Annotated in this window: 60 protein-coding genes (1 of these 60 only partly in view); 38 read left to right on the forward strand and 22 right to left on the reverse strand. The window is 37.7% G+C overall.

Annotated features, from left to right (window positions below):
- Positions 1–759: 759 nt before the first annotated feature.
- From rocF to PQ479_RS11265, 6 genes are all read left to right on the forward strand, one after another.
- The gene (gene rocF / locus PQ479_RS11240; RefSeq protein WP_047990416.1) at positions 760–1653 is read left to right on the forward strand and encodes an arginase; all 894 of its coding nucleotides are present in this window, start codon (positions 760–762) and stop codon (positions 1651–1653) included.
- Positions 1654–1819: 166 nt separating this feature from the next.
- Complete coding sequence (locus PQ479_RS11245; protein WP_273716984.1) at positions 1820–1960, forward strand: hypothetical protein; 141 nt, start codon at positions 1820–1822, stop codon at positions 1958–1960.
- 50 nt (positions 1961–2010) lie between these two features.
- Entirely contained in the window at positions 2011–2373 is a 363-nt protein-coding gene (locus PQ479_RS11250) for a DUF1516 family protein (protein ID WP_047990417.1), read from the forward strand.
- 92 nt (positions 2374–2465) lie between these two features.
- Positions 2466–2921 (forward strand): GNAT family N-acetyltransferase, encoded by a 456-nt coding sequence (locus tag PQ479_RS11255; protein WP_047990418.1) that lies wholly within the window; start codon positions 2466–2468, stop codon positions 2919–2921.
- A 12-nt stretch (positions 2922–2933) separates the two neighbouring features.
- Positions 2934–5825, forward strand: coding sequence for a PD-(D/E)XK nuclease family protein (locus tag PQ479_RS11260; protein ID WP_047990419.1), 2892 nt, complete (start codon positions 2934–2936; stop codon positions 5823–5825).
- Positions 5815–9183, forward strand: coding sequence for a UvrD-helicase domain-containing protein (locus PQ479_RS11265; RefSeq protein WP_047990420.1), 3369 nt, complete (start codon positions 5815–5817; stop codon positions 9181–9183). Before PQ479_RS11260 ends, PQ479_RS11265 begins: the two co-directional genes overlap by 11 nt.
- Positions 9184–9528: 345 nt before the next feature.
- Here PQ479_RS11265 and phnE (PQ479_RS11270) read toward each other — a convergent pair whose 3' ends face one another.
- The 4 genes from phnE (PQ479_RS11270) to PQ479_RS11285 all read right to left on the reverse strand — a co-directional run bounded on the left by phnE (PQ479_RS11270) (position 9529) and on the right by PQ479_RS11285 (position 13020).
- Positions 9529–10332, reverse strand: a complete 804-nt coding sequence (gene phnE, locus PQ479_RS11270) for a phosphonate ABC transporter, permease protein PhnE (RefSeq protein WP_047990421.1) — start codon at positions 10330–10332, stop codon at positions 9529–9531.
- Complete coding sequence (gene phnE / locus PQ479_RS11275) at positions 10329–11129, reverse strand: phosphonate ABC transporter, permease protein PhnE (RefSeq protein WP_047990422.1); 801 nt, start codon at positions 11127–11129, stop codon at positions 10329–10331. Before phnE (PQ479_RS11275) ends, phnE (PQ479_RS11270) begins: the two co-directional genes overlap by 4 nt.
- Entirely contained in the window at positions 11122–11898 is a 777-nt protein-coding gene (gene phnC, locus PQ479_RS11280) for a phosphonate ABC transporter ATP-binding protein (RefSeq protein ID WP_047990423.1), read from the reverse strand. The genes phnE (PQ479_RS11275) and phnC overlap by 8 nt, the downstream gene beginning before the upstream one ends.
- 234 nt (positions 11899–12132) lie before the next feature.
- Complete coding sequence (locus tag PQ479_RS11285; RefSeq protein ID WP_047990424.1) at positions 12133–13020, reverse strand: phosphate/phosphite/phosphonate ABC transporter substrate-binding protein; 888 nt, start codon at positions 13018–13020, stop codon at positions 12133–12135.
- A 220-nt stretch (positions 13021–13240) separates the two neighbouring features.
- Here PQ479_RS11285 and PQ479_RS11290 point away from each other — a divergent pair, with 220 nt between their 5' ends.
- The 4 genes from PQ479_RS11290 (at position 13241) to PQ479_RS11305 (ending at position 17523) form a co-directional block, all read left to right on the forward strand.
- Positions 13241–14059, forward strand: a complete 819-nt coding sequence (locus tag PQ479_RS11290) for an HAD family hydrolase (RefSeq protein WP_047990425.1) — start codon at positions 13241–13243, stop codon at positions 14057–14059.
- 578 nt (positions 14060–14637) lie between these two features.
- Entirely contained in the window at positions 14638–16674 is a 2037-nt protein-coding gene (locus PQ479_RS11295; RefSeq protein ID WP_083991358.1) for a chemotaxis protein CheA, read from the forward strand.
- A 16-nt stretch (positions 16675–16690) separates the two neighbouring features.
- Entirely contained in the window at positions 16691–17137 is a 447-nt protein-coding gene (locus tag PQ479_RS11300; RefSeq protein WP_047990427.1) for a chemotaxis protein CheW, read from the forward strand.
- A 26-nt stretch (positions 17138–17163) separates the two neighbouring features.
- On the forward strand, positions 17164–17523 hold the full coding sequence (locus PQ479_RS11305) for a response regulator (protein WP_047990428.1): 360 nt from the start codon (positions 17164–17166) through the stop codon (positions 17521–17523).
- 553 nt (positions 17524–18076) lie between these two features.
- Here PQ479_RS11305 and PQ479_RS11310 read toward each other — a convergent pair.
- The gene (locus PQ479_RS11310; protein WP_047990429.1) at positions 18077–18421 is read right to left on the reverse strand and encodes a YhjD family protein; all 345 of its coding nucleotides are present in this window, start codon (positions 18419–18421) and stop codon (positions 18077–18079) included.
- Positions 18422–18571: 150 nt separating this feature from the next.
- On the opposite strand from PQ479_RS11310, the gene PQ479_RS11315 reads away from it, so the two are divergent.
- The 3 genes from PQ479_RS11315 (at position 18572) to PQ479_RS11325 (ending at position 19585) form a co-directional block, all read left to right on the forward strand.
- Positions 18572–18787, forward strand: a complete 216-nt coding sequence (locus tag PQ479_RS11315; RefSeq protein ID WP_047990430.1) for an LSm family protein — start codon at positions 18572–18574, stop codon at positions 18785–18787.
- A 209-nt stretch (positions 18788–18996) separates the two neighbouring features.
- The gene (locus PQ479_RS11320; protein ID WP_047990431.1) at positions 18997–19296 is read left to right on the forward strand and encodes an IDEAL domain-containing protein; all 300 of its coding nucleotides are present in this window, start codon (positions 18997–18999) and stop codon (positions 19294–19296) included.
- A 154-nt stretch (positions 19297–19450) separates the two neighbouring features.
- Complete coding sequence (locus PQ479_RS11325; RefSeq protein ID WP_273716985.1) at positions 19451–19585, forward strand: lmo0937 family membrane protein; 135 nt, start codon at positions 19451–19453, stop codon at positions 19583–19585.
- On the opposite strand, the gene PQ479_RS11330 is transcribed toward PQ479_RS11325, so the two are convergent.
- Positions 19582–19767, reverse strand: a complete 186-nt coding sequence (locus PQ479_RS11330; protein WP_047990432.1) for a hypothetical protein — start codon at positions 19765–19767, stop codon at positions 19582–19584. The two genes, PQ479_RS11325 and PQ479_RS11330, sit on opposite strands and share 4 nt — an antisense overlap.
- 119 nt (positions 19768–19886) lie before the next feature.
- Here PQ479_RS11330 and PQ479_RS11335 point away from each other — a divergent pair, with 119 nt between their 5' ends.
- Together PQ479_RS11335 and PQ479_RS11340 are read left to right on the forward strand one after the other, a co-directional pair.
- Entirely contained in the window at positions 19887–20723 is an 837-nt protein-coding gene (locus tag PQ479_RS11335; RefSeq protein WP_047990433.1) for a dimethylarginine dimethylaminohydrolase family protein, read from the forward strand.
- A 148-nt stretch (positions 20724–20871) separates the two neighbouring features.
- Entirely contained in the window at positions 20872–21501 is a 630-nt protein-coding gene (locus PQ479_RS11340) for a hypothetical protein (RefSeq protein ID WP_047990434.1), read from the forward strand.
- Between the two features lie 44 nt (positions 21502–21545).
- Here PQ479_RS11340 and PQ479_RS11345 read toward each other — a convergent pair whose 3' ends face one another.
- Positions 21546–22262, reverse strand: a complete 717-nt coding sequence (locus tag PQ479_RS11345; protein ID WP_047990435.1) for a hypothetical protein — start codon at positions 22260–22262, stop codon at positions 21546–21548.
- 868 nt (positions 22263–23130) lie between these two features.
- On the opposite strand from PQ479_RS11345, the gene PQ479_RS11350 reads away from it, so the two are divergent.
- The 6 genes from PQ479_RS11350 (at position 23131) to PQ479_RS11375 (ending at position 30008) form a co-directional block, all read left to right on the forward strand.
- Positions 23131–24402 carry an extracellular solute-binding protein gene (locus PQ479_RS11350; protein WP_047990436.1) on the forward strand — a complete coding sequence of 424 codons (1272 nt, stop codon included), beginning with the start codon at positions 23131–23133 and terminating at the stop codon, positions 24400–24402.
- Positions 24403–24541: 139 nt separating this feature from the next.
- Positions 24542–25837 carry a sugar ABC transporter permease gene (locus PQ479_RS11355; RefSeq protein ID WP_047990437.1) on the forward strand — a complete coding sequence of 432 codons (1296 nt, stop codon included), beginning with the start codon at positions 24542–24544 and terminating at the stop codon, positions 25835–25837.
- On the forward strand, positions 25837–26679 hold the full coding sequence (locus PQ479_RS11360) for a sugar ABC transporter permease (RefSeq protein WP_047990438.1): 843 nt from the start codon (positions 25837–25839) through the stop codon (positions 26677–26679). The genes PQ479_RS11355 and PQ479_RS11360 overlap by 1 nt, the downstream gene beginning before the upstream one ends.
- A gap of 147 nt (positions 26680–26826) precedes the next feature.
- On the forward strand, positions 26827–27864 hold the full coding sequence (locus PQ479_RS11365) for a LacI family DNA-binding transcriptional regulator (RefSeq protein WP_047990439.1): 1038 nt from the start codon (positions 26827–26829) through the stop codon (positions 27862–27864).
- A 660-nt stretch (positions 27865–28524) separates the two neighbouring features.
- Positions 28525–29610, forward strand: coding sequence for an AI-2E family transporter (locus tag PQ479_RS11370; RefSeq protein WP_047990440.1), 1086 nt, complete (start codon positions 28525–28527; stop codon positions 29608–29610).
- 23 nt (positions 29611–29633) lie between these two features.
- Complete coding sequence (locus tag PQ479_RS11375) at positions 29634–30008, forward strand: rhodanese-like domain-containing protein (protein ID WP_047990441.1); 375 nt, start codon at positions 29634–29636, stop codon at positions 30006–30008.
- A 94-nt stretch (positions 30009–30102) separates the two neighbouring features.
- Here the strand turns inward: PQ479_RS11375 and PQ479_RS11380 are convergent, their stop codons facing one another.
- The gene (locus PQ479_RS11380; protein WP_083991352.1) at positions 30103–30234 is read right to left on the reverse strand and encodes a DUF3941 domain-containing protein; all 132 of its coding nucleotides are present in this window, start codon (positions 30232–30234) and stop codon (positions 30103–30105) included.
- Between the two features lie 166 nt (positions 30235–30400).
- Between PQ479_RS11380 and PQ479_RS11385 the strand changes: the two genes are divergently transcribed.
- The 4 genes from PQ479_RS11385 (at position 30401) to PQ479_RS11400 (ending at position 33040) form a co-directional block, all read left to right on the forward strand.
- The gene (locus PQ479_RS11385; protein ID WP_047990442.1) at positions 30401–30667 is read left to right on the forward strand and encodes a hypothetical protein; all 267 of its coding nucleotides are present in this window, start codon (positions 30401–30403) and stop codon (positions 30665–30667) included.
- A gap of 171 nt (positions 30668–30838) precedes the next feature.
- Positions 30839–31636, forward strand: a complete 798-nt coding sequence (yjfP, locus tag PQ479_RS11390; RefSeq protein ID WP_047990443.1) for an esterase — start codon at positions 30839–30841, stop codon at positions 31634–31636.
- A gap of 8 nt (positions 31637–31644) precedes the next feature.
- Positions 31645–32478, forward strand: coding sequence for a YitT family protein (locus PQ479_RS11395; RefSeq protein WP_047990444.1), 834 nt, complete (start codon positions 31645–31647; stop codon positions 32476–32478).
- A gap of 13 nt (positions 32479–32491) precedes the next feature.
- Positions 32492–33040, forward strand: a complete 549-nt coding sequence (locus PQ479_RS11400) for a BsuPI-related putative proteinase inhibitor (protein WP_047990445.1) — start codon at positions 32492–32494, stop codon at positions 33038–33040.
- A 280-nt stretch (positions 33041–33320) separates the two neighbouring features.
- Here the strand turns inward: PQ479_RS11400 and PQ479_RS11405 are convergent, their stop codons facing one another.
- The 6 genes from PQ479_RS11405 to PQ479_RS11430 form a co-directional block, all read right to left on the reverse strand.
- The gene (locus PQ479_RS11405; protein WP_273716986.1) at positions 33321–33497 is read right to left on the reverse strand and encodes a hypothetical protein; all 177 of its coding nucleotides are present in this window, start codon (positions 33495–33497) and stop codon (positions 33321–33323) included.
- A 15-nt stretch (positions 33498–33512) separates the two neighbouring features.
- Complete coding sequence (locus PQ479_RS11410; protein WP_047990446.1) at positions 33513–36497, reverse strand: DEAD/DEAH box helicase; 2985 nt, start codon at positions 36495–36497, stop codon at positions 33513–33515.
- Entirely contained in the window at positions 36490–37740 is a 1251-nt protein-coding gene (locus PQ479_RS11415; RefSeq protein WP_047990447.1) for a hypothetical protein, read from the reverse strand. The genes PQ479_RS11410 and PQ479_RS11415 overlap by 8 nt, the downstream gene beginning before the upstream one ends.
- Before the next feature lie 229 nt (positions 37741–37969).
- Positions 37970–38113, reverse strand: a complete 144-nt coding sequence (locus PQ479_RS11420) for a hypothetical protein (protein WP_273716987.1) — start codon at positions 38111–38113, stop codon at positions 37970–37972.
- Positions 38114–38199: 86 nt separating this feature from the next.
- Complete coding sequence (locus PQ479_RS11425) at positions 38200–38496, reverse strand: AzlD domain-containing protein (RefSeq protein WP_083991353.1); 297 nt, start codon at positions 38494–38496, stop codon at positions 38200–38202.
- Positions 38493–39191: an AzlC family ABC transporter permease gene (locus PQ479_RS11430; RefSeq protein WP_047990448.1), complete on the reverse strand. Its 699-nt coding sequence runs from the start codon at positions 39189–39191 to the stop codon at positions 38493–38495. The genes PQ479_RS11425 and PQ479_RS11430 overlap by 4 nt, the downstream gene beginning before the upstream one ends.
- Positions 39192–39300: 109 nt before the next feature.
- Here PQ479_RS11430 and PQ479_RS11435 point away from each other — a divergent pair, with 109 nt between their 5' ends.
- On the forward strand, positions 39301–39867 hold the full coding sequence (locus PQ479_RS11435; protein WP_047990449.1) for a helix-turn-helix domain-containing protein: 567 nt from the start codon (positions 39301–39303) through the stop codon (positions 39865–39867).
- A gap of 92 nt (positions 39868–39959) precedes the next feature.
- Here the strand turns inward: PQ479_RS11435 and PQ479_RS11440 are convergent, their stop codons facing one another.
- The 3 genes from PQ479_RS11440 to PQ479_RS11450 all read right to left on the reverse strand — a co-directional run bounded on the left by PQ479_RS11440 (position 39960) and on the right by PQ479_RS11450 (position 42281).
- Positions 39960–40565: a hypothetical protein gene (locus PQ479_RS11440; RefSeq protein ID WP_047990450.1), complete on the reverse strand. Its 606-nt coding sequence runs from the start codon at positions 40563–40565 to the stop codon at positions 39960–39962.
- Between the two features lie 233 nt (positions 40566–40798).
- Positions 40799–41269, reverse strand: a complete 471-nt coding sequence (locus PQ479_RS11445; protein ID WP_047990451.1) for a GNAT family N-acetyltransferase — start codon at positions 41267–41269, stop codon at positions 40799–40801.
- A gap of 202 nt (positions 41270–41471) precedes the next feature.
- Positions 41472–42281 carry a Cof-type HAD-IIB family hydrolase gene (locus tag PQ479_RS11450; RefSeq protein ID WP_047990452.1) on the reverse strand — a complete coding sequence of 270 codons (810 nt, stop codon included), beginning with the start codon at positions 42279–42281 and terminating at the stop codon, positions 41472–41474.
- A 287-nt stretch (positions 42282–42568) separates the two neighbouring features.
- Between PQ479_RS11450 and ctaG the strand changes: the two genes are divergently transcribed.
- The 10 genes from ctaG to PQ479_RS11500 all read left to right on the forward strand — a co-directional run bounded on the left by ctaG (position 42569) and on the right by PQ479_RS11500 (position 54420).
- Positions 42569–43492, forward strand: a complete 924-nt coding sequence (gene ctaG / locus PQ479_RS11455; protein WP_047990453.1) for a cytochrome c oxidase assembly factor CtaG — start codon at positions 42569–42571, stop codon at positions 43490–43492.
- Between the two features lie 14 nt (positions 43493–43506).
- Positions 43507–44115: an SCO family protein gene (locus tag PQ479_RS11460; protein WP_047990454.1), complete on the forward strand. Its 609-nt coding sequence runs from the start codon at positions 43507–43509 to the stop codon at positions 44113–44115.
- Between the two features lie 303 nt (positions 44116–44418).
- Positions 44419–45456, forward strand: coding sequence for an N-acetyl-gamma-glutamyl-phosphate reductase (gene argC / locus PQ479_RS11465; RefSeq protein ID WP_047990521.1), 1038 nt, complete (start codon positions 44419–44421; stop codon positions 45454–45456).
- Positions 45457–45469: 13 nt separating this feature from the next.
- Positions 45470–46702: a bifunctional ornithine acetyltransferase/N-acetylglutamate synthase gene (gene argJ / locus PQ479_RS11470; RefSeq protein ID WP_047990455.1), complete on the forward strand. Its 1233-nt coding sequence runs from the start codon at positions 45470–45472 to the stop codon at positions 46700–46702.
- A gap of 210 nt (positions 46703–46912) precedes the next feature.
- On the forward strand, positions 46913–47698 hold the full coding sequence (argB, locus tag PQ479_RS11475; RefSeq protein ID WP_047990456.1) for an acetylglutamate kinase: 786 nt from the start codon (positions 46913–46915) through the stop codon (positions 47696–47698).
- A 13-nt stretch (positions 47699–47711) separates the two neighbouring features.
- A complete protein-coding gene (locus tag PQ479_RS11480) occupies positions 47712–48872 on the forward strand; it encodes an acetylornithine transaminase (RefSeq protein ID WP_047990457.1) in 1161 nt (386 codons plus the stop codon).
- 110 nt (positions 48873–48982) lie between these two features.
- Positions 48983–50065: a carbamoyl phosphate synthase small subunit gene (locus PQ479_RS11485; RefSeq protein ID WP_047990458.1), complete on the forward strand. Its 1083-nt coding sequence runs from the start codon at positions 48983–48985 to the stop codon at positions 50063–50065.
- Positions 50058–53204 (forward strand): carbamoyl phosphate synthase large subunit, encoded by a 3147-nt coding sequence (locus tag PQ479_RS11490; RefSeq protein WP_047990459.1) that lies wholly within the window; start codon positions 50058–50060, stop codon positions 53202–53204. Before PQ479_RS11485 ends, PQ479_RS11490 begins: the two co-directional genes overlap by 8 nt.
- Before the next feature lie 26 nt (positions 53205–53230).
- Entirely contained in the window at positions 53231–54187 is a 957-nt protein-coding gene (gene argF, locus PQ479_RS11495; protein ID WP_047990460.1) for an ornithine carbamoyltransferase, read from the forward strand.
- A 53-nt stretch (positions 54188–54240) separates the two neighbouring features.
- A complete protein-coding gene (locus PQ479_RS11500) occupies positions 54241–54420 on the forward strand; it encodes a YjzC family protein (RefSeq protein WP_047990461.1) in 180 nt (59 codons plus the stop codon).
- On the opposite strand, the gene PQ479_RS11505 is transcribed toward PQ479_RS11500, so the two are convergent.
- The 4 genes from PQ479_RS11505 to PQ479_RS11520 are packed head-to-tail and all read right to left on the reverse strand — an operon-like array spanning position 54384 to position 55448.
- Positions 54384–54848 (reverse strand): hypothetical protein, encoded by a 465-nt coding sequence (locus PQ479_RS11505; RefSeq protein WP_273716988.1) that lies wholly within the window; start codon positions 54846–54848, stop codon positions 54384–54386. The two genes, PQ479_RS11500 and PQ479_RS11505, sit on opposite strands and share 37 nt — an antisense overlap.
- Positions 54806–55078, reverse strand: coding sequence for a hypothetical protein (locus PQ479_RS11510; protein ID WP_273716989.1), 273 nt, complete (start codon positions 55076–55078; stop codon positions 54806–54808). Before PQ479_RS11510 ends, PQ479_RS11505 begins: the two co-directional genes overlap by 43 nt.
- Complete coding sequence (locus PQ479_RS11515; protein ID WP_273716990.1) at positions 55060–55254, reverse strand: hypothetical protein; 195 nt, start codon at positions 55252–55254, stop codon at positions 55060–55062. The genes PQ479_RS11510 and PQ479_RS11515 overlap by 19 nt, the downstream gene beginning before the upstream one ends.
- A gap of 8 nt (positions 55255–55262) precedes the next feature.
- Positions 55263–55448 (reverse strand): hypothetical protein, encoded by a 186-nt coding sequence (locus PQ479_RS11520; RefSeq protein ID WP_273716991.1) that lies wholly within the window; start codon positions 55446–55448, stop codon positions 55263–55265.
- Positions 55449–55608: 160 nt separating this feature from the next.
- On the opposite strand from PQ479_RS11520, the gene PQ479_RS11525 reads away from it, so the two are divergent.
- Positions 55609–56355 carry an alpha/beta hydrolase gene (locus PQ479_RS11525; RefSeq protein WP_047990463.1) on the forward strand — a complete coding sequence of 249 codons (747 nt, stop codon included), beginning with the start codon at positions 55609–55611 and terminating at the stop codon, positions 56353–56355.
- 68 nt (positions 56356–56423) lie between these two features.
- Complete coding sequence (locus PQ479_RS11530) at positions 56424–57326, forward strand: NAD-dependent epimerase/dehydratase family protein (protein ID WP_047990464.1); 903 nt, start codon at positions 56424–56426, stop codon at positions 57324–57326.
- Positions 57327–57544: 218 nt separating this feature from the next.
- On the opposite strand, the gene PQ479_RS11535 is transcribed toward PQ479_RS11530, so the two are convergent.
- Positions 57545–57671, reverse strand: the 3' portion of a protein-coding gene (locus PQ479_RS11535) for a peptide chain release factor 3 (RefSeq protein WP_047990465.1). The gene runs 1466 nt beyond the window's last position; only the last 127 of its 1593 coding nucleotides appear in the window; the start codon falls outside the window, past its right edge — the gene reads right to left on this strand; the stop codon is at positions 57545–57547.

Here is a 57671-nt window from a genome sequence, read left to right on the forward strand (position 1 = left end):
CGGAGGCAAAACCTCGGAGTATCTGAACAAAGAGAGGGTTAATGTGAAGATACGGAGGCAAAACCTCGGAGTATCTGAACAAAGAGAGGGTTAATGTGAAGATACGGAGGCAAAACCTCGGAGTATCTGCACAAAGAGAGGGTTTAATGTGAAGATACGGAGGCAAAACCTCGGAGTATCTGCACAAAGAGAGGGTTAATGTGAAGATACGGAGCAAAACCTTAGAGAATCTGCACAAAAAGGAGGTTAATGTGAAGATACGGAGGCAAAACCTTAGAGTAACTGTACAAAGAGGAGGTTAATGTGAAGATGCTGACGCCAAACCTTGGAGTAACTACCCGAAAACGGCTGAACGTGACAGTTACTCAAGGGGCATGATGTCACAATGAGCTCTTGAGCTTAATGATTAGTCGTAACCTGTCATACTGGAAGTGAACTTGACGAGATTCAGTTCATCACCCATTAAACTTTTATACAAAACCCGCATGGTGGAGTCAAAAGCGCTCCACCACCACTAAAGATGAAAGTGATGTTTGGCACTTTAACTGTTGGAACTTCATTCAATTAGTTTTTGCTTGTTGACTTTTCATTCATTTATTTTGTGTGAGAAGTTCACTAACCATGAAGCCTGCCCAACCCATTCCCGGAGCGATCATCGAAGATGTGTATATCATCTTTCGTACATTTTCATACAAAAAGGTATTTCACAATATTATGTAGAATATAGTTTGTGAGATTATTTCACGAGGTGGTGGCTAAATGAATAGAACAAAAGTAAGTATCATAGGAGTACCCCTTGATTTAGGGCAAACTCGTCGAGGCGTCGACATGGGGCCAAGTGCGATACGTTATGCTGGCCTAGAGAATAACTTACAGGATTTGGCGGATGAAGTGTTGGACCACGGAGACATCCAAATAATTAAAGGAAAAGAAGAAAAACAGAAATTAAGATATTTAAAGGAAATTGTAGCGGCAAGTCAAGCATTAACAAAACAAATAAAAAAGGCAGAAGAAGCTGGCTATTTTCCATTAGTATTAGGTGGCGATCATAGTACAGCTATTGGCACGATAGCAGGTGTAGCTGAGACGAAAGAGAATTTAGGTCTAATCTGGTTTGATGCTCACGGTGATCTAAATACAATGGACACCTCTCCATCAGGTAATATTCATGGTATGCCTTTAGCGGTGAGCTTAGGTTATGGAGAGCCAGAACTACTCGGCGTTGGTTCAACAACTATCAAAGTAAAGCCTGAGAATATTGTCTTAATAGGCATTCGTTCATTAGATGATGGTGAAAAGGAGAGAATTAAACAGCTGAAAATCAAAACATATACGATGCACGAGATTGACCGATTAGGAATGACACGAGTCATGGAAGAAGCAATTGCCCACGTTTCTAAAGATACGGATGGTGTGCACTTAAGTTTTGATTTAGATGCCCTAGATCCTTTAGAAGCACCGGGAGTTGGAACTCCTGTAAAAGGTGGAATTACTTATCGTGAGAGCCATTTAGCCATGGAGATGCTTGCTGAAGCTGATATCATAACATCAGCTGAGTTTGTAGAAGTCAATCCAATCCTTGATCAAAAAAATCAAACAGCAGAAGCCGCCGTAGCCCTCATCGGCTCACTCTTCGGACAAAAATTATTATAAAAGTTTTTGAACCGTTCAAAATTTCTCTAATTCCGTTAGGTTCATTATTTGGTGGCTTTTCATTCACTTTGTACTTTTTCTTATTCATTTTAATAATTTTTGTAAGAATGATTTTGAACTTGAGAATTAGCAGTAACCCAGCGGATGAAAATATGCGGAGACTCTCGTGGGACGAAGTGGTAGAGCTGAGATCTTCTGTTTGCACCAATTAGCTCAGCTCCATGCGATTGTCTCGAAGCATACAAAAATGATTATTCTATGGCGATGGAAGCACAATCATTTATTATTAGAACAAGTTCGATTATAATAAGAAAGTAGTTATATTGAAGAGGATTTTCGAAATTAGGAGGATTTATCATGGAAACGATGTTTAGTCACCTGCATTCAAGTGCATGGGCAATTACTATTTTATTATTTCTAATCGCGTTTTTCTTACTAAAAGGTGGAAAAGCTAAAGGCGGCAAAATTGTACACATGATTTTACGATTATTCTATGTCATCATGATCGTGTCAGGTGTTTATCTATTAAGTGCATTATGGGGATTTGCAACCATTTATATCGTAAAAGGTCTATTAGCCATAGTGTTAATTGGTTTAATGGAAATGTTATTAGGAAAAGCGAAAAGAGGACAGTTAGCCAATACAGTCGTCCTTTGGATTATCTTTATCATCATCCTCGTTGTTGTCCCATTAATGGGCTTTGGAGTTATAAGCTTCTAAAGAAGAAAGGGTTTAGCTTTGCTAGTCGAAGCTAGGCTTTTTTTTATGGTAAACTATGAATAAAATTTAAGAAGTGAATAGGTGGGAATAAGATGGAGTGGCAATTAAAATCTTTTCATGAATTAAGCACGGATGAACTTTATGAAATCATCCGCTTAAGAGTTAATGTTTTTGTTGTTGAACAAAATTGTCCATATGAAGAAGTGGATGGAGCTGATAAAGTCGCCAAACATATTTTTATAAAAGAACAGGATGGTTCCATTAAAGCCTACAGTCGTTTATTTGAAGCTGGTGCTTATGGAAAAGAAGCCTCGATTGGGCGTGTGATCGTGGCTAAACCATATCGGCGGGATGGTTTTGGCAGAGAATTATTAAACCATGCGATTGCGTATTTAGAAAAGGATTGTTTGCAAGAATCCATCGTGATTCAAGCCCAAACCTATTTACTTTCATTTTACCAATCTTTCGGTTTTGAACCATTTTCAGATCCTTATTTACACGATGGTATTTTACATACTGATATGAGAAAAATGAACAAGCTTTCTTAAAGGGGTGAAAACATGCACCGCATCTACGGCACATCGTTTTTAGAATTTGCTGCTCCACATCGGCTAAAGGCGGCGGCACAGGAACAGAACAAGGAGGAAATGAAGGTATATTATGTCTTGCCTTCAAGTACCTGGCTAAAAGAAGCTTCAGAAAGACAAAAAGGGCCTCATTATTTAAATTTTGATGAATTAGCAAAAAAAATCATTGAACAATTACAGGAAAAGATGGTATCCATTTCTGAGCAGGAACGTACCTTATTTTTTCAACAATTTGCGGAGCGACATCATACTCAATTTGATTTGTATGATTCTAAGGGACGTGCAAAAGGATTCGCAGATACTTATGGACAAATTAAACGGTTAGGCTTGTCACTCGAAGATTTACCTACGCCTTTATTAGCATTAAAAGGGTTATTTCAAGAATATGAAAAAGAGATTTTAGAAGCGAATGGTCTTTATGATCCAGAGAATCAGCTTTTGTATGCCATTGAGCTAATTGAAAAATTCCCTATTCAGCGTTTTAAATTGGTGATTGATGGGTTTTATAGTTTTAATCCACTACAATACCTAGTGATCCGCTCTTTGGGGGGGGCAGGGATGCCGATCGATATTTACTTGCCGAATAATCAATCGTTTTCTATTGTAGAACAAACAAAAATGGAATTGGAACAGATGGGTTTTGCTGATCATTACCATTACGAGGAAGATTCAAAGAGGGATGGACATTATCGTTTGGCTGAAGCAACAACAAATGAAGAAGAAATGAGGACGGTTCTTGATGAGATTGCACGTTCTTCTTTACCTTTTTCGGAACATGCTATCCTTCTTGCAGACGAACGTGAAAAAAATACTGAGCTAGCCTGGTATGCTGAACAAATGGGCATTCCATTACAAATTCCGAAAAAGAAGTTTCTTTACGAATCAAGCCTGTATCATTTAATTGAAGTCGCCTTTCAAAAAAAGCCTGGTTCCTATTCGAAGTGGGAACATGTGCAAGTGTTTGAGCAACTTTTAGCTCTTTCATTTATCAAACCAGATCAGTATGTAGTAGAGAAACAAGCTTTTATTGAACAAGGACAAGCTAATCATCCTGAAATTAACGAACGGTATCAAAAGTTAATTCAATGGGCTTGGCCGAAAAAGGCCTCTTTCATAGATTACTTAAAAATTTTACAACAATTTTTAGATGAGCTGAATTGGAAAAATCAATGGAAACACATCTTAGAAGAAGAAGAGGATATCAAGCTTCTGCAAGCACTATCAATAGAGTGGAAAGCATTGGAGCATTTTGAAAATAAACTGGCTACCCATATCATGACCTTAAAAGAAAGGGGGTTAGGGGCATTATTAATGGACCAGGAATTGTTCAAAGAATGGCTAAGAGAAATCGGACAAACAACGGAAATTTTTATAGAAAGAGCGCCTTCTGATGGGGTTGTCATTCATAATTGGCGGGATGTCGGCTTATTTAAAGGAAAGAAACTATTCGTATTAAGAATGAATGAAGGGATCTTCCCAGCTCACCGCCAGCTATCTGGTTATTTGCATGAAAAAGACTTGCAAAAATTACCTATTTTGAATGGAGTACCGACACAGCAGCTTGCAAGAAAAAGCCAAGAAGCTTTTTTTCAGCAATTATTTTTTGTAGCTGATGATATTACGTTCTCTTATATAAAAGGCCTTGACCAAGAGAACCCACTTTTACCATCACCATTATTAGTAACACTGAATCTGGAAAAAGTTACTTGGGATTTTGAAGTCCGAAGTCGTCATAAAGAGGTGCTAACTGAAGATGAGCGTTATGAGCTGATCGCCTACTATATGGGAAAAGCTTACGTGATTCCAGAAAATGAGATTCCAAAAGAGTTACATCAGTACCGTAACCGAATTCAACATGTAGAGAGTTTTGAAGAATCCATTATGCCAAGACATCAACAGCGTCTAAGAAAAAATGAAGTAGCAGTGACGGCATTAGAAGCTTATGCACGTTGTCCTTTTAAGTATGCAATGGAAAGAGAGTTGCAAATTGAAGAGCCGTTAGAGCAAAGCAAACAAGTGTCGCCGCTCGATATGGGCTCAATGGTACATGATCTCATTGAGGAAATTTATGTGGAGTTAGGTATTGTTGGTATTCCCTTTGCAAAAATATCAGAAGAAATAAAAGCCCAAGTACCCATTTTAGTTGAGGATAAATTTGAAAAACGTTGGGAAGAGATCTCTAGACAATATGCAGAGCTCTCACAATTGGATTTACTATTACTGAAGAAACAATGGTTAAAACGATTACGTAAATGGTGGCAAGCAGAAAAGAAACATTTCTTTAATAATGACCGTATTCCCACAATGAAAATTGAACATCTTGAGCAGAAGGTTCATTTTGACTTGCCGCTAGCTAATCATAAGACATTGACCTTACAAGGCAAGGTTGACAGAGTCGACAGTGATGAAAACGGCTTTGTCATTTATGATTATAAGACGGGGAATGCTTCAATCAAAAAAGAGGATATCGTATCGGGGTTAAAGTTACAACTGCCTCTTTACGCCTATGCCATTTCGTTACAGTTAAGCTATTTACACAATAAAGAGATGAAGGGATATGGTGCTTCTTATATTTCATTAAAGGAACCAGAAAAACGAGCAGGTAATGGGGTATGGAGGCCGGAACTTGTTACGAAGGATTCTCCCTTTTATATTTCAACAAGAACGACAAATAAAGAAGAGAATTGGGCAACTGAGGCATATTTAGATGAAAATCAATTAAAGGGAAAAGTAGAGGAGCTGTGGCGAGGTTCTTATACGGAATATCCAGTTAAGCCATTAGATTGTTCAGATTTTTGCCCATTTAAACCGATATGCCGTGTAAGCGATGAGCAAAAGGAAAGGGGTGACTCCCATGAAGTTTAACCCTTCACAAGAACAGGCAATTTTTAGTGAGAGTCCATTTGTCGTTGTATCTGCTGGTGCTGGCTCAGGGAAAACGCGGGTGTTAACCGAGCGGATTATTTACTTATGTGAATTAAAACGAAGAAATCCGAGCCATCCAATGGGCGTCTTGCTTGATGAAATAGTCGCGATAACTTTTACGGAAAAAGCTGCAAGGGAAATGAAGGAAAGAATTAGGATCCGCGTATTTGAGAAAATATACGAAGCGCGAGATGACGGCGAGAAGGACTATTGGCAAAAGCAAAAGGAGGCATTAGAAAGAACGATTATCGCAACCTTTCATAGTTTCTGTCAGCAGCTATTATCTCAAAATGCGATTACAGCCCATTTACCACCACGAATTAAAATTCTTGATGAGATACATGCAAGTGAGATAAAAGCTGATATTATGGAAGGACTTTTTCAAAGACCAGCCTTTATTAGCCTAGCGGAGCCTTTCTTTCAATACTTATCGAAAGATTCATTAACCGATTATATTCTCAGTACTTATGAACAAATGCGTGAATGGTATATTGGTTCGTCTAGTATTCAAGAGTTGACTCCTCAAGCTATGTTGGAAGCTCAATTGCAAGCTGTTAAGAATGATAGGCAGAAAAAAATAGAAGAGTTCCATATGAAGGCCCTATCTTTAGTTGGACAGTTCGTCCACTACTCAGAATTAACGGCTGCTCAAAAAAAGCACGTTGCCAATATCGAACGTGATTTTGCAACGCTTCATCCACAATTAACAGCCGATCAGTATATGTCAATTTGTTCAGGGTGTATGCCATCAAGAGTCGATAAGAAATGGATGGAGCAAATTCCTCCTTTATATGAATTGTTTGAGCATGAGTGGAAGCCTTTGAAGAGCTGGTGGGGCAAGGGGCAAAAGGAAATAGGCTTCACTGAATTAGAGAAAAAGACTTTATTTGATTTTCTTGAGCTCATTCAACAATTTGATGCTAAATATCAGGAACAGAAAAATTATTTGGGCTTCGTTGACTTTTCTGATTTACAGCAAAAAGCAATTGGTCTTTTAAACCATCCAGATATTGCCGAAGCATGTAGACGGCAATACCGGCATATGATGATTGATGAATTTCAAGATACGAACCAGCTTCAACTTAAAATGCTTCACCGGATTAATCCTGAGTACCGTTTTATTGTCGGTGATACGAAGCAGTCTATCTATCGTTTCCGTGGTGCGAATGTTTCATTAATGAATCAATTGGAGTTAGAGGCTGAAGAAGCTTTAGACGGCGAAACCATCTTGATGAATATGAATTACCGAACAACCGAACCGATTATTGAGACAGTCAATCAATTATTTTCTTCTGTCATGGCTGAAAAGGCTGGGTATGCTTTTGAAACGAAATATACCGCTCTACAAGCAGCTAGGACTTCACAGGATACCGAGAAAAAAAGCGTCGAGTTGATTCAGACAACAGAGGATGAAAATCAATATGATTCGTTGGCACAAAGGTTGGTAGCAATCGTAAATGAGGGTCAACCTCTTGTCCATAGGGGTGATCAATGGAGGAGGCCAAGCTGGAAGGATATCGCGGTCTTAATACCAACGAGGACACAACTCATGCAATTAGAGCAATCTTTAAATAACTATCAGATTCCTTATACCGTTTACGGAGGAGTCGCTTTTTTCCAAAGACAAGAAATCATTGATTTTATCAACTTTTTACAATGGCTCAATCGACCTTATGAAGATTTATATGTAACGGCATTACTTAGAAGTCCGTTAGTTGGTTTAACGCTTAATGAGCTACTTACAATGAAAGAATTGTGCCAGGAGGGACAATCTCTTGCACAATTCACGTATACCTTAAAAAATTCTTTTAGTACGGGTGAGCGTATTTATGATGCAGCAAGGACGTTACAAAGGTGGTTACGCCATTATGTGCCTTGTTTGATTCAGACAACGACGGCGATTTATTTAAAAGAAATGATTCGGGATATTGGATTAAGAGATAGCTTATTAATTCAAACAAATGGACGGCAAAAGGTTAAAAACCTCGAAAAGCTGATTGGTCTTTTAGATGAAGAGAATTGTAGGCTTTATGAAGAAATGGTAGAAGTCATTGTAAAGCGGAAGCAGTTAAATGAAAAAGAAGGTGAGGCCGAGGTTGAGCGTCTTGGTGGTGATGCCCTCTCCATCATGACTGTTCATGCTTCTAAAGGACTCGAATTTCCAATTGTATGCTTACCGCAGCTAGATCGTCGTCCTCGTACGGATACGGGTGTCATTCGTTTTCACTCCGATGTAGGTATTGTCTTTAAATTAGAGTCAGACGAAGAGGTAGAAGATACGGAGGAGGCAAGTATAGAGTCACTTGGATATTCCTATGTGAAGGAGTTCTCGCAGCTCGAGGCAATGGAAGAGGAAAAGCGCTTATTTTATGTAGCGGCGACACGGGCTCGTGATCATTTACTATTAATCGGTTCAGAAAAATATAGCAAACAATCATGGCTAGAAATGATTGAATCAGTTAATTATCAGCCAGACAGTGCTATCAAATCATTGGTTGAGGAAACGAAACAAAGTAGGAGTGAAATGCCTTTCAAACCCGATATTCACTCCTTTGATCCCATTGATATTTTGCACAAAAAACCGATGCTGATGAATATATCTGTAACAGAGGTCGTTGATTTTATTTATGATAAATCAAAATACTTTTATAAGCATGTTTTAGGTATGGAAGACGGTTCATTCCCACAGAGTCAACGTTTTCGCCCTTCAATAGACAGCGAGGAAAACCTATCTATTCCTGCGAAAGAATTTGGTAACCTCATGCACAAGGCTTGTGAATGGTTGGATCAAGGCGTGACAGAAGAGAAAGCGGTGGAACAAGTATTATATGAAGTCGCTTCTGAATCTAGGAGTGATATCGAGCGATTACTTCTCTCTCTACTTCAAACATACAATGTAGAACGTCGTCAGCAGCTAGGAGTAGTCGTTGCTAGTGAATGGGAGTTCGAGCTTACTCTGAACGATCTAGGGGTTATATTGATTGGTAAAATTGATAAAGTTGTCGCAAAAAATGAAGAGATTCATTTAATTGACTTTAAGACAAATAAGTTTGATAAAACGGGGGCAGAGCTGTTAGAAGAATATGGACCACAACTTTTACTTTATCAGCTTGCCTATGAACAATTAAATGAGCAAAAGGTTAATCAAGCTTCGTTATTTGTATTTAGAGATCGAGGAGAGCCAATTCATTCGATTGACTACCCAGCAGAAAAATGGAGCGAACTAAAGACCCATATTAAAGAGCTCAAACGCCGCAAGAAAGAAGCCCAATCAAAGTCAGATTGGCTACGAAACTAAAGTCATTTGAGTAACAACATAAACAGCGGAAAAGGGCTGGAGTGTTGTAGGAAAAGCCTGAAAGTTTCGCACCTCCACACAAAAAAACTCATGGCGAAGCCCCATTCACTTCGCCACCAACAAAGATGAAAGTAGTGGCGACTGTTCAAACTGTTGGCACGTTTACAACTCGATTACCATCAGGAGTCGGATGAACAAACAGGGAGCACTTTACTGCTAAGGTCATTTATCGCAAGATGGATGACCAGCTAACTTCACGGCACGAACTATCGACCCTAAGTACACCTCCACACAAAAAACGGAAAGCCACAGCCATCCATTAGGCTGTAAACTTTCCGTTTTTTTTTACACTAAACGCTTTCGGATTTGAGCACTGACAATATCAATCGTTGTAACCACGACAATAATAACAACTAAAATCAACCCAACCTCAGGCCAATTTCGGTTCGTAGTCGCAATGGTAATCAACGTACCGATACCACCTGCTCCGATAATCCCCAAAATCGTCGAAGCACGCACATCGATTTCAAATCGATAAAGTGCATATGACAGGAATTCAGGAATAATCTGTGGAATAATACCGTAAAAAAGTACCTGTAATTTGTTGGCGCCATTTGCTTCTAACGCCTCAACGACATTCATATCAATTGATTCAATAACTTCGCTATAAAGCTTACCTAGCATACCAATCGAACCAATCGCAATTGCAATAACCCCGGCAAAAGGTCTTGGGCCAACAGCTGCTACGAACATAAGCGCAAGCACGAGCTCAGGAAAGGCACGAATGGCATTTAATGCCCACTTAGAAGCTGTATTTAAGAACTTACTTTTGACCATGTTACTAGCAGCAAAAAAGCCAAATGGAATCGCTAGAATCGCAGCCATTAATGTACCTGTATAGGCCATTAATAGTGTTTCCCACATTAGATTCATGACTTTTCCAAAAGAACTCCAATCGGGAGAGAAAAGCTGTGGAATAACCCGAAACATACTATCAATGGTATGTTGGCTAAAAACACGTTCCCAGCGTATATCTATACTAGTGAAAGTCCAAACATAAATGACAATAAGAATGGCACCGATTATAAAAGGTCTAATCTTCTGCCATAAATTTTTCTTTGGTTTAGGAGGTAACGTAAGTTCTGTCATATTAGTCTCTCCCTTATTTTATTACTGATATAATCAATCACAACAACAGTTGCAAAGATGATGACAATAATCGTCATGACATTTGGATAGTTCGCCCAACTAACTTGTTGGTTTAAGAGAAGACCGATACCGCCTGCTCCAACAAAACCTAATACTAGAGATGCTCGGACGTTGACTTCAAATACATATAAACCAAATGAAACAAATTGAGGCAACACTTGTGGAACAACAGCATAAGTAATAACTTGTAGTGTATTACCTCCTGAAGCTCGAATTGCCTCGATTGGATTCATATCAATTGACTCAATCGTTTCATACATTAATTTGGCAAGTAACCCTAATGAAAAGATGATTAACGCCATAATCCCTGGGAATACACCAACGCCGAAAATTCCAACAAAAATAAGGGCAAGGAGAATATCAGGAATGGTACGCAGGATATTCATGATAAAACGTACCGGCTGATGAATAAAAGGGCTATGGAATAAGTTAGCTGCTGATAATAAACTAATAGGTATACTTAGCAGTGCAGCAATGGTTGTTGCTATAATTGCCATATGTATCGTTTCTACTAATTGATTCCACACTGTTGAGGCATAATTCCAATTCGGCGGAAAAAGCTCAGAGCCAATTCTAATAAAACCGTTTCTCCCATCCCATAAATGTAAAAGTGATGAATTGGTTTGTGTGGATGTGAAAATATAAAATCCAACAATGATTACAAAGATCGTCGTAATTTTGAATTTGGCTTTATTTGAAGTAATACCTTGTAATGCTAAGTTCTTTTGTTTACTCATCATCAGAACCTCCTACAAGGTCATCCTCCCGAATCTTTCTTCCATAAATCTCCTCAAACGTAGCTTCATTGACATCACTTACTGGACCGTCATAGACAACTTCACCTGCACGCATACCGATAATACGGTCCGCATATTCCATGGCCATATCGATAAAGTGTAGATTAACAATGGTCGTAATTTTATCTTCTTTGTTGACTTTACGTAAGTAGGTCATAACTTGATGAGACGTTGGTGGATCAAGAGAAGCTACTGGCTCATCGGCTAATATAATATTAGGTTGTTGTGTTAAAACACGGGCAATCGCAACACGCTGTTGTTGACCACCACTTAATTGGTCAGCACGTTGATAGACCTTTTCCGAAATATTGACACGCTCTAAACTACGATAAGCTAATGCTACATCCTGTTTTGGATAGAGGTTAAGTAAACTACGTAACGTGCCCGTGTGACCGAGGCGACCTGAAATAACATTTTTCATTACAGTAGAACGTTTGACAAGATTATAATTTTGGAATATCATTCCTACTTTTGTGCGTAATTTACGTAATTGGCTTTGTCGATATTTTAGAATATCTTCTCCATCAATCAGTAGCTCTCCATCTGTTGGTGTGACTAAGCGGTTCATACTGCGAATTAAAGTTGATTTTCCTGCCCCAGATAAACCAACGACCACAACAAATTCACCCGGATTTATTGTTATATTGACATTTTTTAAACCTTGGGTTCCATTTGGGTAAACAAGGGAAACGTCTTTGAATTCAATCATCCTTATTACTCCTTTACGATAGATTCGAGATTAATATATTAAGAGGTTACTACTAGTATTTAAGACCCTCTTATCATGGTAAGGAGATGAGTTAACATGATAAGAGGGGAGAGAAATAGGTTCTCTCCCCTTTAGACTGTTGAGAAGTACTGCCTATCTAAACAAAATAGGTGCTCAAGCAGTCTAATTTAAGCTATCTAATCTAAGTTAGCTTGCACTTATTGATTAACAGTATTAATCAAATTGCTCTTGGAATTTTTTATAAACAGAACGAACGATTTCATACTCATCATGAGAAGCTTCATCTAGTCCTGTCCAGTTATAAACTTCATCCATAACCGCAATCATTTCTTCATCTTCATTAAAGCTTAAGAAAATACTTTTAATCTCTTCAATTTCTTCTTCACTTAAAAGGTTTGTATTGGCACTGATTGTGTCATTTGGAATCGCGTCAGTAAAATCTAATTGAACAAGCTCATCCATCGCTTCTGGATAGTCTTCGACAATGTTTGTACGTGCATCCTCAAATGTTGTTGCGAAGTCAGCATCGCCTTCTAAAACTGTGATAAGGGAAGCATCATGTGAACCGGCTTGAATTTGACCACCAAAGTATGAGTCAAGATCTGTTACACCGTAATCATCCATAAATTGTGCTGCAGGGAATAAGTATCCGCTTGTAGAGCCTTGATCAGCAAAAGCCCAAATCTTTCCTTCTAAATCTTCTAAACTCTCAATTCCTGAATCGGCACGAACTGTGTATTGAGCACGATAAGTCGATTCTCCGTGACGGATAGATTTTGCAAAAACTTCAACTTGATCGTAACGCTCTGTAACTTGGACATAACCAAATGCAGGAATGAAGCCGATATGTACTTGGTCATTGCCCATTGCTTCTACTAGACCACTAAAGTTAGTCATAACACGTCCTTCGACATCACGACCTAACTCTTCTTCTAAACGTTCAACTAATGGCTCGATGCTATCTGCGATTCTGTCGGAATCAGTAGAAGGTACAAAACCTAAAACGATTGGACCGTCACCATCGCCTGACGAAGTACCACAGGCTACTAAAACAGTTGCCATCAGTAAAGTGAAGAGTGTTAATAGTACTTTCTTAGACATGAAAAAATTACCCCCAAATAAAATTTTTTGAAAACTAACATTTTTATTATACTTGTCTAAATAGTTAAAATCCACTAAATTGGGATAATTTTTGACAAAGTTTATATTCTTTATAATCCCTTAAAAATGATGGGAGAATATCAATCTTACGTAAATTTTTTGTAAAATAAGAGTTTTTAGTATTATACTTAAAAAACATAGTAGAAGGAGGGAAAAGTAAATGTTAATAAATGCAAGATTAGTTATTTTTGATCTGGACGGAACATTATATGAAGGAACTGACCATTTTGACTACTACGCAAATCATCTTAAGAATAAAGTGGCTGTTGAAAAGCAAGAAGACTTTATGACTGAATATGAAAAGATGAAAGCTGGGAATCATCTCGTTTCTATCGGCAAAGTCTATGATGTGAATCGAGATTTAATCTTAACGATTAATCCATTAGACTTATTTGTAACAGCGGCTTATAAATGGAATGGTGAAAAATTAGGGGTAGAGGAATTGCGGCAGTTATATCCAGGGGCACAGCAGTTTGATTTTGAACATTTGGTAGCGATTGGGGATGGCTGGTGGTTACCATTTGCTTGTGCTAAGCATTATGGCGTTAAAGATTGCTATAGCAGTTATCTAGCTACAAAAGAATATATGGTTTCTGACCAATTTACAATTGAGAAATTAACAGGTTTACGTGATTATTTACTTGAATTAAGAGAAAAAACGAATATCGTGTTAATGACTAATAGTGACCGAGAAGATGTAGGTCGTTTATTAAAGGAACTTGATTTAGATGGAGTGTTCGAGCACGTGATTACCTCTGCCAAAAAACCTACATATACAAAAGGATTAATTGAGCATCTCATTCAACAATACGAAGTAAAACCTCATGAAGTTCTATCGATTGGTGATAATTTTATTAATGAAATTGCACCAGCCCTTTCTTTAGGTACGAAAGCAATGTATATCCAACCACATGGACATAATGAAGAAGTACCAAACCTACAAGTCATTCCTTCAATTACAGCTTGTTACCAGAATTAAAAAAATCAACCCTCGAAAACAAAACGAGGGTTGATTTTTTTTTTTTTTCGTCACCTGAGTAAGGAATATTGGAAAAAAGAGTGAAGAAACCTGAGCGGTAAGTAAGATGAAAAAAAGAGAGAGGAAGCCCGAGCAAACGCGGAATCACGGGGTTGCGAGCGGAAAAAGAGAGAGAAAGCCCGAGCAAAACGCCCATGGCGAAGCAGATTCACTTTGCCACCACCAAAGATGAAAGTAGTGGCAACATCTTAAACAGTTGGCCCTTCATACAACTTCATCACCATCAGGAGTTCGCACGACTAAACTGGGAGCGGTGACCTGTTAAGTCATCTATCGCAAGATGGATAACCAGCTAACTTTAAGGCACAAACCATCGCCCCTAAGTCCACTTTCATACAAAACCAAAAGAACCTCAATTTTTACTATTGATCCTTACGGGATTGTTATATAGTATAAAAGTATTAGTTGTTTTGTTGTGTTTTGGGGCAGTTTATATAAATTGTCGTAAATCGATATGAGGATTTAAAAAATATTGACGATATAATTAAGAGGTTCATAGGAAAATGGAGGTTGTTTCCTTGATTAATGCAGAGTATTTAGATGTATTTTTAGATGAAAGCCAGGAACACTTACAAGCATTAAATGATAACTTATTAGAATTAGAAAAAACACCGAATCAAATATCTGTTGTTAATGAGATATTTCGTTCAGCTCATACGCTAAAAGGTATGGCGGCAACAATGGGTTTTGAAGACTTAGCCCATTTAACACATAACATGGAAAATGTCTTAGATTTAGTTCGTCAGCAAAAGAAAGAAGCGGATGGACAAGTGTTAGATGTTTTATTTTCAGCAATCGATGATCTAGAAAGTATGGTTCAGGACATTGCAGCAGGTGGAGATGGTAAAAGAGATGTACGCTCCATTAATCAGTTACTTGAACAAGTAGTCGAAGGAAAAGCTACCGATAGTCGTGTAGAAGTAACAGAAAGTGATGCAAATCAGGAAATCACTCGTTCGTTGAATGAAAGTTTTGATGAATTCGAGCGAACTGTACTGCTTCAATCACTAGAGCAACAATATTCTGTCCTTTTAATTCAAGTTGTATTAGATGAGCAAACAATGTTAAAAGCGGCACGGGTTTATATGGTTTTTGAAACACTAGAAAGATATGGAGAAGTGGTGAAGGCAAATCCTTCAACAGAGCAATTGGAAGAAGAGAAATTTGATTTAACTTTCCAAGTCACTTTTGTGACGAAAGAAACAGAAGAGGAAATTAGAAGGAATTTGTTAAATATCTCCGAGGTAACAGAGGTTAATATCATTTCCTTAACAGAAAATAAATTAAAGGCAGTAGAAGAGAATGTAGGGATTGAGAATCGAATTGAAGAACCGAAGGCTGATGGCCAACAAATCAATAAAAAAAAGGAACAACAACCAGAACCAGGTAATACAAAAAAAGTGGATTCTCAAAAAACGATTCGAGTGAGTATAGAACGTCTAGATAAACTGATGAACTTATTTGAGGAGCTTGTGATCGACCGAGGTCGTTTAGAACAAATTTCTACCGAATTAAAAGATACCGAGTTAAGTGATACGGTAGAGCATATGTCTAGAATATCAATTGACCTTCAAGAAATTATCTTAACGATGCGGATGACACCAGTAGAGCAGGTGTTTAACCGGTTCCCAAGGATGCTTAGAAATCTTTCTAAAGAATTAAATAAAGAGGTAAACCTTGAGATTATTGGGGCTGAAACGGAGCTTGATCGAACCATTATTGATGAGATTGGTGATCCGCTCGTACATTTATTAAGGAACTCTATTGATCATGGTATTGAAACAGTTGAAGAAAGAAAGACGCTTGGAAAGCCTGAGGTTGGTACAATTACGCTAAGAGCTTATCATAGTGGCAATCATGTCTTTATTGAGATTGAAGATGATGGAAGAGGTATCAACCGAGAGAACGTTATAAAGAAGGCGTTACAAAATGGCGTAATCTCTGAATCTGAAATCGACCATTTAAGTGATCAAGAAGTGTATGGTCTTTTATTCTCTTCTGGTTTTAGTACGGCAGAGAAGATTACCGATATTTCTGGGCGTGGAGTAGGTCTCGATGTGGTAAGAACTACTTTTGAATCTCTAGGTGGAAGTGTGTCTGTTCAATCGACATTAGGGCAAGGTTCTATGTTTTCTATTCAATTGCCTCTGACATTATCTATTATTGATGTCATGCTTATTGAATTAGGAATGGAGAAGTATGCTGTACCACTTACTTCTATTGTAGAAACAGCGATTATTGCTAAAGAAGATGTTTATACGGTTCACAATAAGCAGGTTATTGATTTTAGAGGGAAAGTGATTCCTTTAGTTTTCCTAAACGAAGTATTTGATGTGAATTCACAGGACGAAAACGCTGAGCATCTATCATTAATTATCATTCAAAAAGGGAATAAAATGGCCGGTCTTGTCGTCGATCGCTTGATTGGTCAGCATGATATTGTCTTGAAATCATTAGGTAAATATTTAACCAACATATTTGCAATTTCTGGAGCAACAATTTTAGGTGATGGTCAAGTCGCTTTAATTATTGATTCCAACGCTTTAATTAAATAGAGGAAGGGTTGTTCTTATGACTCAAACTTTGGTGGAGTATGAACAAACAAAAATTATTGCATTCCGAATTGAGCAAGAGGATTATGCAATACCTGTAGAATATATCCAATCTATAGAACGGATGCTACCTATTACTAGAATCCCAAACGCAGATAGCTTTATGAAAGGAGTCATGAACCTGCGTGGCGTTATTATTCCAGTCATTGACTTACGTTTAAGATTTGGGATCGCTGAAAAAAATAATGATGATGCTACTCGGATACTAGTCATTCAAAAAGATGAAATCGACTTTGGCTTAATCGTTGATGAGGCAAAAGATGTCTTTGATATTGAAAACAGTGATATCGAACCGACGCCAGAGGTGGTTGGTAGCAATCAAGTCTCATATTTGAATGGTGTCGTTAAGATTGGTGATAAGATGTATACCATTTTAAATTTAGAAAAATTAATTGATAAAGAATAAGCTTGCGAGCGAAAGGTGGAACTAAAATGGCTTCAATTTTAATCGTAGATGATGCTGCTTTTATGAGAATGATGATTAAGGATATATTAACGAAAAATGGCTATGATATTGCTGGTGAGGCCGCTAATGGACAAGAAGCTATTGCTAAATATAAGGAAGTTAAGCCTGATTTAGTGACAATGGACATTACAATGCCTGAAATGGATGGTATTGAGGCACTAAAAAAAATTAGGGAAGAGGACGCTAGTGCAAAAGTCATTATGTGTTCAGCAATGGGACAGCAATCAATGGTAATTGATGCCATACAAAATGGAGCGAAAGACTTTATTGTCAAGCCATTCCAAGCGGACAGAGTGGTTGAAGCTATTCAAAAAGTATTAGTCTAAATACGCTCTAAAGAGTAAGGTTATAGAAATGAGATAAAGCTGTGTTGACTGTTAGGGAAAGCTGCTCAACACAGCTTTTGATCAGCTCAAAAGAAATAAAAACCCTTGTATCTCACGAACGTAATGCCCCTCATTATAACCACCTATCAATAAATTCCATACATGTTCAGTAAACCGTAGAGACCAAGCCCCTACATTAGGCATCCTTCATACAAAAAGACACATGGCAAAGCCAATTCACTTCGCCACCAACAAAGATAAAAGTCAGCTATCGCCTTAACGATTAATAAAGGTTTGTTCAGATACAAACGCTAAACCATGGAGCGGTGGTTAACGTGAAGATACTGAGGCCAAACCATGGAGTAGCTGCACAAAGAGGCAGTTAATGTGAAGATACAGAGGCTAAACCATGGAGCATCTGCACAAAAAGGTGGTTAGCGTGAAGATGCAGAGGCCAAACCATGGAGCATCTGCAAGAAAAGGTGCGAAGGGAATCATGAACCAGCTAACTTCAAGGCACAACCGATTGCCCATAAGTCACTTTCATACAAAACTACTTCGTATAAAACGTTTTAATATAGTCAAAAGCCTGGTTACGTAAGTGGACATTCAAAATCTTGTTCGTTTGTTCGTAACCATTTATATGAAATTGGTACTCACTAAATAGACCAACGACTCGTAAAGGTCCAATTTTAATATGTTTTTTTTGCATGGATTTCTTTATAGGCATTAAATCCTTACTTACCTGATCTAAGATTAACGTTTGTTGGGCGAGGTAAAAAGGCTTGAATTTAGTTGCTAGCTGTTCAATTTTTGTATAATCCATTTCAAGAGCTTTGCGAACGGTATTTAATATAATATATCGTTGAATAAGCGTATAATCTTCATTTGAAACCATTTTTAAACCTCCTCATACATAAGAACGTACGTTCTTATTATACGATATCTTTTTAAAATTGCAAGAAGATTTATTTATAGGACGTTTGTATCTAGTCCTTTATAGAAAACTATGTTTTAGTAGATAAGAGTGTTAAGGATGGTGAGTAAGATGGAAAGGTATCGTATGTTATTAAACCAATGGCTAGAACAAAATAAATTAGTAAAGGTAGAAACGACATCTCCTGTTCATGGGCGTAGTCAATTTATTGGAAGATTGATCAAAATTGATGATATAACAAATTCAATGATTTTTTATGAAGATGATTTAAAAGAAGTATTCCACTTTACATTAGAAGAAATTGATACGATGCGTGTAATCGATTAATTGGTACATCCATTAATAAGCTTGTGATTTGCGAAAAATTGGCAAATCACAAGCTATTTTTAAAACTAAATGTAAAGTAGATAATGTTTGAAAATTCAACAAAATAGTGTTAATATAATAATAAAAGGAAACGCTTTCATTAAAGGGCTGGTTTAAATCTTAGGAAATATGGGAATATTTTTGAAAAGGTTATAATGGAGGGATACGAGATGAATCACCAATTCGCTATGGATAAGAATGTTTTAAAGCAATTACATGTGATAAAAAATTTGCAAAACCGTTCTGAAACAACTGTTCAATCTTTATATGCCCAGGCCATTTTAGAATATTCGTTGTACCATTATAAAAAAAATAAGATTAATCAGTTGATTGAGCAAGCATTAATCAATTATGACAAAGAGCAATTTATGAATGCTACCAATGATTATTTAGTCCACCTTCATGAACATAAAAACGGGAAGATTATATCTGAAAATGGGTATGAGTTGTTATTAACGTTTGAAGAATAAAAAGAGTCGCCATATAGGCGATTCTTTTTTAGTTTTATAATTTAAATGAAAATGAGACAAAATAAGATAAATGAATTTAACATGTTTCAAAAACCCCTCAGGGTGGAATGATTGATTTAAAGCAATAAAAAAATTGGGAAGGTGGGAGAACAGTATGTGGACTATTATCGTAATCTTAATTATTTTATGGATACTTGGATTTAGTTTCGAAATTGCAGGTGGCTTAATCAATATATTATTGGTCATTGCTTTAATTCTGTTAATTATACGTTTAATTCCACGCCGTTAACTAGGATGAGTTAAATGAAGGTAAGCATTTTGGAATATAGGCTCTTTTATCACATATTGCTCAAAGAGAAAACGTAATGCCTGTTCTTCATTGTTAATATAGGCAAAAATTTCATGATAAGTACTACGTAGAATTGGGTCGTGATGAAGTAACTGTTGCATACGGTATGTTTGGAAAATCACAGATATACCTCCTAGGAAACGATTTCATTTTACTATATGTACGTACTTTCCATTTTGTTCAATATTCCACTACTTTTATACATCATACTAACTCTTCATATTAAGAAAGGATTTGGAAGATGATTCAAATACAATGTCTGACGGAATATGAACAACTACAAAAAGTTGTACTTTGTCAACCAACCTATATGTCTATAGAAGAGGCTATTAATGAGATACAAGCACATTATAAAAAAGCTAATATCAATCGAGGAATTGCTCAATCCGAGCATCAAATGCTTGTTGAAACATTGAGGAAGCATGGTGTAGATGTCATGCTAATATCAGCTAATGAAGAATGTCCGGAACAGGTATTCACTAGAGATATTGGTTTTGTTATTGAAGATACTTTATATGTAGGTCATTTGAAAAGAGATATTAGGAAAAAAGAAAGAGAACAACTTTTACAATTTTTACAGCAAGAGAAGATACCGTATCATGAAATAGAAGCAGGTACTATTGAAGGTGGAGATGTTGTTCTTGCGCAATCAGATGTTTTTATTGGAAACAGTGGTCGAACAGCTAAAGTAACCTTAGAACTTCTTCAAATGCGTCATCCAAACCACTCGTTTCATCTTATTGATTTTGATGAGAAGTATTTACATCTTGATTGTGTATTTAATCCCATTTCTGAATCAGAGGCACTCATATATCCGCCTGCTATCAACGAGGAATCTTTGAAGATCATACAACGTAAATATGATTGTATTGAAGTAGACGACGAAGAGCAATTTTCTTTAGCGGTCAATATCTTATCATTAGGGCACCGAAAGATAGTTGCTTTACCTAAAAATGAACAAACGAACCGAAAGTTAATAGAGCGTGGGTTTGAGGTTATTGAAATCGATTTTTCAGAGATTATAAAATCAGGTGGTTCATTTAGGTGTGTGACATTACCATTAAGGCGGAATAACTAAAAAAAGAAAAAGCGATTATTTCCGAGGAAATTGTCGCTTTTTCTTTTATGTAGCGAAATGACTTAACTTTATCTTTATCATTTAGAAATCATAAATATTATGATAAACTATTAGAAGTTTCCTAAATTGGATCAAGGATAAAGTGAGTGTGGATAAATTGACATTTTTAATAAGTGAAATTACATATTGGACAATTATTGCTATTGTATTTATTGGTTTGATATTTATTTCGAGTTTAACGTTACAAAAATGGCTTAAGAAAAAAGACAAGTTAATTACAAAAAGAATGGAAATGGTGACTTCAGTAGTATTGACGGTTTTATTTATCGGTATTTACTTTGCTTTTCAAGAGCAATTTACTTTGAAAGTTTTTGAAGGAGATCTAGTTGTCACCGACGAGCGTACAGAGCAGGTCGAGGTCGAACAAGCACGAGTAATTTCAACTGAGAATCCAATGGTTATTTACCATTTATATACATTAGGGTTTTACGACCGATTTAAGATTGCTGAGGGTACTGAGTTTGAATTACAAGTATCTATACAGATGATTGATTTTGTTGGGCTGTATGATCAATTTGAGGAAGGTGATTACCAACTCCAAGATGGTGCCTTTCATTTTGCCGCTTATTATAGTGAAGAGATCCTCCCCTACATAGAAGAAATGTATGTGTATTTATTGGAACAAGGGTATGAACAGACAACTTTATTAACTACGTTAGAACAAAATTTAGTAGAGCAATTTCCCAAACAGGAAATTACTTTATCCTATATAGAATAAAGATCAAAAAAAGACGAGTTCAGTTATTATCGAACTTGTCTTTTTTATTCAGTTAAAATCGGTAATGTAAATGTCCATGTTGGTTCAATGAGCTGATTCCTTTTAAAGTGTAAATGAAAGGAGGAGGGCAAGTCATGCATGAATTCGTAAGTAGCCGATAACCTATGACCATCCTCCTCATAATCGGTCATTGAAAAAGCTGGGTATATGAGTTCATTTTCTATTTCAATAGCTATATCTAAGCCTTTAATCGGATGGATATCTATAGCGTTTAATGTCAACGTATTTTGTTCGATTGCAATTTCATCAACAAAAAAATCATTGTCGAATAATGTAAATGTCTCATGCGTTACATCAGTAAATGCAATATGGTGAGAATAATAAGTAGGTTTTACGATAACAATGGTAGCCAAATTCTCCATCGGTTCATCCTTAAATTCTTCAAAATAGGCAGTTAGTTGCAGCCCATCATTTGTTACGGTAGCTTCACTATCTATAGGTGTAAAGGATGTGTCCTTAGTGTGTAATTCAACTGAATAATGATAATCATCATTTATATCGTAGTGACTGTTAATAGGTGTTACGTTTAAAGTCACTTTTTCACTTGTATGACCTTGATAAGAAGTAGAAGAGATTTCTTTTAATTCAATCTGCAAGTGATTATTTGAGACTATGACAGGTTCAGATAAAGAGTCAACCGAGTTTGTTTCATTACACCCAGTTAATAAAAATAAGAAACTCAGTAAAAAAAATAAACGCACAAAAGTCACCCCTGATTTAGAAAAATCTACATTAAGCTTAGCATTTATAGGACAAAAATACCATTAGGTCTTTTTAATAAATTGAAAGAATAAGTCAAATTACACAATCTAAACGAATCCATCAGAAATAGTACAAATAAAAAGAGAGTAAATGCTGTAATCGCAAGGTGAAGAACCAGCTAACTTCAAGCCATAACTTAGCACACTGAGTCGCACTATTATACAAAAACTACATCGCGAAACCCGATTCACTTCGCCACCAACAAACATGAAAGCAGGTTTTGCTTTTAACTGTAGGCATTACGTTCGATTGATTTTGTACTTTTTATATAATGAATGTTGTATGAGTGTACTTTTGAATAAAGATTTTCAGGTAACCTAGCGGGCGAGTCATAGAGAGGTTCCCGTGGGATCTAATGGCAGAGTTGAGCTCTGCTGGCTGTGTTGATTCGCTCAGCACCATCCCGCAGGAGGCGGTGCATAATTTTCGGTAGCGCTCCATGTTCACACTAACTTTAAATAAAACTAATCAATTATAACGTAAAAATTGAAGTTTCAAACAAATTTGTGCAAACGTTTGTTACTTATTGGTGAATAATAATAAATATTATGATTTAGTTATTGAAATATAGCGTGAGTAAATGTATACTATGGTTGAAATGATATTTGAAATCGTTTTCTTGAGTTACGCAGAAGTGTGCAAACGATTTCCGCATTATGCATATCATTACTTAAAAAGTTTTTGAGTTATTAATCTTGTTTATGTATGTAAAGGGTTTCATTATTTAAGGGGGTGAGGTCTGGAACTAATCGTTAGATGGTTTTAGGGTAAACTACTATTCATAATGATATTTTAGGGGGAATGAAAATGAAAAAAGTACTTGGAACGGTTGTTACATTATTACTAGTTCTGTTACTAGCTGCATGTGGACCTGATAGAGAAGAGACAGGAGATACTGATACAGGCGGTACGGACACAGATAATGGCGGTACAGAAGTAGAAGCTGAGAAGCCAGAAGAATTAACAATGTGGGTAAATGATGAAGAGGACCAATTAGATGCATATGAAATGATTGCAGAAAAATTTGAAGAAGAACATGGAATTCCAGTGAAAATTACAGAATTCTCCATGTTAGACCAAATGGATGCGATCTCTTTAGATGGTCCTGCAGGTCGTGGTCCAGACTTATTCTTCCAACCAAATGATCGATTAGGTCAAGCGGTCCTAGAAGGTTTAGCACGTGAAATTGAATTGACTGAAGAGCAATTAGAAGGTTACACGGAAGGAGCCATTCAAGCATTCTCGTACGAAGGTGTTCAATATGGTATCCCAGCTGTTACAGAAACATATGCTCTTTATTACAATAAAGATTTAGTGGATGAAGCACCACAAACATTTGAAGATATCGAAACAATTGCAGCAGACTTAACAAATGCTTCAAATGATGAGTATGGTTTCTTAATGGAAGCAACGAATTTCTATTATTTATATCCTTTCTTAGATGCTTATGGTGGTTATGTATTTAATCAAGATGCTGATGGTGCATACGATTCAAAAGATGTTGGTTTAGCAAATGCTGGTTCAATTGAAGCGGCTGAGCGTATCCAAGGTTGGTTTAATGATGGATTTATTCCAACCGGTATTAATGGTGACATTATGAATGGATTGTTTGAAGATGGCAAAGTAGGTGCTGTTATTTCAGGTCCATGGAATATTCCAAATTACCAAGCAGCTCTTGGTGATAGCTTAGCGGTAGTTCCACTTCCAATGATTAACGACGAGCCATTGGCATCATTCTCTGGAGTTAAAGGTTGGTTAATTAATGAATATACGGAGAACTATGAGTGGGCATTAGAATTAGCCTTATATATCACAAATGCTGAAAGTTCATTAACTTATTTCGAAACAGCTGCAGAGTTACCTGCACGTACAGATGTGACCATTGATGATGAATTTATGGCATCATTCTCTGAACAAGCAGAATTTGCAGTTCCAATGCCGAATATACCTGCTATGTCTCAAATTTGGGGCCCAATGGAAGATGCGTTCATTCATATTACTCAAGGTTCTGACGTAACAGAAGCACTGGAAGATGCGGTTCAACAGATTGAAGCAGATATTGAATTGCAAGAAAGCTAAATAAAATTTTTCTTTAGAAGAATGAGAAGTTCATTAATGGACTTCCATTCTTCTAAATAGTTAGAAAGATTTCGAAAAAGGAAATTGATTTCCTCATGAGGACGGATTTCGAAGTCAAGCAATATGAGGAGGAATGGAAATGAGCGAGGAAATAAAACAGCAGTCTAATAAGCACTCTGTGGGACTTGCTACTGCTTTATCGGTAATCCCTGGACTGGGCCAATTATATAATCGGAGATTCATAAAGGGAAGCGCATTTTTGGTTCTTTTTGCATCCTTTATTACTGTATTTTATAGCTTTTTAAACATAGGTTTTTGGGGACTATTTACTCTAGGTACGATTCCCCGTACAGATGATTCACGTGTATTACTAGCTCAAGGGATTATATCACTTATCGTAATTGCGATAGCTCTTTTATTTTATTCGCTTAACATAATTGATGCTAGAAAGGATGCAAAGAGAATCCAACAAGGGTTTAAAGCCTTAAGTGTAAGAGAGGGCTTTAAGCATGCCTATGATAAAAGTTTTCCATACTTACTAACAGGACCAGGTCTACTACTATTAATTTTCACTGTTGTGTTTCCTTTAATGTATATGGTTGGCTTAGCTTTTACAAATTACAGTCTTTATAACGCACCGCCAAGAAATCTACTTGATTGGGTGGGCTTTCAAAACTTTGTAAATTTATTAACGGTTGATATTTGGAGAACTACATTTTTTAATGTATTATCTTGGACACTGATATGGACGTTTGTTGCCACGACCTTACAAATTATATTGGCACTCTTTTTAGCCGTTCTAATTAATGATAAACGTGTGAAATTTAAAAAGTTTTTCAGAACGATTATGATTTTACCTTGGGCTGTCCCGGGTTTTGTAACAATTTTAATATTTTCAGCCATGTTTAATGATAATTTTGGAGCAATAAACCGAGACATTATTATGCCTTTATTTGGTGGGACAGGGATTAATTGGTTATCTGATCCGTTCTGGACGAAAACAGCACTTATTATGATTCAGGTTTGGCTAGGATTTCCATTTGTTTTTGCCTTATTCTCAGGTATATTAACAAGTATTTCAAGTGATTGGTATGAAGCTGCTGATATGGACGGTGCGTCAAAAACTCAAAAATTCCGTTTCATTACATTACCACATGTTCTGTTTGCAACAGCACCATTATTAATCATGCAGTATTCATTTAATTTTAATAACTTCAATATTATTTACTTATTTAATCAAGGTGGGCCTCCTGTGATGGGACAAAATGCTGGGGGAACGGACATTTTAATCTCGTGGGTATATAGTTTAACCTTCGAAAGTTCTCAGTACAGTATGGCTGCTGCCATTTCCATTATTATTGGATTGTTAGTTGCTAGCTTTGCACTCTTCCAATTCCGTCGAAGTCGTTCGTTTAAAGAGGAGGAAAGTGTCTGATGAGTCCAAAAACAAAATCTAAATTAGAAGTAATTGGTATATATGGTTTCTTATTTATTATGATTGCGATTGTTTTATATCCATTACTGTGGACAATTGGTTTATCATTAAAGCCAGGAACAAGTCTTTACAGTACGGCTATCTTTTCTGACGGCTGGTCATTTACCCATTATGAGTGGTTATTTACGGATCCAAGAAGTAATTATTTAACTTGGTATAAGAATACGTTAATTGTTGCAACGATAACATCTGTTTGTGCGACAACGATGATTGCTTTGGTTGCTTATGCGTTTTCGAGATACCGCTTCACTGGCCGAACATATGGTTTGTATGCCTTCTTATTATTACAAATGTTCCCAGTGTTAATGGCCATGGTAGCTCTTTATATTTTATTAAACACAGTTAATTTACTTGATTCATTAGCTGGTTTAATCATTATTTATGTGGGAACATCAATACCTATGAATGCCTTCTTAGTAAAAGGGTATTTTGATACAATTCCAAAGGATCTGGATGAATCTGCTAAGTTAGATGGGGCAGGACATTTTCGAATCTTTTTTACCATCATGCTTCCATTAGCAAAACCAATTTTAGCGGTTGTTGCCTTGTTTAATTTTATGTCACCATTTATGGACTTCATTTTGCCACGAATCTTATTAAGAAGTCCTGAGAACTTTACTTTAGCTCTTGGATTATTTAATTTTGTAAATGATCAGTTTGCCAATAACTTTACCCGATTTGCGGCAGGTGCGATTTTAATTGCGATTCCAATTGCTACAGTATTCTTGTTACTACAGCGTTACTTGTTAACAGGGTTAACATCAGGAGCAACAAAAGGATAAAGGGAATCGAAGGCGCTTTAGATCATTCTAAGAGAAGATCTAACGCCTTCTTCTTGATTAGTGGAAAATTATATTGTCCGATTGAATAGAGAATATTACAATTAAAAAGATGTGGTTATGTATGAATGAGGAAAAGGGGGATGCCGGATGTCAATCACGATAAAAGATGTAGCCAAAAAAGCTAAAGTTGCTCCTTCAACGGTATCACGTGTTATAGCAGATAGTCCAAGAATTAGTCAGCAAACAAAGGAAAGAGTAAGGGAAGCAATGGAAGAGCTAGGATATCATCCTAATTACAATGCTCGAAGTCTTGTTAATCAATCTACAAAGACGTTAGGTGTTATTATACCAAGCTCAGCTAAGGTTGCTTTTCAGAATCCATTTTTCCCTGAAGTTTTAAGAGGAATTACAGCAAAAGCATATTTGGATAAGTATGGTTTGTATTTATCAACTGGCCAAACCGACCAAGAAATTTTAGAAGAAGTTAAACAAATGGTATATAGTCGTAGAGTTGATGGAATCATTTTACTCTATTCAAAAGCAAATGATGGCGTACTTTCTTTTCTATTAGAGCAGACTTTTCCTTTTGTTCTCGTTGGAAGACCACAGGGCGTAGAGGAAGATGAGATTTTCTATGTGAATAATGATAATATACGTGCATCAAAAACGGTTACGGAATATTTACTTTTATTAGGTCATGAAAGAATTGGTTTTATTGGTGGTAATTTAGATTATGTCGTCACTAAAGATCATAAAATGGGGTACGAGAGGGCACTCAATAATGCCAATATACCTGTGCGTGAAGAGTATATTGTTTATAATGATGAGGTATTAGAAGGTGGCCAAGAAGCTGTTATAGAATTTATGACACTTGAAGAACGTCCGACTGCCCTTGTAGTGGCCGATGATTTAATGGCATTAGGAGTTCTACGTATGTTAGATGAAATGGGAATTTCGGTACCTGAGGAAATGTCAATTGTAAGCTTTAATAACGTTATGTTATCAGAGCTATCGTCACCACCATTAACAACAGTTGATATTAATATTTATGAATTAGGTTTTCAAGGTACAGATAAGCTCATTCATCGCATTGCTGACCCGAGTTATGATGTAAAAAAGACGATTATTCCTTATCGTTTTATAAAGCGACAAACCTGTCTAAAGAGAACTGTAAATGAGAGCTAACAACGAAGTGATATGAACCATTGTACAAAAGAGCACAAGGTCTGACTTGTATGCTCTTTTTGTCAAAGAAAGATACAAACAAAAAAGCAGAACATCGTGCAGGTTGAACAAGAGCTGATTTGTTAAGGGATAATCACCACTTGCATCACCAACAAATATTAATTTTGATATAGCTCAGCGCCCGCCTGTGGAAAGCGTGCTCCCCATTCTTTGAGCTATATCTGAAGAGACAGATTATTGTCTTATAGCGACTTTCATACAAAACGCCCATGGCGGAGCCAAAACCGCTCCACCACCAACAAATATGAAAGTAGAATTTGGCTCTTTAACTGGTGGCACTTCATTTAATTTTGATTTTGTCTTTTTTATTTAAAAGAATGGTGTTAGATTTTTTTATTTGACATTTAGCAGTAACCCAGTGGACGAAAACATGCGGAGACTCTCGTGGGACGTAGTGGCAGAGCTGAGATCCAGCGGCGTAGCCGATTAGCTCCGCACCACGTGATTGTCGCGGAGCATGATTTTCGGTAGCGACGGGCAAGGCTCTGCACATGAGTATCAGCAGTAACTTTCATACAAAAGCTTCTGTATGGCTTTTAGTAGGAAAAGTAATTCACTAGTGCTATAATTCTAATAAAATGTAATGGAAGGAATATGCAGATGCCGGATAGTAAGTATTTTCGTTTTGGAATTTGGTTAGTACTCATTTTTGTTGTCATTTACTTAGGTTCACTCATAAGTTGGGTTTTTCAACCTATCATTATTTTAGTGCAAACATTATTTGCCCCTATTTTATTAGGCGGGGTTCTTTATTATTTACTAAGACCTCTCGTTAATTTTCTTTCAAGGTGGATTCCAAGAACTTTATCAATTTTAATTATCTTCTTAACCGCTATAGCTTTAATTGTTCTGATGATTTTCTTGATTGGTCCAGAGATTCAAAACCAATTTAATCAATTAGTAGAGAATTGGCCAACGATTGTAAATGGAATAAGAGAATGGATTGTTTCTATTCAAACGAGTGAGTGGTTTGCAAGGTTCCAAGAAGGAGAGATCGTCTCTTTTGAAGATATCGTAACGGCTTTGGAAACCTATATGGTTGACATAATGAGTTCAGTCGGCTCAAATATTACAAATGTAATTGGTGTCATTGCCAATGTCCTTGTTGTGATGGCGATTATTCCATTTGTCCTGTTCTTTATGCTTAAGGATGGGAAAAAAGCACCTGAAAATACATTAAAGCTGTTACCGAAAAAGCAACAAGCGGAAGGTCGTCGTATACTTTCTGATATGGATGATGCACTAAGCTCCTATATCCAAGGTCAGATCATCGTTAGTTTTTGCGTAGGTGTTATGATGTATATTGGGTATTTAATCGTCGGGATAGACTATCCATTGGTGTTGGCTCTCATTGCGATGTTTACAAATGTCATACCATTTATCGGTCCATGGATTGGTGCATTTCCTGGTGTCATCGTTGCCTTATTTGATTCATTACCTACCGCTTTATTTGTTGCAGGGATAATTGTCATTGTTCAGCAAATAGAAAGTAACTTAATATCACCAATTGTTATGGGTAAAAAGCTTGCGATCCACCCTCTAACGATTATATTATTATTGTTAGTTGCCAGTAAGTTCGCAGGGTTACTAGGTCTTCTTTTAGCGGTACCGACGTACGCAGTGGGTAAAGTGATTGTTTATCATTTGTATCGACTATGGCGTTTAAAGAAGCCTAAAATGACATAAAAATGATGAATGAGGTGAAAAAGATGAGTCATATACAAGATGGGATTAAACAGATTAAAGAGAACGAACTAAAAGAATTATTAAATGAGAATAAAAGTGAACGTATTTTTATTGATGTGCGTGAGTTAGAGGAGTATGATGAATTTCACATCCCAGGCGTGCCGTTAATGCCGATGAATACGATTCCGAATTATGTTAGTGAGTTAGAGCAGGATAAAGAGTATGTGTTTATTTGTAGAAGTGGTGGTCGTAGCCAAAATGTCGCTTTATATTTGAAAGAACAAGGTTTCGACAAGGTTATTAATTTTAATGGTGGAATGTTGTCTTGGACTGGTGAAATCAACCAAGGTCCAGAGTGGGTTGTAAAAAGTCCGGGAGAATTATTTGGTACAAAATAATAAGGATTAAGTGATACCTCTGAAGGAGTAACTTCAGGGGTATTGTTTTTGGCAGAGCATAGGTGCTCCGCCAAAGTGGTTTTAATATAGGCTATTAAAGGTGATCGGTTTTTTTAGAATTATTATGCTTTCCTGCACGAGCATTTTTCTTTTCTTGCTCATTTTTAAGTTGATTGTATGCGTTATGGTCTTTAGGTTTTTTGTTATTATCACGTGTTTGAGACATCCCGCCACCCCCTTTTTAATTAGTATGCATAGAAAGAAAATGATTATGCCGATCTGTTTGAGGACGGCCATAAAAGAAGGTCTATGATTATTTTTTAATTTTCCATGTTTAAGTTTTATTAAATGGAGGGAAAAGAATAGAAAGCAGACGAAAGGTGGTTATATTGATGGCTTATAAGAAAACGATATGTGCAACTTTAATTGCTAGTGCTAGTGCCGCAACAACGGTCTACTTACTAAACGATAAGCGTAGAAATGAACTTAAAACAAAGTCAAAGGATATTTATCAGAAAGTCTGTTCACTTGTTGGAAAAGAAAAAAAGAACTCAAGGCAATTAAGAATGGGGCACCCAGACCCGTATGATATAGAAGATCAAAAGATGGTCGATGAAGGGGCACTTTATAGCGTTAAGCACTATAATCAGACGAAATAACAAGGAGCCATATGAAGTTTTCTTACTTCGTATGGCTTCTTTTATTTGGATAACATCTAATTGACAGTAGAATAAATAAAGTCATATCTTACATACAATTCTTTGATTGGTGCTTGTCCTATTGGGGAATGTTATAATAAGGAAATAAAATAGGATGGAGGGGGTTGGCGCATGATTATTGTAGAAAAAGAAACAATGGTCGAAATTCCAACGTTACATGTTGTAGAGGCAGATTTAAAGGATCTGTCTGACATACCAACCGTATTCTTTTTACACGGATTTACAAGTGCAAAGGAGCATAATTTACATGTTGCTTATTTGTTGGCAGAACAAGGTATTCGAGTGATTTTACCAGATGCTCTTCACCATGGTGAAAGAGAAGATGACGTATCAAATAATGAAAAGAAACTAGCCTTATCGTTTTGGGAGATTGTCTTGACTTCAATCGGAGAACTATCTGCTTTAAAAGAACTACTTGTTGAATCAGGTAGAGCAGATAGAAACAGAATTGGCGTGATAGGGACATCAATGGGGGCGATAACCACATTAGGTGCATTAAGCCAATATCCTTGGATACAGTCAGCTGTATCTTTAATGGGGACCGCTTATTATCAGCAATTCGCAAAAGCGCAAGTTGATATGATGGAAAAACAAGGTGTTCCTATTGATGAGGGTATGAAAGAATTGGTTTTAAGCAAGCTACAACCATTTGATTTATCTAGTCAATTAGAGAAACTAGCTAGTAAGCCGCTTTTAATTTGGCATGGGAAACAGGACCAAGTCGTACCTTCTTATTTTTCAGAGCAGTTATATCAGTCAGTACAACAACAATATCAGCATACACCAGAACATTTAAAATTAATTGTAGAAGAGAAGACAGGTCATAAGGTTTCAAGGCATGCTGTTTTGCAAGCCGTTCAATGGTTTAATCAACATCTAATAAAAGAAAAGCAGTCAGCAATGAGCTAATTGATCCTATGAAACGAACATTAGTGAGCGAAATCAAAAAGACTTTTGTTGTGATTTTAGGGGCTATGTTTATTGCAATGTCTTTAAATTTCTTCTTAATACCAGCGAATGTTTTTGCAAGTGGCTTCACAGGGATTTCTCAGTTACTTGCCACGGTTATTCCATTATCAACAGGCATTACCCTATTTCTATTAAATATTCCTGTGGCGATTATTGGTTGGTTTAAAGTAGGGAAAAGCTTCACTGTTTATAGTTTCTTAAGTGTTGTTAGTACAACCATCTTCCTTGAGGTAATACCTATCATTCAATTTTCACCAGATATTATATTAAATGCTGTGTTTGGTGGTGTCATCACGGCGATAGGGGCAGGAATCACGTTAAAGGTAGGGGCTTCTTCTGGTGGCCTAGATATCATCGCCCTATTATTAGCTAGATATAACGATCGTCCGATTGGTATCTACTTCTTCATCTTAAATGGACTCATTGTTGTAGCGTCTGGTATTATGTTTGATCCTGAAAAAGCTCTGTATACACTTGTAACGTTGTATGTCACTTCTAGAGTCATAGATACCATTCATACGCGCCATGTTAAGTTAACAGCTTTTGTTGTAACTAAACAGCCAGAGCAAGTGAAAGAACGAGTTTATAATCATTTTGAAAGAGGGATAACTAGAGTAGAAGCAAAAGGAGGTTATACTTCTGAAAAAAGCGAAGTGCTTATGATTGTGTTAACGAGATATGAATTGTATGACTTAAAAGAAGTATTAAAGCAGACTGATCCAATGGCCTTTACAAATATTATTGAAACAACAGAAGTGTTCGGGTTGTTTCGAAAAGACTAAAGGAGAGAGGCTTATGAAAAAGTATATCTTTTCATTATGTATAGCGATGTTATGTATTGGTTTAGTTGCGTGTGGAACGGGTGACCAGCAAACAGGAAGTAATCCAAATGAGCCAGAAGATATAGAGACGCCAGAAGAGCAACCGTCTGATGAAGAAGAGCAAGCTATTGATGAAGGAGAGTGGGAATCGTTGAAATTCAAACTTGAGACAACGGAACAAGGGGGAAAGTTAGATGTGCAGATGACACTTACTAACGAAGGTTCTGAAGATATGACGTTAACTTTTTCGTCAGGCCAACGTTTTGAAATTATCCTACTTGACCAAAATCAAGCGGAAGTTTATAGATACTCTGCAGATAAGATGTTTACGATGGCTTTAGAGCAAGAAGAATTAAAAGCGGGGCAGGACATTTCGTTTACAGAAGCGATTGATGTGAGCGGATTTGATTCAGGCTCTTATGAAGTAGTCGCTACACTCGTCTTATATGAAATTAACGGGCAAGAAGTAGCGGATAGCCATGGATTAATTGAAAGCACTGAAACCGTGGAAATTGGCCAATAAAAAAGAGCACTCAGAAAAACGTTAAAAGAGCAGTACTCTTATGAAGAGTATCTGCTCTTTTTCCATAACATATTAGGTTCGGTGCGAACTTAGAGCATGATTGGTCATTCTTGTTGGAAATCATGTGTTGCCGTGACTCCTTAGAGGGACTTAATGTTGAAATGCTCAGAGAATATACTTCAATAACTGCACAACCAGCAGGCGTGCACCAGCACTTAGGCAGAAAAATTATATAAAAAGCTCTCCAAAAGCATGTGCTAACAGGGAGAGCTTTTTACGATTATGAATCTTTCCACTTAAGTTCAGCTTGCTTTTTGATGGCTGCTTTCACTTGATGCCAAGAGGAATGTTCATATGTTTCATTAGCACTGGAAGGGTGCTCAGTGTTTGGTTTTTGGTAGTGGGGCATCCAAAAATCAGCAAATTTTTCTGGTAAATCTGTCGCTTTCTTAGCCATACAGAGAGCCTCCCTTTAGGTTGTTTGTAAATGGATTAACTCGACAATTTCATCATTCGATAATTCTGTAACTCGGTTTTCAGATACTGTTAATACCTCATTAGCTAAGCCTTGCTTGCGCTGAAGCATTTGATCGATTCGCTCTTCTAGAGTTCCAATTGTTATAAATTTATGGACGGTCACATCCGATTTTTGACCAATTCTAAAGGCACGATCGGTTGCTTGATTTTCAACAGCAGGGTTCCACCAACGATCATAGTGGATAACATGCGTAGCTGCTGTTAAATTTAAACCGACGCCTCCCGCCTTTAGTGAGAGTATAAAAGCGGGAATGTCTGGGTTTTCCTGAAAGCTCTTGACTGCTTCTTCTCGTTTAGAACGGGTAAGACTCCCGTGCAAAAAAGGGATTTCTTGTTGGAAGCGATCATGAAGTGCATCGGAAATAATCGTACCCATTTCTTTATATTGCGTAAAAATTAACACCTTTTCTCGTCTATTTATCGTTATCTCTTGAATGAGGTTCATAAACGCATTCCACTTTTCAGAATCATGTTTTTCATAATCACGATCTTTTAAGAAGTGAGCAGGATGATTACATATTTGTTTTAATCTCGTCAAGCTTTTTAGAATAATCGCCCTTCTTTCAAATGAGTTAAGATCATCCAGTTTATTTAAGAGCTCATCAACAATCATTTGATATAACATAGCTTGTTCCACTGAAAGAGGGACACGGTGTGTCGTTTCGGTTTTAAGAGGTAAGCCGAGCTGTAAATATTCATCTGACTTTTTCCTCCTTAAAATAAATGGGAAAATAAGGTGCTGTAACTGTTTAAGCTTTTCTTCGTTTTGATTTCTTTCAATAGGCTGGATGAAGTCGCGTTGAAATTGATAATGTCTACCTAAGAGTCCTGGAATCAATACGTCAATTAATGACCATAATTCTCTTAATTTATTCTCGATAGGTGTACCGGTTAAAGCGATTCGGTGTTTAGCATGGATCGCTTTGATCGTCCTTCTTTGCTTCGTCTCAATATTTTTAATATGTTGTGCTTCATCTAAAATTAAACCATTCCAGCTATAATCACTTAGCAGCTCTTGATCACGAACCGCCATTTGATAGGAGGTGAGTATTAAATCATATTCGTCCCAATGTGAATCATCTATCGGTAAACGAGAAGCGCCATGATGAATAAAGACCTTTAAGTCAGGTGCAAAGTTATCACATTCTATTTGCCAGTTAAAGAGTAGGGAAGTCGGGCAAATGAGTAAAAATGGTTGTCTCGAATGCTCTTCTTGTTGTTTGAGAACATGTAAGATATAAGCAATCGTCTGAATGGATTTCCCTAAGCCCATATCATCAGCTAAGCAAGCGCCGAAGCCAGCACGCCTTAAATGGTATAACCACGAAGCACCTTCAAGTTGATAAGGTCTTAATGATCCACGGAGAGCATCTGGAATCGGAATATTTTCAGCTTTGTTTTGATAGAGACTGACTAATTGATCGGTCATTGAACGGTCCCACTGGATCTCAAAGTCAATTTCCTCTAAGCTCGCCGGAATCACTTCTTTTTGTTCATTAATCAACCAAGTATCTAAATAAGAAGCCTTTTTGCTCATCTGTTCCAAATGTTGCTTGAGTCGATTTGCTAAGGTTCTGTCCCATGCTAACCACTCGCCGTTCATATGGAGGAAAGGTTCATCACGGTTCACATACTCCCTAAACTCTTGCTCTGTTAGAACTTGGTCACCAATCGCAATCTGAAACGAAAATTGAGCTAAACTATGCCAGTCAACGATGGGATCCCCATTTGATTGATTTTCAGGGGTAGCCATTTGTAATTCGACCTTCATCTTCTTTTGCTCTAATAGTGATTTTGGAACAATTAATTTAAAACCTGCTTCTGAAGCCATCTCATCGTACTCGGTGTAAAGTTGATAGGCGAGCTGCGGAGCAAGGGCTATTTTCGGTTGAGTCATGCCGATTTCAGTCAAAAATGGTATCGCATTTTTGATGGCTTGCAAGTCATTTTTTAACAAAGGAATTGGATTTTGGAGCCATGGGTGGTTACCCTCGTATAAGTCGTCCATTCCTACGATTAAATTCGAGTTGGCCCGATCACTTACCGCTACCTGTACATACCAATCTTCATGAGCCTGTGCTGGCTCCAGCAATAATAATGCAGATTGAAAAGGCTTTGTTTGCTTGGTCCTAAGTTGTTCCTGTAATTTGTTAGCTGGTACAGTTGCTAGAACTTGTTCGTCTTTTAATAAGGTGGAAACAAGGGTTTCCCATTTCTTTGGTAATTCCTTTTTCCAATCATTGATGGCATGAATGACGTCATCTTCCTCACTTAATTTACGCATGGCTGAATTAGTTAAGAGTGAGATTATTTCTTGTATCTTTTCATGAGCAGTCTTCGATTCGGCGGTTTGTTGCTTCATACTGGAAGGTTGTCTCATGTTAAGAGTAGATGGTGGTGCAGCTTGAGCCCATTTTTCGATAGGGAAATCCTCTAATACCCAATTACCTTGAGGATTAGGTAGAAAAGAGCCAGCCTTAATAAACGTTCTAATTTCAGCAAATAGGTCAAGCCAATAGCATAAGTCAGGAGCTATCTCCATCTGTTTCTCAGTAGACCAGTTAGTGAAAGTCATCCAATGTTGAACGACCTCATCAACGGATAAGGCAATACCTTCAACTGGGAAGGAATAAGATGTCATCTGGTCCTCTGATTGATAAATGATCGATGAACCGGCGAGCGAATAGAACTGACGATCAACTAACGGGACATCCATAATCGCTTGACTAGAATCAATAAAGGTACCATAAAAAGAAAGCTTGTCGTGACGAAATAATAAAAGCTTTAATTCAAATGGGTCATATAAAAATGGGTATTGAAAGTTGACTATTTGTTCATAACGAGCCTTCGGTTTGGCTTCTCCCCATATAAAAAAGCGGGCTTGTAACCAACCGCCATGGACAATAATTGATTCACTCAACGGTTTTCAACTCCTCAATAAAGGCTCGATAAGTTCGATACTTTTTCTTTAACTGTTCGATATAATCTAAAAATTCCTCGGTATTTTCTGTGTGCATATACAGCTTCTTTAATTGTTTAATATATTGGGCTGCTTGTTCGTAATGTACTCTACTTTTTTTCTCAATGAGACGTAAAGCATATTGATGAAAAATGGCTTTTGCCAGCTCGGGTTGCTTAAGGGCTAGCTGTTGAAGTAGTTCAAATTTATCTTGTTTAATTTTAAGAGGGTCCTTCTCCATCGTTAAAAAGAATGTCGCCACATCTGTATAATGACCAAAATCCATTAAGATTCGTGTATAAGTTAACGCAGCATCAGGTTTATGGAGTCTCTTTTTTAATTCGGGTAAAAGCGTTTCAACCGCTTGTTGCTTTTGCTCGGCTGACAAATGCTCTAATAATGATTGCAATCGTTGATAGTGTGGGGCCAAGAGCCATCTTTCCCAAATCTTTTGATGCTGATTCGGATCGTGATTTAGTTTGATTTTCACTTCATCATACAGAGCCTGAAGTGAACCGTAATAGCTAGGGCTATGATGTCCAGTCCACAGTTTCTCAAACCAATTGGCTAATGTTTCGTAGGCTTTATCTTTTTTTAATAACTGAAAATGTGGGCTAACCTCAATTTCTTGCAAATCTTTAATTGTCATTAGTAGGTCCAAGGCAACCTCTTTATCCCCTTGATCAAGCAAAATATAACTGTAGACAATGCCAACTTTTCGGTGTAATGGGCCGTCTAGCTGTTTGGAAGAGGAGATGAGATGATAAATAAATGCCCTCTTCGTTTGGTCAACTTGCACATAAAGTTCATATAAAAAAGGAGCCCATGGTTTTTTTAATTGATTTTGGTTTTCTAATAAAGTTAGTGTTGTTTCCGCCATAAACGTAAAATGCTCAGGCTTCTGATTTAAATAATTCAGGAGGTAGTCCGTACATACTTGATAAAAATGTAAAAAGCGTCGTTCGTGCTCGACGTAGGACGCTTTGTCCGGTATTAAGTTAATCACTTCTTCTATATAATAAAAAATAAGAGCGGTAATTTGATCTTTGTATTGATGACTTAGTCTTTTGAGTAAGTCTTGTGTTACCCATTCAAGCTGGCCTTTTGTAAAATAACGTGAAGAGATAAGCTTACGATACGTAGCACGAATGTCTGTATGTAAATGTTGATCTTGCCTGATGTCATTTGCTATGTATGAAGCCATGTTATCCCTCCTTAAATTCGTCCATTCCTCTATTGTACCTTTTCTGATTGATAAAAGAAAGGGAAGGCATGAAGGGCAACATGGAGAATGACAGGAATAAAAATGATAATGAATGTAAAAAAAGAACCGCCATTCATTTGAGATGAGCTTTTACGCCTATATAACTTGCACGTTTATGATGAGGGAAATAGCAGTTGAGTATTCTGAGGTTTAACGGAACAGGATAAAATTATTTGAAAAAGAAGTGTATGGTAAGCAATGCTAACGTGCTCATTAACCAAATGATCATTTGGTATTTCGTTCTTTTGCCAGCAATTAATGAAGCGATTGAACCGACTACAAATAGAGTAATGAGAATGACCCAATCAGTCATATGTTTTTATCTCCTTTAAGTGTTTTTTTACTTTTATACCAAATAAATGTTAATTATAGTAGGAGAATAGAATGAACCGGACGATTTCAAATCAAGGTGAGCAGTAAAACAGTTACAATACTTGCGATGACAACAATGAGTAAAGAAGAACCAAAGTAGGCAAAAACACCGGCAACGATGCCAGCTGTTATTGCCATCCACATCTGGTCTGTGGCAACAAGAATGCCAGGGAAAATGAGAGCACCTAATGCGGCATACGGCACATTTTTTAATGTTGCTTGAACAGGTTGAGGTAACTTTTTAGGATCAAAGAAAACAAGTGGTACCATTCTTGGTATGTATGTAACAATCGCCATGCCGATAATAATAACCCATAAATTCAAGTGAATGACTCCTTTCTCCTAAAGATGATTTCAACTCCAATGGAAGCGAGTAGTGTGGCAGAAACAATGGCCCATCCATCTGCTAAAAATTGTGATAACAGTCCATTTAGTAGTGCGGCACTAACAGCGAGAGAGATGACTTTGCCATTCCTTTTCATGTTTGGGACAAGCAGAGCGATAAAAAGGGCGTAGAGAGCAATTCCCATGCTTTCTTGAAGCAGGACAGGTAAACCTTGTCCGATGACAAAACCAAACAAAGACATGCTGACCCAACTAAGGTAGCCGATCAGACCGACTCCGAGTATAAAGGAAGAGCTAGGTGTACCTTTTTTGGTCGTTATGACCGCAAAAGCTTCATCGGTAATAAAGAATGAATAGATGGCTTTAATGAAACGGTTGTCCTTTGCTGCTTTTTCACTTAAAGAGGCACTTAATAATAAGTGCCGGATATTCACAATAAATGTTGTAAAGATAATTTCAAATCCTCCAGTTCCAAGAGCAATTAGATTAAGTGACATATATTGAGCAGCTCCAGCAAACACAAACATACTCATCATAAGAGTCTCAAGCCAGGTAATACCTGTTGCTTTTGCTAATAATCCGAATGCAAGAGCGGCTGGAATGTAGCCAAAGGCGATGGTCGTTCCATATTGTACGCCGTAAAGAAAATCAGAGGCGAGGCTTTCCTTTTTCATCATGACACCCCCAAAAGTAATTCATTCCATGTATAATGTAATAAAAAGATGATTCAGAATATTATGTGATACAATATATACTATAGTATACAAGTGATGGAGGCAAGTCATGAATGAAAATAATGAGATGAACCATTTAATTGGAACTCGTTTAAAAAAGATACGACATATGAAAGACTTGTCCTTAGAGGAGCTAGCTACTCAAACAGGGGTAAGTAAGCCAATGTTAGGGAAAATAGAACGAGGTATATCCAACCCAACTGTTTCGACCTTATGGAAGATTGCGAAAGGGTTAGGCTTGCCATTTAGCTTTTTTATTGAGGAAGAACAAGAAGAGGTACAAATTGTTAAACGGGCCGATGTAAAAAGCTTAACGAATCATGATGGCGGTTATGAGGTATTTCCATTGTTTGCTAAACAAGTCTTTAAACCATTTGAAATCTATTCTGCTCGATTGAAGGTAGGATATGGTTACCGGGCAGAAGCTCATTCGATTGGTGTGGAAGAATTCATCATGGTAGAACACGGGCAACTTCAGGTTGATGTTAATGAAGAAAGCTATTGGGTTAGACAAGGGGAAGCGATTCATTTTAAGGCTGATCGCGAACATGTATACCGGGCAATAGGAGAGGTAGATTGTGAAATGACGATGGTCATTTATTATCCGAGTGTATAAGAGTGGGATACTGATGGATAAAACGGTGTCCCCGAAAAAATGCAAGCACGATTGCTCGATGCTTGCTCATAAGCTTTTATGAACGATAAGTCTTACTTAGCTAAAAGGTGTTCGACTTGCTCACGACGAGATAATAATTTTTTTAGCTTCTTTTTATGAGACTCTATAGACAGATCATCGGCATCGGTAATGGCTTCAAACAGCTCCATTAGCACGTAATCGATTTCTAATGTCATCATATTATAAAGAGTTTGTGGTTCTACTGATTTGCCGTCATCACGGTATTGGATCATTGATCCGTTTCGGTTCATCATCACTTTTTCACTCCCATCGATTTCTATCATTGATTCAATGTCACCAGCCCGATACGAAGTTATATAATGAGGGCCTTCCGTTACCCTTTTAACGATACCGTTTCCTTTTTCTGCTTGTAATAATTTTTCAAGAGAAGTAGCGAGGACTTCATCATATACATGGAGGTTCGTCACAGATAGTGTTAAAAAATTCGGATTTCGAACGAAAGGTAATTCATGAACAGACTCATCTAACTCGACCATTAAATATATTGTCTTCGCATCATAACGCCAATAGAGAGAGTAATTCTGACTCATCATTCTTTTAATAAATTGATGGAGTGCTGTTTTCGTTAATTCTATATAGAGTTCAGAAAATTCTACTTCTAAATATGCATCATTCATGTAGGGCACACCCCTTTAATCGTTGGCTAAGGTAAGAGAATGTATCTCTGAAAATTCAATTGAGAAGTTTATTGAGTTTGCTACATCATATGTTGAATATTCAGAAAAAAGAAGCAAAAAGCCCATAACGAGTAAGAAATGGGCGTAGAAAATTTAACGATATAAAGGTTATGCGTATAAAGGGGAATGAGAGCGGTTTGAAAATGAGGGTGTCTGTCCACTTAAAAAAAAATCTAAAATCCAAAGCCGTATCGTTTTGAAATAATATCATAAAAGCCTAAAGAATTATATAAGGCTTTTGTGGCTTCATTATTAATACCTGTTTCGAGTTCAATACCTTTTATATTTTTTGTTTCTGCCCAATAGATGACTTTGAGAAGAATTTTTTTGGCAATCCCTTGATTGCGGTGTTCTTTGTGGACAAATAAATCATTTAGCCAGATGTAATGACCACCTTTATCAATACTAATAGCTACATTTAGAAAAGCGGCTCCAACAAATGCTTGTTCTTTTTCTGCAATAAAAATATGAGCGTGAGAGTGTTCCTCTTGGGCTAACTTAATCGTTGCTAATATTTGGGCATGCATATCCGTAGCAAAGGGCTCGTTTTTGGCCAAGGGACCTTGTTGTTCTAATAATAGATGGGCCAGTTTAATCAGTGTTTCTTCAGAAGCATCTTTTTGTAGTTGAAATATATGTACCATTGTAATCCTCCTAAAAACTAAAAACTACGAATCTTCCTAATTAATGCTAGCTTATCATAAAAAGCGGAAGGTGAGTAGGATGAGTTACTCGAACTTGAAAGCTAACATTTCTGCTTATGATTGTGAAACGGTGTAGTAGATTCATCAATTAAATGAAAGCCTGTCACATTTTACTTCATGTAAAATGTGACAGGCCTGTTTGTTATAATGACAAGTTTTCTTCTAGATATACGGCGATACCATCTTTTTCGTTGGAGAGAGTAATGTCGTTAGCCAAGGATTTGAGTTCTGGAATTGCATTATGCATAGCAATTCCTTTGCCTGCGTATTCAATCATTTCAAAATCATTATCTTCGTCTCCAAAAGCGATAATTCTTTCAGCAGGGATTTGGTAATAATCAGCAACCTTCTTTAATCCTACTGCTTTGTTAACTCCCGTCTTGACGAGCTCTAAAACATTCCAGGGTGCTCCCCATGAGCGTTGGTCAATCACTTGTGCATGAGCATCCTTTAATAATTGTTTTAAATCTTGGACATGGTGATCATGGGGGTGAATTAAAATACACGTCGGATCCTCAGTTAGTAGTTTTTTTAAGTCACCATATTCCACGGGGCTATTTCCTGCTACAAACGTATCAATTAAAAGTTGATCGAAGTGACGTAAATAGAAGTCATCAACAACTTCGACCATAATATTACTTACTTGAAAGGCTTCACATGTTTCAATGACTGTTTGTGCAGTTTTTAAATCTAATGGTGAATGCATCGTTTGAAAGCTTTTATCGAATGGATGGTGCACAAAGGCCCCATTAAAATTAACAATGGCTGTTTGAAGATTTAATTGTTGATAATACTGAAGACTAGCACGGTATGGTCTTCCGGTTGAAATGACCACTTTATGGCCTGCTTGTTGGGCTTTGGTGATGGCTTGTAAATTACGTTCAGAGATCGTTTTATCGTCCTTTAGTAAAGTACCGTCTAAATCTAGGGCAATTAAATGTTGTTGTGTCATCATATCTTCCTTTCGATTTCATAAATAGGTAACAAAATTGCCGTATTCGGCTCCGTCACCAATCTTTGAATATGTTATAGTTATGGATGACCAGCTAACTTCAAGGCACAAACTATCGCCCTAAGTAACTTTCATACAAATTCAAATAGAATGTAATACTAGTGGCAAAGAGTCGGTTTCAAGTTTGATGGGTGCCGTAGGGTTGCTTTGGCTTGCATCGGCATCTTTTATTCATATAATTCTCTTTTAGAGATAAGTCATTTTTTCATATATAGGAGGTTCACCCTATGGATTCATTATTTACGACTTTTACGTGGCGTGCTCTATGGACACCTGAATTAATCGTTGGTTTACTTATCGTTGCATTTTTGTATGGTATGCTTATTACAAAATGGCGATCCCGTTTTAAAGGTGCCGAGCCTGTCCCTTTTAGAAAGAAAATATATTTTGCCCTTTTTATGATTGCTTTATATCTTGGTTGGGGTAGTCCGTTATATATCGCCGGTCATTTAATGATAACGATACATATGGCTCAAATGATCTTTGCGTATATTATTTCGGTCCCATTATTATTACTTGCCTTACCCAAGTGGTTCCTAGAAGCGATTGTCAATAAAATAAAGCAATGGAAAGTGACAAAACCATTGGTTTTTATTTGGAACCCTATTATGGCATTATTTTTATTTAATGGATTATTTTCATTTTATCATGTACCGTTTATGTTTGACAGTCTTATGCAAAATCCGGTCTTACATAGCTTCTATCAATATGGCTTGTTTTTTGCAGCGTTTCTAATGTGGTGGTTTATGATTCAGCCATTGCCGAACTATAGTTATTTATCTGATTTAAAACGAATTCTTTATATTTTCTTGAATGGTCTATTAATTACACCTGCTTGTGCACTGATTATTTTTGCACCAAATGCGATGTATGAGACGTATACAAATCCAGCAGTGTGGGCTAATGCAATGGCTTACTGTTTACCAGCAGGAGCAACAATACCATATGATATGTTTAGTGGCCCTCAATCATTTTCGTTTCTTGAAACTAGAATGGACCAACAGCTTGCAGGTGTTTTGATGAAGATTATGCAAGAAATTATTTACGGGATTACGATCGCTTATGTTTTTAAAGAGTGGTTAAGAAAAGAGAAACAGCAAGACGGAGAATTGACAATTAGTGATATTCCATCTCAAATGAGAACGGAATAAAAGGGGAATTCAGTATGAAACATGCATGGATTGTTTTACTAGGCGTCCTTCTACTTTCGGGTTGTGGTTGGATATATGAGCTAGGTGGCTCGGAGCTTAATGATGAATATGATTATGCGAAATATGACGCACATATACCTAGTTTCACCTTTACCAATCAAGAAGGAGAATCGTTTGGTAGTGAGGATTTAGCAGACAACTATTATTTAGCCAATATGGTTTTTACGTTTTGTACGACTGTCTGCCCGGTGATGACACCGAATATGTTACATTTGCAAAAAGCACTTGAAGAAGAAGGTGTGGACATACAGTTTGTAACTTTTACGGTTGATCCTGAAAGAGATACGCCTGAACACCTAAAAAATTATGGCACAAATGTTGGAGCCAATTTGGAGACATGGCATTTCTTATCGGGTTATGATCAGAAAGAAATCATGGAATTCTCAGTAGAAGGATTTAAGCAACCTGTACAGCCTTACCCAGATGGTTCAGACATTGGTCATTCAACAAGATTTTTCTTAATCAACAAGGAAGGTCAGGTCATTCGGAGTTACAACGGCATGCAACCACAGCAGGAGCCTATTATTGAAGATATTATCAAAGTAATTGAGCAAGAGTTATAATGTAGGTTGGTAGTAAATACCAAATGACTTGTTCACGTCTGTCATGATAATGGTATACATATTGCATATTTATGTATATTTGATGTGTGAGGTATCCACTGTTCATGAATGAATAAAAAAACTGTCTTAAGAGTCTAAAATGACTTTTGAGGCAGTTTTTTATTTTTTGGTAAATATAAACAAAAAATAGTCTTTTCTAATTTATTTGAAATAAAATAAAAATACAGTTGAATTTATTTTTATTCATATTTATAATGTTACCAAGATCAAAAAAAGAGTTGTGAATGAATGGGAGAGAAAAAAATGAGAATTGGAATTGTTGGAGCAACAGGATACGGTGGTTCAGATTTGCTAAGGTTGCTTCATCAGCATCCAGAAATAAATGAAATCGTCGTATATTCATCTTCGCAGGAAGGTATGAATATTCATGAATCCTATCCACATTTATCAGGAATTTATGAACAAAGATTAGAAGATATTCATACAGAGAAAATGGCAGAACAGGTAGATGCGGTCTTTTTTGCCACACCACCAGGAGTTTCAGCAAACCTCTCTTTAGAGCTTGCAAACTTAGGTTTACAGATTATTGATTTATCAGGTGATTTACGTCTGAAGAACCGCGAACTCTATCAGTCTTGGTATAAAAGAGAGGCTGCTAGTCAAGCTATAATCGATCGTGCTGTTTATGGGTTGCCAGAATGGAACAAAGAGCAAATCAAAGAAGCAACTGTTATTTCCAATCCAGGCTGCTACCCTACAGCTACTTTGCTTGGGTTAGCCCCATTAATAAAGCATAATCTGATTCAACTGGATTCTATAATTATTGATGCAAAATCGGGAACTTCTGGGGCAGGACGTAGTCCGAGTGCGATGACACATTTTAGTGAAATGAATGAGAACTTTAAGGCTTATCAAATCAATAAGCATAAACATATACCAGAAATTGAACAAGTACTAAAGGGCTGGGATGAACAAGTTGCACCGATTACCTTTCAACCACACCTAGTACCGATGGTAAGAGGGATTATGGCCACGATTTATGTACAGGCGAACGAAGGGTTGACAGAACAAGACCTGCGTACTCTATATAACGAAAGTTATCAGTCGGCACCTTTTGTCAGAGTGCGACCAGAGGGAGTATTTCCAGCGACTAAAGAGGTGTACGGCAGTAATTATTGTGATATTGGTATCGGTTTTGATGAACGAACGCAAAGAATAACCGTCATTTCCGTTATTGATAATGTTGTTAAAGGGGCAGCGGGTCAATCGATTCAAAACTTAAATATTATGAACGGCTGGGATGAGCAGGCAGGTTTGAAGATTGTTCCGGTTTATCCATAAAGGAGTGCATGTAGTGAAAACTTTAAGTAAAGAAAAACAAATCATAGAAAAAGTAGATGGCGGAATCTTAACACCAATTGGCTTTCAAGCAGCAGCGATTCATTCTGGTGTTAAACGAAAAAGATTGGACTTAGGAGCGATCGTCTGTGAGGTTCCGGCAAGCACAGCCGCTGTTTATACATTAAATAAAATACAAGCGGCTCCATTACAAGTTACGAAGGAGAGCATTGCTAAAGAAGGTAAAATTCAAGCACTCGTAGTTAATAGTGGAAATGCAAATGCTTGTACAGGAAAGCAAGGCTTAGAAGATGCTTATGAAATGAGAGCATTGAGTGCAAAAAAGTTTGCTTGCGAAGAACATTTGGTAGCCGTGACATCTACGGGAGTCATTGGTGAATATATGCAAATGGACAAAATCAGAGCAGGTATTGAGCAGCTTGAGTTAGGTGGTAGCTACGATGATGGTGTTTTGTTTAATGAAGCAATCTTGACGACGGATACGATGAATAAACAAGCTTGTTATCAAATACAAGTAGAGGGAGAGAGCGTCTCCATCGGAGGAGTTGCGAAAGGTTCGGGTATGATTCATCCAAATATGGCAACAATGCTTTCTTTTATCACAACAGATGCCAAAATTGAACCAGAAATTTTGCAACAAGCTCTTTTACAAATTACGAATGAAACCTTTAATCGAATTACTGTTGATGGTGATACTTCTACAAATGATATGGCGATGGTGATGGCTTCAGGCTTAGCTAATCACGAGACATTAACGCCGGCACATCCAGATTGGGAGATTTTCTATCAGGCATTAAAATTGACGTGTGAATCGTTAGCGAAGCAAATTGCCCGAGATGGTGAAGGGGCGACGAAACTTATTGAAGTTCAAGTACATGGTGCCATTTCAGATGAGGAAGCGGGAAAGGTAGCGAAACAAATCGTCGGTTCTGACCTTGTGAAAACCGCGGTGTATGGGACGGATGCAAACTGGGGAAGAATCATTTGTGCGATTGGTTATAGTGGCTGTGAAATTAATCCAGAAACGATTGATATTAAATTAGGTGAAATCGATACCTTAGTGAACAGTCAACCTGTTCCTTTTTTGGAAGAAGAAGCTACACATTATTTAGAAAATGAACAAATTTTGATTACCGTCAATTTACACAATGGTCAAGGGTTTGGGAAGGCTTGGGGCTGTGACTTAACCTATGACTACGTACGAATTAATGCAGGTTACAGAACATAACTATTTATCCATATAATACGCTGATGTCGGGGCCAAAACCGCTCCACCACCAACAAAGATGAAAGTCTGCTATCGCCACCTTAAGGTTCATAAGGAATCGTGAAGATACTGAGCCCAAACCTCGGAGTATCTGCACAAAGTGGTCATTATGTAGCGACGATTAACGCTTTATGTTCGCACTAACTTTCATACAAAAGGAGGAGAGATTTGATGAATTCAATCGTTGTTGTGAAATGTGGAGGTAGTACAATTACAGAGCTAACAGATTCCTTTTTTGAGAGTATTAAGCAACTTCAGATGTCGGGTAAACACCCGATTATTGTCCATGGTGGCGGGCCAGCCATTAACGAAATGCTTACCAAACTTGAAATTCCTTCAACTTTTATAGACGGTTTACGAAAAACAACAGAAGAGGTATTAGATACGGCAGAAATGGTGCTTTGCGGAAAGATGAATAAGCAATTGACGCGTAAGTTACAAAGCGTTGGAGCAAAATCGATTGGTTTATCAGGTAGTGACGGTCAACTAATTGTTGCGGAAGCAGTAGATGAAGAGAAGTTCGGCTTTGTAGGAGAGCCGATACAAATTAACACAGATTTATTGGTTCATTTGCTGCATCAAGGTTATATACCTGTAATTGCACCGATTGGGATCGGTGTATCGGGACAACGATATAATATTAACGCAGATAGTGCCGCGGCTAGTATCGCTTCAAAGCTAGGGGCAGAAGAGCTTGTTTTTGTGACAGATGTTGATGGAATTTTAAAGGATGAGCAGTTAGTGCCGACGATTACTTCTGAAGAAATTGAAGCTTTTATGAGTGATGGTACAATTTATGGCGGCATGATCCCAAAGGTGAAGGCTGCCGTACAAAGCTTAACAGGTTCCTTGCAATCGGTGTGGATTATGAATGGGAAAGGCTCAAGCCTCATTTCAAATGGAACTTTATACGGTACAAAAATTATAAAAAAACAAGTCGCCACAACAGCGTCTTAAAGGGTGGTCGTAGATGAGTTCATTGTTTTCAACTTATAACAAATGGGAAGTAGAGGTTGCCAAAGGGCAAGGAAGTTATTTAATCGATACAGAAGGAAAAGAGTATTTAGATTTTGTGCAAGGTATAGCGGTTAACAATTTCGGACATTGTCATCCGACGATTACAAAGGCTGTCAAAGACCAGCTTGATCTTTTATGGCATAGTTCAAACTTATTTCAGATTAAGCAACAAGAGGAAGTCGCCAAAATCCTAACGGAACACAGTGTATGTGACCATGTCTTTTTCTGTAATAGTGGAGCAGAGGCAAATGAAGCCGCGATTAAATTAGCTCGTAAGGCAACAGGGAAACATAAAATTATCTCGATGAAAGATTCTTTTCACGGACGAACGTTTGCGACGATGTCTGCAACAGGTCAAGAGAAAATTCACGGTGGATTTGGCCCGCTCTTATCGAGTTTTGATTATAGCCCTTTTAATGATACGGAGACTTTATTAAAAAAGGTGAATGATGACGTAGCGGCGATTATGATTGAAGTTGTTCAAGGTGAAGGTGGCGTAAGGGTATTAGAACCCAGCTTTGCAAAAGCTTTAATTGAGTTGACAAAAGAAAAAGAAATCTTGCTGATCATCGATGAGGTTCAAACTGGAATTGGTCGCACAGGTTCATTTTTTGCTTATGAGCAATTTGGTTTATCCCCAGATATTGTGACATTAGCAAAAGGGTTAGGAAACGGTTTTCCAGTAGGAGCTATGTTAGGCAAAGCCCATTTAAATGATGCTTTTCAAGCAGGTTCACATGGTTCGACGTTTGGAGGTAATCCACTCGCAATGACGGCAGCTAAAGCCGTATTAGAAGAATTACTAGCACAAGATTTTCAGGAAATTAAAGAAAAAGCGACGAAATGGAAACATGTTTTACGTGAAGAATTAATGGACCATTCATTTGTAAATGAGGTTCGGGGCTTAGGTTTTCTAATTGGGATAGCGTGTAGCGGACCTGTCAATGAAGTGATTACGAAAATACGCCGACACGGTTTACTCGTTTTGCCAGCTGGTCTGAATGTCATTCGCTTACTACCACCTATCAATGTAAGTGAACAAGACTTAAATAAAGCCGTGCAAATTATAAAACAATCAATGAATGAATCGAAAAAGGAGATATCGGTTTCTTAATATCTATACATGTTGACCAAAAAAAAGCTGAGGAAAGCTTATTATTTTGGTTCTGAATGAATAAACATACTTGTAAAAGAATAAAGATTCGTTTTGGTGGAGGAGAAGTCATGAAAGGATATATTGTATTAGAAACTGGAGATATTTTTAAAGGAGATATTATTGGAGAGGTAGACGGTGATATTCATGCAGAAATCGTATTCTTTACAGGGATGACTGGATATCAAGAGGTATTAAGTGATCCATCATTTAAAGGGCAAATGGTTGTTTTCACTTATCCGTTAATTGGTAATTACGGCTTGAATGAAGGTGATTTTGAAAGTATAAAACCTCAGGCGGAAGCGTTAATTGTAAGTGAGTTATCACAAGCAGCTTTCCATTATGAAGCCAACCATTCATTAGAATCAGGTTGCCGTTTTGCGAATATGCCATTAATAACCAATGTAGATACGAGAGCGATTGTGAAACGGATTCGCGAACATGGTGATATGAGAGCGATTATGACGACAAATCTAGATAGCGTTGATTTCACTCAAACTAAGCCTCTAGAAGAGAAAGATGTTGTTTCGCAAGTCGTTACCAAAGAGGTGTTAACATTTGGTGAAGGTAAAGAGCATATTGTCTTAATCGATTTCGGGTACAAAAAGTCAATGGTCGATATGTTAGTAAAATTGAATTGTCAAGTAACCGTGATTCCTTACACAAAAATGGAATCGGAAATCGCACAGATTAAGCCAGATGGAATATTGTTATCCAATGGCCCGGGTAACCCTAAGCTATTGACACCTTACTTGGAGACGATTAAAACGCTCGCAGAGACGTACCCAACTTTAGGTATTTGTTTAGGACATCAGTTGCTAGCCCTTGCTTTTGGAGCTGATACAGAGAAGTTGCGCTTTGGTCATAGAGGAGCCAACCAACCTGTTTTGGACGAAGTGACGAATAAGGTGTATATGACTTCACAAAATCACAGTTATGTTGTGAATGAAGAAAGTCTTACTCAAACAGCTCTTAAAGCAAGGTTCTACAATATTAATGATGGTTCCATTGAAGGGTTGGAGCATAAGACATTACCGATTTTATCGATGCAGTTTCATCCGGAGGCTCATCCTGGACCGAGCGATAGTGAGAAAATGTTTGAAACGTTTGTGAGTATGGTGAAGTTAAAAGGGAGAGAGAAGTTGTATGCCTAAACAGATAGAGATAAAAAAAGTGCTTGTGATTGGCTCAGGGCCAATTGTCATTGGGCAGGCTGCTGAATTTGATTATGCAGGGACACAAGCATGCTTGGCGTTAAGAGAAGAAGGAGTCGAGGTTGTATTAATCAATAATAATCCAGCTACGGTGATGACGGATGAAGCTTGTGCGGATGTCGTTTATTTTGAACCACTTACGGTTGAAACGGTTGAAAAAATCATGACAAAAGAAAAACCAGATGGAATCTTAGCAACGTTAGGAGGTCAAACTGGTTTAAATTTAGCTCTTGCCTTACATGATCAAGGAATTCTAGCTAAGCATCAAATTGAATTGCTAGGAACACCGATTGATTCGATCAAAAAAGGGGAAGATCGTGAATTGTTTCGGGCATTAATGAATGAGTTAAATGAACCAGTCCCAGAAAGTGAAATTGTCACGACGGTTGAAGAGGCTTTAGCTTTTGCTGAATTGGTTGGTTACCCTATTATCGTCAGACCTGCTTATACATTAGGTGGTGCAGGTGGTGGAATTGCGGATGATCAAACAGAATTAAGGCAAATTATTAAAGGTGGCTTAGCATTAAGTCCAATACAGCAATGCTTAATTGAAAAAAGTATCGCAGGCTTCAAAGAAATTGAATATGAGGTTATGCGAGATAGTAATGATACATGTATCACTGTATGTAACATGGAAAATATTGATCCAGTAGGTGTACATACGGGTGATTCAATCGTCGTGGCACCTTCACAAACATTAACAGATGTTGAATATCAAATGCTTCGTTCCGTTTCATTAAAAATCATTCGTGCTTTAGGTATCGTTGGCGGATGTAATATTCAATTTGCTTTAGATCCACACAGTAAGCAGTATTATTTAATTGAAGTGAATCCACGTGTTAGTCGGTCTTCGGCATTAGCATCGAAAGCAACAGGTTATCCGATTGCACGAATGGCAGCGAAATTAAGCTTAGGTTATCACTTACATGAACTTTTAAATCCCGTAACTGGCCATACGTATGCGAGCTTTGAGCCTGCCTTAGATTATGTGATTGTTAAGTTCCCACGATGGCCATTTGATAAGTTCATTCATGCTGATCGCAAGCTAGGGACACAGATGAAAGCAACGGGAGAAGTAATGGCGATTGAGCGTAATTTAGAAGCAGGGTTGCAAAAAGCGGTGCGTTCATTAGGAATGAAAACAAAGGGATTAACATTAACAAGTTTAAATGGCTGGAACAATCAAGAGTTATGGCAAGTTGTTCAACAGGCCGATGACCGCCGTTTTTTTGCGATGTTGGAACTTTTACGTCGAGGGATAACGAAAAAAGAACTTCACGAAAAAACAGGTATTAACCATTACTATTTAGCGGCTTATGAACGTCTTGTTGGGATGGAGAAGGAAATAGAAAAGGATTCATTTGATCTTGTTACTGGAGATGCTTTAAAAAGGTATAAAAAATACGGATTCTCAGATGAACAATTAGCAGTTGCTTGGACGGTAGATGAAAGCGATGTTCGCAAAAAGCGTAAAGAGCTGGGGATCATCCCTTCTTACAAGATGGTTGATACGTGTGCAGGAGAGTTTTTAGCTTCAACGGCTTATTTCTACTCCAGTTGGTCAGGTGAAAATGATGCAATTCCAAGTCAACATAAAAAAATATTAATTATAGGTTCTGGACCGATAAAAATAGGTCAAGGTATAGAATTTGATTATAGCTCTGTTCATGGTGCAATTAGTTTGCGAAAGCTTGGTTATGAAGCGATTATTATGAATAATAACCCGGAGACGGTGAGTACCGATTATGCAACAGCCGACCGTTTATATTTTGAACCTTTAACGGTTGAAGATGTTCTATCCGTTGTTGAATTGGAGCAAGTGGAGGGTGTAATTGTTCAATTAGGAGGACAAACGGCCATCTCTCTTGTAGAAGGGTTGGAAAAAGCAGGAGTGAAATTATTTGGAACGAACCAGTTAACGATTGATCGACTTGAGGATCGAGGTTTATTTTATGATTTTATGCAACAAGTGAAAGTCCCTCATATTCCTGGTGAAACCGCTTATGACCATCAAGATGCTTTACAGAAGGCAGAACAGGTTGGTTTTCCAGTTTTAATAAGGCCTTCCTATGTAATTGGCGGTCAAGGAATGATGATTTTTACAGGCGAACATGACATGAATCGATTTTTACAAAATCCGCAAAATGAAGTGGCTTTCCCTCTTTTGATTGATGCGTATTATCCTGGTATTGAATTTGAAGTTGATGCCCTTTCAGATGGAACAGATATTTATATCGCAGGTGTATTTGAACATATTGAGAAAGCTGGTGTCCACTCTGGAGATAGTATCGCCGTGACACCACCTCCTACTTTAACAACCAGTGTGTTAGAACAAGTACAAGATTATACGAGAAAAATTGCTCAAGGCATTGATTTTAAAGGTATTTTTAACATTCAATTTGTTATGTTTGACGGTCAAATTTATGTGATTGAAATTAATCCTCGGGCTTCAAGGACGGTTCCTATTCTGAGTAAGGTATATAATGAGCCTTTCATTCACGATACAGTCCAACTTTTATTAGGAAAATCATTAAAAGAAATTGGAAAAGAGCGTTCCATCGTTGAACCGACAAGTTTTTATACGGTAAAAGCACCGATCTTTTCATACCAAAAGCTTGCAGGGGTTGATCCGATTTTAGAAGCAGAAATGAAATCAACGGGAGAATTGATTAGTATCAGTGATCATCTGAATGAGGCTTTTTATAAGGCGTTTACTTGGACACAAGCACAGGTCCCTGCACTGTATAAGCAAAGTGGTATCATTTATTTGGATATTGATTCTATTTATTCAGAGGAAATGAACAAGTATAAAGAGACCCTATTAAAACATGGATTTAGTTTTGTTGAAGATGATTTTGAGACATGGTTACAAAATGATGAAGCTGTCGCCTTAATATCTTTACCGAAGCCTGGTTTCAAAACAGGAAGTGAAAACCGGAAAGAAGCATTAAAACAACGATTGACGGTCATTACAGAATTGACAACATTGGATGCGATGATAAAAGGGCGAAAGAATGACCGGGAGACATTACGCTCTTTACAGGAATGGTTACAAACCAATAAACAAGTTACCGTATAAAAATAAGAACAAGGAGTGGGAAATTTATGGAGCAGACGATTGAGAAAAGTGAAATTGATTTAAAGGGTTTGGACTTTTTAACGTTATTGGATTATTCACCACAACAAATAAAGCACTTATTAGAAGTTGCGATTGACCTTAAAGCGAAACAAAAGCAAGGTGAACAAACTCCAATGTTGCAAGGGAAATCATTAGGGATGATTTTTGAGAATGCCTCAACTAGAACGCGCGTATCTTTTGAAGTCGGAATGACTCAGCTTGGCGGACATGCCTTATTTTTAAGTCCACGTGACTTACAAATAGGTCGTGGAGAACCTATTAAAGATACGGCCAATGTTTTAGCGAGATATGTGGATGCAATTATGATTCGTACCAATTCTCATGAAACCGTTGAGGAATTTGCCCAATATTCGTCTGTACCGGTCATTAATGCTTTAACAGACCTTTATCATCCTTGTCAAGCGATGGCTGATTTATTAACGGTACTCGAACATAAAGGGAAGTTAGCTGGTTTAAAGCTTGTTTACGTTGGTGATGGTAATAATGTCGCACACTCTTTACTAGCAGCAGGTGCTAAGGTTGGGATGGACGTTGTTGTTAGTACACCAAAAGGATATGAGGTTGATCCGGTTATTTTCGCTAAAGTACAAGACGCAGCAAATGAAACCGGTGCGACAATCTCATTGTGTACAGATCCAAAAGAGGCAGTAAAAGATGCGGATGTCATTTATACCGATGTTTGGGCTAGTATGGGATTTGAAGCTGAACAACACGAAAGGGAGCAAGCTTTAAAAGCTTATCAAGTTAATGAAGAGTTAGTACAGCACGCTAAACAAGACTTTCTTTTCTTACATTGCTTACCAGCACATCGTGGAGAAGAGGTATCTGATACCATTATAGATGGGGGGCATTCTGTCATTTATGATCAGGCTGAAAATCGCCTTCATGCTCAAAAAGCGATCCTAGCTTCACTTATTCGTTAAAAGACTCATGATTTTCTTTTCTTAGGAAAAGCTAAGCAAAAGGAGGGGAAATCATGGGACAAAACCGTCAGTTTGAACCGGGGCAAAAAGCTCCAAACAATGGGATTTATGTAGAGATAGGTGAGACTGGTAGTCCAGTAACAAAGCCTCGCTCAGTCAGATTACACGCAGGTGATAAGTTTCCAGATACAACCAATCACAATCGAAAATGGACACCAAAAAGAAAACCATAACAAGCGATAAAAGCTGTAATGATACGTTGAGAACAACGGATCGTTGCAGCTTTTTTTGGGTATATAAAGAGAAAATCGGGTTCGCGGAGGTGGGGGCGGAAAAAGTCGGAGGAAGCCCCGAAAACGAAGATACGCAACAAAGCGGAAGAAAATGTTGGCGCAATGCGGAGAAAAAATCGAATCTCGGGGTTGCAGGCGAGAAAAGAGGGAGAAAGCCCGAGCAAACGTCGAATCACGGGCTTGCGAGCGGAAAAGCGAGTAGAAAGCCCGAGCAAAAGCGGAATCACGGGGTTGGGGGCGAGAAAAGAGGGAGAAAGCCCGAGCAAAAATCGAATCTCGGGGTTGCAGGCGAGAAAAGAGGAAGAAAGCCCGAGCAAAAGCGGAATCACGGGGTTGCGAGCAGAAAAAAGAGGAGAAAGCCCGAGCAAAAGCGGATCACGGGGTTGCGGGCGGAATAGCGAGTAGAAAGCCCGAGCAAAAGCGGAATCACGGGGTTGCGGGCGAGAAAAGAGGGAGAAACCCCGAGCAAAAATCGAATCTTGGGGTTGCGAGCCAAAAAAGCGGGAGAAAGCCCGAGTAAAAGCGGAATCACGGGGTTGCGAGCCAAAAAAGCGGAAGGAAGCCCGAGCAAAAGCCGAATCACGGGGTTGCGAGCCAAAAAAGCGTAGAAAGCCCGAGCAAACGTCGAATCACAGGGTTGCAGGCGAGAAAAGAGGAAGAAAGCCCGAGCAAACGTCGAATCACGGGGTTGCGGGCGGAAAAGCGAGTAGAAAGCCCGAGCAAAAGCGGAATCACGGGGTTGCGGGCGGAAAAAGCGTGAGAAAGCCCGAGCAAACGTCGAATCACGGGGTTGCGGGCGGAAAAGCGAGCAAAAGCGGAATCACGGGGTTGCGCGCGAAAAAAGCGTGAGAAAGCCCGAGCAAACGTCGAATTTCAGGGTTGCGGGCAGAAAAAGCCTGTGGAGAGCGTGTCCCCATTCCCGGAGCGATTTTCGAAGATGAGCATACCGCCTCTAAGTACACTTTCACACAAAAATCACCTAACATCTTTTCTAATTGCGTACATATACATGAAACACTACAAAATCAATGGAAATCTCAAGATACGGTTTCCACTTTTCGACTTGCTGCATACGGTAATATAAGGATGAAAAAAAGAAGGGCTAAAATTAAAAAAAGAGGCGAGAGTATGACAGTCTACACGCACTATTTTCATATGGAAGAACAAGCGAATGTGGTTTATTTGCCTCAGCGTCCAAATGGCTTTGCAATCATCCTTTTATCGGATAATGATCGGACAGTTGAAAAAAACTCAAGCATTTGGGAGCGGCATCCAGAACGACATTCGTTCCTATTAAGTTTATTAGAAGAAGGCTATACAGTGATTGCTTCACAATTGTTTGGAAAGCATTGGGGAAGTGAGCGTGCTTGTGAATATATGGAACAGCTTCATCATTACTTAGTAAAGAAACAAATCTTAAACGAAAAGTTTCATTTCTTTGCAGAAGGTGCTGGGGCTTTGGTTGTCCTAAAGTTACTGGAAAAGCGACCTCAGCTAATCAGGTCTGCATTCCTTTTGAATCCATGCATTTATTTGGAACGGATTTTTCAAGAAGAAAAACAAAGTAAGCTATTTTTTAAACGGTTTATTCAAGAGCTTTCAGCGGCACATGGAGTCGAGGAAAATGATGTGACGAAAGAGTATTGTCAGGCATTTATTCAATTTGAACATTGGGTTGACTGTGCCCCCATTCATATTTATCACATGATGGCAGACAAGAGATTTAAAGTTGCTTCTCATAGCCGCCCTTTCGAGCAAGAATTTGTGAAAAAGAACTTACCAGTATCATTAAGTTTGTACGGGTTGGGCAAAAGTTTTTCCTCTTTTAAACAACCAGTACGGTCGTTTTTTAAGAAAAATGAAAAAAAGCTCTGAGACCCTCTCTGTGAAATGGTGGCGGAGAGGGTTTGAGTTCTTTTTATTGCTAGTATAGGAGGAGCTTGATGAAAAAAGTTGTCATTACTGGAGGATTAGGGTTTATTGGTTTTCACCTAAGCCAAAGACTTTTGGAAAATGGATACGAGGTGATTGCGATTGATGAGAGACAAGTTGATCGTCAAAAAGAACGGGAAGAAATGCAGATGCGGTTAGGTAGGAATGCTTTATATAAACTTATTGAAGAGAAAATAGAAGAGGTTGATTTGAAGGAAGTAATAAATGATGCAGATGTTGTTTTCCATTTTGCGGCCTTAACCAAACATGATAATAAGTGGCCGAGGCTTCAGGAAGTCATCAGTCGCAATGTTTTATTAACGAAAGAGGTCATCAAAAATATGTCTAAATCGTCACGATTCATTTTTCCTTCTACTGTGCAGGTATATGGGGAAAGACCTGGACTTATTACTGAAAAAACCCCCACTAATCCCACGACCGCATACGGAATAACGAAATTAGCCAGTGAAACATTAATTATGAAATTGGCAAATGAGCTTGATCTTTCCTATCTCATTTTTCGATTGCCAACTATATATGGTCCGTTTCAGCGAACAGATATGACTTATCAGCAATTTTTAAATGGGGTTGAACAACCGAATATGGATCGCTCACAAATGGATGTTGTATATATTGATGATGTTATTGATGCATTCATGTTAAGTGTGACTACATCACATACAAATGAAATTTTCCACATTGCGACGGGAAAATTAGGAGAGTGGCAGCGTGGGGTTGAGTTGTTAGGGCATAAATGGACGGCAAAGAGTGGATTCAAAACAACACTATCCACTGAAAAGGCGAAGCAATTACTAGGGTTTGAAGTTCAAACAAGCTTAGAAGAAGGAATACAAAAACAAGTAGAGCATGAAAAGCAGATGAATCAAAATAACTGGTCAAGTGATTCTGATTAAATAGAGGGTGTGATAAGCTACTGTGAAAGCTTATTACACCCTATTGTTTAACCACTTTCCTACTCAACTATCAGGTGGTGAAAAACATATCCTATCCTTTTTTTTGGACAGGTTTTTTCTTTTGAGCCAAAAGTAATCTCATTATATAGAGATAATCGATGTTTGTATGAGAAACCAAGCCCCTAATCGCAAATTGATTGGGGACTTGTTCGTTCTCATTACTTCTTCTTCACAAACGAATTCTCAAAGAAATCAAGCTCTGGATATTTGTCCATGGCTGTACGCATTTGGAAATCATTTTCAAATAAAACGACGATGCGTCCATCGCGGTCGGTGACGAGGTTT

Source organism: Alkalihalobacillus pseudalcaliphilus, from assembly GCF_028610675.1.
Lineage (GTDB): Bacteria > Bacillota > Bacilli > Bacillales > Bacillaceae_D > Alkalihalobacillus > Alkalihalobacillus pseudalcaliphilus.

Bases quoted from the DNA above. Each gene is read 5' to 3' on its own strand.
- rocF (WP_047990416.1), top strand. From the start codon at position 760: ATGAATAGAACAAAAGTAAGTATCATAGGAGTACCCCTTGATTTAGGG.
- PQ479_RS11250 (WP_047990417.1), top strand. From the start codon at position 2,011: ATGGAAACGATGTTTAGTCACCTGCATTCAAGTGCATGGGCAATTACT.
- PQ479_RS11255 (WP_047990418.1), top strand. From the start codon at position 2,466: ATGGAGTGGCAATTAAAATCTTTTCATGAATTAAGCACGGATGAACTT.
- PQ479_RS11260 (WP_047990419.1), top strand. From the start codon at position 2,934: ATGCACCGCATCTACGGCACATCGTTTTTAGAATTTGCTGCTCCACAT.
- PQ479_RS11265 (WP_047990420.1), top strand. From the start codon at position 5,815: ATGAAGTTTAACCCTTCACAAGAACAGGCAATTTTTAGTGAGAGTCCA.
- phnE (WP_047990421.1), bottom strand. From the start codon at position 10,332: ATGACAGAACTTACGTTACCTCCTAAACCAAAGAAAAATTTATGGCAG.
- phnE (WP_047990422.1), bottom strand. From the start codon at position 11,129: ATGAGTAAACAAAAGAACTTAGCATTACAAGGTATTACTTCAAATAAA.
- phnC (WP_047990423.1), bottom strand. From the start codon at position 11,898: ATGATTGAATTCAAAGACGTTTCCCTTGTTTACCCAAATGGAACCCAA.
- PQ479_RS11285 (WP_047990424.1), bottom strand. From the start codon at position 13,020: ATGTCTAAGAAAGTACTATTAACACTCTTCACTTTACTGATGGCAACT.
- PQ479_RS11290 (WP_047990425.1), top strand. From the start codon at position 13,241: ATGTTAATAAATGCAAGATTAGTTATTTTTGATCTGGACGGAACATTA.
- PQ479_RS11300 (WP_047990427.1), top strand. From the start codon at position 16,691: ATGACTCAAACTTTGGTGGAGTATGAACAAACAAAAATTATTGCATTC.
- PQ479_RS11305 (WP_047990428.1), top strand. From the start codon at position 17,164: ATGGCTTCAATTTTAATCGTAGATGATGCTGCTTTTATGAGAATGATG.
- PQ479_RS11310 (WP_047990429.1), bottom strand. From the start codon at position 18,421: ATGGTTTCAAATGAAGATTATACGCTTATTCAACGATATATTATATTA.
- PQ479_RS11315 (WP_047990430.1), top strand. From the start codon at position 18,572: ATGGAAAGGTATCGTATGTTATTAAACCAATGGCTAGAACAAAATAAA.
- PQ479_RS11320 (WP_047990431.1), top strand. From the start codon at position 18,997: ATGAATCACCAATTCGCTATGGATAAGAATGTTTTAAAGCAATTACAT.
- PQ479_RS11325 (WP_273716985.1), top strand. From the start codon at position 19,451: ATGTGGACTATTATCGTAATCTTAATTATTTTATGGATACTTGGATTT.
- PQ479_RS11335 (WP_047990433.1), top strand. From the start codon at position 19,887: ATGATTCAAATACAATGTCTGACGGAATATGAACAACTACAAAAAGTT.
- PQ479_RS11350 (WP_047990436.1), top strand. From the start codon at position 23,131: ATGAAAAAAGTACTTGGAACGGTTGTTACATTATTACTAGTTCTGTTA.
- PQ479_RS11355 (WP_047990437.1), top strand. From the start codon at position 24,542: ATGAGCGAGGAAATAAAACAGCAGTCTAATAAGCACTCTGTGGGACTT.
- PQ479_RS11360 (WP_047990438.1), top strand. From the start codon at position 25,837: ATGAGTCCAAAAACAAAATCTAAATTAGAAGTAATTGGTATATATGGT.
- PQ479_RS11365 (WP_047990439.1), top strand. From the start codon at position 26,827: ATGTCAATCACGATAAAAGATGTAGCCAAAAAAGCTAAAGTTGCTCCT.
- PQ479_RS11370 (WP_047990440.1), top strand. From the start codon at position 28,525: ATGCCGGATAGTAAGTATTTTCGTTTTGGAATTTGGTTAGTACTCATT.
- PQ479_RS11375 (WP_047990441.1), top strand. From the start codon at position 29,634: ATGAGTCATATACAAGATGGGATTAAACAGATTAAAGAGAACGAACTA.
- PQ479_RS11380 (WP_083991352.1), bottom strand. From the start codon at position 30,234: ATGTCTCAAACACGTGATAATAACAAAAAACCTAAAGACCATAACGCA.
- PQ479_RS11385 (WP_047990442.1), top strand. From the start codon at position 30,401: ATGGCTTATAAGAAAACGATATGTGCAACTTTAATTGCTAGTGCTAGT.
- yjfP (WP_047990443.1), top strand. From the start codon at position 30,839: ATGATTATTGTAGAAAAAGAAACAATGGTCGAAATTCCAACGTTACAT.
- PQ479_RS11395 (WP_047990444.1), top strand. From the start codon at position 31,645: ATGAAACGAACATTAGTGAGCGAAATCAAAAAGACTTTTGTTGTGATT.
- PQ479_RS11400 (WP_047990445.1), top strand. From the start codon at position 32,492: ATGAAAAAGTATATCTTTTCATTATGTATAGCGATGTTATGTATTGGT.
- PQ479_RS11405 (WP_273716986.1), bottom strand. From the start codon at position 33,497: ATGGCTAAGAAAGCGACAGATTTACCAGAAAAATTTGCTGATTTTTGG.
- PQ479_RS11415 (WP_047990447.1), bottom strand. From the start codon at position 37,740: ATGGCTTCATACATAGCAAATGACATCAGGCAAGATCAACATTTACAT.
- PQ479_RS11420 (WP_273716987.1), bottom strand. From the start codon at position 38,113: ATGACTGATTGGGTCATTCTCATTACTCTATTTGTAGTCGGTTCAATC.
- PQ479_RS11430 (WP_047990448.1), bottom strand. From the start codon at position 39,191: ATGAAAAAGGAAAGCCTCGCCTCTGATTTTCTTTACGGCGTACAATAT.
- PQ479_RS11435 (WP_047990449.1), top strand. From the start codon at position 39,301: ATGAATGAAAATAATGAGATGAACCATTTAATTGGAACTCGTTTAAAA.
- PQ479_RS11440 (WP_047990450.1), bottom strand. From the start codon at position 40,565: ATGAATGATGCATATTTAGAAGTAGAATTTTCTGAACTCTATATAGAA.
- PQ479_RS11445 (WP_047990451.1), bottom strand. From the start codon at position 41,269: ATGGTACATATATTTCAACTACAAAAAGATGCTTCTGAAGAAACACTG.
- PQ479_RS11450 (WP_047990452.1), bottom strand. From the start codon at position 42,281: ATGACACAACAACATTTAATTGCCCTAGATTTAGACGGTACTTTACTA.
- ctaG (WP_047990453.1), top strand. From the start codon at position 42,569: ATGGATTCATTATTTACGACTTTTACGTGGCGTGCTCTATGGACACCT.
- PQ479_RS11460 (WP_047990454.1), top strand. From the start codon at position 43,507: ATGAAACATGCATGGATTGTTTTACTAGGCGTCCTTCTACTTTCGGGT.
- argC (WP_047990521.1), top strand. From the start codon at position 44,419: ATGAGAATTGGAATTGTTGGAGCAACAGGATACGGTGGTTCAGATTTG.
- argB (WP_047990456.1), top strand. From the start codon at position 46,913: ATGAATTCAATCGTTGTTGTGAAATGTGGAGGTAGTACAATTACAGAG.
- PQ479_RS11480 (WP_047990457.1), top strand. From the start codon at position 47,712: ATGAGTTCATTGTTTTCAACTTATAACAAATGGGAAGTAGAGGTTGCC.
- PQ479_RS11485 (WP_047990458.1), top strand. From the start codon at position 48,983: ATGAAAGGATATATTGTATTAGAAACTGGAGATATTTTTAAAGGAGAT.
- PQ479_RS11490 (WP_047990459.1), top strand. From the start codon at position 50,058: ATGCCTAAACAGATAGAGATAAAAAAAGTGCTTGTGATTGGCTCAGGG.
- argF (WP_047990460.1), top strand. From the start codon at position 53,231: ATGGAGCAGACGATTGAGAAAAGTGAAATTGATTTAAAGGGTTTGGAC.
- PQ479_RS11500 (WP_047990461.1), top strand. From the start codon at position 54,241: ATGGGACAAAACCGTCAGTTTGAACCGGGGCAAAAAGCTCCAAACAAT.
- PQ479_RS11525 (WP_047990463.1), top strand. From the start codon at position 55,609: ATGACAGTCTACACGCACTATTTTCATATGGAAGAACAAGCGAATGTG.
- PQ479_RS11530 (WP_047990464.1), top strand. From the start codon at position 56,424: ATGAAAAAAGTTGTCATTACTGGAGGATTAGGGTTTATTGGTTTTCAC.